Source organism: Streptomyces sp. NPDC103540 (assembly GCF_055584445.1).
In genome coordinates this window covers 1-56,863 of sequence record NZ_JBVJMA010000026.1, presented here as the reverse complement: position 1 = coordinate 56,863, position 56,863 = coordinate 1, and the positions used below count along the sequence as shown (strand labels likewise).

Annotated in this window: 52 protein-coding genes and 1 pseudogene; 22 read left to right on the top strand and 31 right to left on the bottom strand. The window is 69.6% G+C overall.

The window, feature by feature from the left end:
• Positions 1-16: 16 nt before the first annotated feature.
• The 12 genes from ACZ6ZI_RS38070 to queC all read right to left on the bottom strand — a co-directional run bounded on the left by ACZ6ZI_RS38070 (position 17) and on the right by queC (position 9,004).
• Positions 17-598: a PIG-L deacetylase family protein gene (locus ACZ6ZI_RS38070; protein ID WP_469529195.1), complete on the bottom strand. Its 582-nt coding sequence runs from the start codon at positions 596-598 to the stop codon at positions 17-19.
• A gap of 26 nt (positions 599-624) precedes the next feature.
• Positions 625-1,497 carry a 5'-3' exonuclease gene (locus ACZ6ZI_RS38065; protein WP_469529193.1) on the bottom strand — a complete coding sequence of 291 codons (873 nt, stop codon included), beginning with the start codon at positions 1,495-1,497 and terminating at the stop codon, positions 625-627.
• Complete coding sequence (locus ACZ6ZI_RS38060) at positions 1,497-2,633, bottom strand: glycosyltransferase family 4 protein (RefSeq protein WP_469529191.1); 1,137 nt, start codon at positions 2,631-2,633, stop codon at positions 1,497-1,499. Before ACZ6ZI_RS38060 ends, ACZ6ZI_RS38065 begins: the two co-directional genes overlap by 1 nt.
• Entirely contained in the window at positions 2,630-3,181 is a 552-nt protein-coding gene (locus tag ACZ6ZI_RS38055) for a phosphoribosyltransferase (RefSeq protein WP_469529187.1), read from the bottom strand. The genes ACZ6ZI_RS38060 and ACZ6ZI_RS38055 overlap by 4 nt, the downstream gene beginning before the upstream one ends.
• On the bottom strand, positions 3,178-4,134 hold the full coding sequence (locus tag ACZ6ZI_RS38050; protein ID WP_469529184.1) for a radical SAM protein: 957 nt from the start codon (positions 4,132-4,134) through the stop codon (positions 3,178-3,180). Before ACZ6ZI_RS38050 ends, ACZ6ZI_RS38055 begins: the two co-directional genes overlap by 4 nt.
• Positions 4,131-5,165, bottom strand: a complete 1,035-nt coding sequence (locus ACZ6ZI_RS38045; RefSeq protein WP_469529181.1) for a glycosyltransferase family 2 protein — start codon at positions 5,163-5,165, stop codon at positions 4,131-4,133. The genes ACZ6ZI_RS38050 and ACZ6ZI_RS38045 overlap by 4 nt, the downstream gene beginning before the upstream one ends.
• A complete protein-coding gene (locus ACZ6ZI_RS38040) occupies positions 5,162-5,626 on the bottom strand; it encodes a DUF6884 domain-containing protein (RefSeq protein WP_469529178.1) in 465 nt (154 codons plus the stop codon). The genes ACZ6ZI_RS38045 and ACZ6ZI_RS38040 overlap by 4 nt, the downstream gene beginning before the upstream one ends.
• Positions 5,623-6,201, bottom strand: a complete 579-nt coding sequence (locus ACZ6ZI_RS38035) for a formylglycine-generating enzyme family protein (RefSeq protein ID WP_469529175.1) — start codon at positions 6,199-6,201, stop codon at positions 5,623-5,625. Before ACZ6ZI_RS38035 ends, ACZ6ZI_RS38040 begins: the two co-directional genes overlap by 4 nt.
• A gap of 5 nt (positions 6,202-6,206) precedes the next feature.
• Positions 6,207-6,989 (bottom strand): reverse transcriptase domain-containing protein, encoded by a 783-nt coding sequence (locus ACZ6ZI_RS38030; RefSeq protein WP_469529172.1) that lies wholly within the window; start codon positions 6,987-6,989, stop codon positions 6,207-6,209.
• A gap of 157 nt (positions 6,990-7,146) precedes the next feature.
• Complete coding sequence (locus ACZ6ZI_RS38025) at positions 7,147-7,908, bottom strand: 7-carboxy-7-deazaguanine synthase QueE (RefSeq protein WP_469529170.1); 762 nt, start codon at positions 7,906-7,908, stop codon at positions 7,147-7,149.
• Entirely contained in the window at positions 7,905-8,300 is a 396-nt protein-coding gene (locus ACZ6ZI_RS38020) for a 6-pyruvoyl trahydropterin synthase family protein (protein ID WP_469529167.1), read from the bottom strand. Before ACZ6ZI_RS38020 ends, ACZ6ZI_RS38025 begins: the two co-directional genes overlap by 4 nt.
• A complete protein-coding gene (gene queC, locus ACZ6ZI_RS38015) occupies positions 8,297-9,004 on the bottom strand; it encodes a 7-cyano-7-deazaguanine synthase QueC (protein ID WP_469529164.1) in 708 nt (235 codons plus the stop codon). Before queC ends, ACZ6ZI_RS38020 begins: the two co-directional genes overlap by 4 nt.
• Positions 9,005-9,237: 233 nt before the next feature.
• On the opposite strand from queC, the gene ACZ6ZI_RS38010 reads away from it, so the two are divergent.
• On the top strand, positions 9,238-10,716 hold the full coding sequence (locus ACZ6ZI_RS38010) for a peptide deformylase (RefSeq protein ID WP_469529162.1): 1,479 nt from the start codon (positions 9,238-9,240) through the stop codon (positions 10,714-10,716).
• A 338-nt stretch (positions 10,717-11,054) separates the two neighbouring features.
• Here the strand turns inward: ACZ6ZI_RS38010 and ACZ6ZI_RS38005 are convergent, their stop codons facing one another.
• The 10 genes from ACZ6ZI_RS38005 to ACZ6ZI_RS37960 form a co-directional block, all read right to left on the bottom strand.
• The gene (locus ACZ6ZI_RS38005; RefSeq protein WP_469529159.1) at positions 11,055-12,056 is read right to left on the bottom strand and encodes a helix-turn-helix transcriptional regulator; all 1,002 of its coding nucleotides are present in this window, start codon (positions 12,054-12,056) and stop codon (positions 11,055-11,057) included.
• Between the two features lie 88 nt (positions 12,057-12,144).
• Entirely contained in the window at positions 12,145-13,329 is a 1,185-nt protein-coding gene (locus tag ACZ6ZI_RS38000) for an ATP-binding protein (RefSeq protein ID WP_469529156.1), read from the bottom strand.
• Between the two features lie 8 nt (positions 13,330-13,337).
• Positions 13,338-13,805: a hypothetical protein gene (locus ACZ6ZI_RS37995; protein ID WP_469529154.1), complete on the bottom strand. Its 468-nt coding sequence runs from the start codon at positions 13,803-13,805 to the stop codon at positions 13,338-13,340.
• Positions 13,802-15,670: a glycoside hydrolase family 15 protein gene (locus tag ACZ6ZI_RS37990; RefSeq protein ID WP_469529152.1), complete on the bottom strand. Its 1,869-nt coding sequence runs from the start codon at positions 15,668-15,670 to the stop codon at positions 13,802-13,804. The genes ACZ6ZI_RS37995 and ACZ6ZI_RS37990 overlap by 4 nt, the downstream gene beginning before the upstream one ends.
• 224 nt (positions 15,671-15,894) lie before the next feature.
• Entirely contained in the window at positions 15,895-16,392 is a 498-nt protein-coding gene (locus ACZ6ZI_RS37985) for a hypothetical protein (protein ID WP_469529150.1), read from the bottom strand.
• Positions 16,389-17,480, bottom strand: a complete 1,092-nt coding sequence (locus ACZ6ZI_RS37980; protein WP_469529148.1) for an SAM-dependent methyltransferase — start codon at positions 17,478-17,480, stop codon at positions 16,389-16,391. The genes ACZ6ZI_RS37985 and ACZ6ZI_RS37980 overlap by 4 nt, the downstream gene beginning before the upstream one ends.
• A gap of 184 nt (positions 17,481-17,664) precedes the next feature.
• Positions 17,665-18,666: a hypothetical protein gene (locus tag ACZ6ZI_RS37975; protein WP_469529146.1), complete on the bottom strand. Its 1,002-nt coding sequence runs from the start codon at positions 18,664-18,666 to the stop codon at positions 17,665-17,667.
• Positions 18,667-18,821: 155 nt separating this feature from the next.
• A complete protein-coding gene (locus ACZ6ZI_RS37970) occupies positions 18,822-19,523 on the bottom strand; it encodes a hypothetical protein (protein WP_469529143.1) in 702 nt (233 codons plus the stop codon).
• Positions 19,520-19,978 (bottom strand): hypothetical protein, encoded by a 459-nt coding sequence (locus ACZ6ZI_RS37965; RefSeq protein ID WP_469529142.1) that lies wholly within the window; start codon positions 19,976-19,978, stop codon positions 19,520-19,522. Before ACZ6ZI_RS37965 ends, ACZ6ZI_RS37970 begins: the two co-directional genes overlap by 4 nt.
• Positions 19,979-20,051: 73 nt before the next feature.
• A complete protein-coding gene (locus ACZ6ZI_RS37960) occupies positions 20,052-20,492 on the bottom strand; it encodes an ATP-binding protein (protein WP_469529139.1) in 441 nt (146 codons plus the stop codon).
• Between the two features lie 212 nt (positions 20,493-20,704).
• On the opposite strand from ACZ6ZI_RS37960, the gene ACZ6ZI_RS37955 reads away from it, so the two are divergent.
• The 3 genes from ACZ6ZI_RS37955 (at position 20,705) to ACZ6ZI_RS37945 (ending at position 23,401) form a co-directional block, all read left to right on the top strand.
• The gene (locus ACZ6ZI_RS37955) at positions 20,705-22,108 is read left to right on the top strand and encodes an XRE family transcriptional regulator (RefSeq protein WP_469529137.1); all 1,404 of its coding nucleotides are present in this window, start codon (positions 20,705-20,707) and stop codon (positions 22,106-22,108) included.
• Positions 22,105-22,992: an aminoglycoside phosphotransferase family protein gene (locus tag ACZ6ZI_RS37950; RefSeq protein WP_469529135.1), complete on the top strand. Its 888-nt coding sequence runs from the start codon at positions 22,105-22,107 to the stop codon at positions 22,990-22,992. The genes ACZ6ZI_RS37955 and ACZ6ZI_RS37950 overlap by 4 nt, the downstream gene beginning before the upstream one ends.
• A 178-nt stretch (positions 22,993-23,170) precedes the next feature.
• Positions 23,171-23,401 carry a DUF397 domain-containing protein gene (locus ACZ6ZI_RS37945; protein WP_469529132.1) on the top strand — a complete coding sequence of 77 codons (231 nt, stop codon included), beginning with the start codon at positions 23,171-23,173 and terminating at the stop codon, positions 23,399-23,401.
• A gap of 313 nt (positions 23,402-23,714) precedes the next feature.
• On the opposite strand, the gene ACZ6ZI_RS37940 is transcribed toward ACZ6ZI_RS37945, so the two are convergent.
• Both ACZ6ZI_RS37940 and ACZ6ZI_RS37935 read right to left on the bottom strand, forming a co-directional pair.
• Complete coding sequence (locus ACZ6ZI_RS37940; RefSeq protein ID WP_469529129.1) at positions 23,715-23,924, bottom strand: hypothetical protein; 210 nt, start codon at positions 23,922-23,924, stop codon at positions 23,715-23,717.
• A 61-nt stretch (positions 23,925-23,985) separates the two neighbouring features.
• Positions 23,986-24,255 (bottom strand): hypothetical protein, encoded by a 270-nt coding sequence (locus ACZ6ZI_RS37935; protein ID WP_469529127.1) that lies wholly within the window; start codon positions 24,253-24,255, stop codon positions 23,986-23,988.
• An 813-nt stretch (positions 24,256-25,068) separates the two neighbouring features.
• On the opposite strand from ACZ6ZI_RS37935, the gene ACZ6ZI_RS37930 reads away from it, so the two are divergent.
• Together ACZ6ZI_RS37930 and ACZ6ZI_RS37925 are read left to right on the top strand one after the other, a co-directional pair.
• On the top strand, positions 25,069-25,509 hold the full coding sequence (locus tag ACZ6ZI_RS37930) for a hypothetical protein (RefSeq protein WP_469529124.1): 441 nt from the start codon (positions 25,069-25,071) through the stop codon (positions 25,507-25,509).
• 397 nt (positions 25,510-25,906) lie between these two features.
• Entirely contained in the window at positions 25,907-28,081 is a 2,175-nt protein-coding gene (locus ACZ6ZI_RS37925; RefSeq protein WP_469529122.1) for a type IV secretory system conjugative DNA transfer family protein, read from the top strand.
• Here the strand turns inward: ACZ6ZI_RS37925 and ACZ6ZI_RS37920 are convergent.
• A complete protein-coding gene (locus tag ACZ6ZI_RS37920; RefSeq protein WP_469529119.1) occupies positions 28,005-28,580 on the bottom strand; it encodes a helix-turn-helix domain-containing protein in 576 nt (191 codons plus the stop codon). The two genes, ACZ6ZI_RS37925 and ACZ6ZI_RS37920, sit on opposite strands and share 77 nt — an antisense overlap.
• A gap of 135 nt (positions 28,581-28,715) precedes the next feature.
• Here ACZ6ZI_RS37920 and ACZ6ZI_RS37915 point away from each other — a divergent pair, with 135 nt between their 5' ends.
• The 10 genes from ACZ6ZI_RS37915 (at position 28,716) to ACZ6ZI_RS37870 (ending at position 39,984) form a co-directional block, all read left to right on the top strand.
• Positions 28,716-29,861: a conjugal transfer protein gene (locus tag ACZ6ZI_RS37915; RefSeq protein WP_469529117.1), complete on the top strand. Its 1,146-nt coding sequence runs from the start codon at positions 28,716-28,718 to the stop codon at positions 29,859-29,861.
• A 55-nt stretch (positions 29,862-29,916) separates the two neighbouring features.
• Entirely contained in the window at positions 29,917-30,165 is a 249-nt protein-coding gene (locus ACZ6ZI_RS37910) for a hypothetical protein (protein ID WP_469529114.1), read from the top strand.
• A 29-nt stretch (positions 30,166-30,194) separates the two neighbouring features.
• A complete protein-coding gene (locus ACZ6ZI_RS37905; RefSeq protein WP_469529111.1) occupies positions 30,195-30,725 on the top strand; it encodes a hypothetical protein in 531 nt (176 codons plus the stop codon).
• A complete protein-coding gene (locus tag ACZ6ZI_RS37900; protein WP_469529107.1) occupies positions 30,722-33,277 on the top strand; it encodes an ATP-binding protein in 2,556 nt (851 codons plus the stop codon). The genes ACZ6ZI_RS37905 and ACZ6ZI_RS37900 overlap by 4 nt, the downstream gene beginning before the upstream one ends.
• A 2-nt stretch (positions 33,278-33,279) precedes the next feature.
• Positions 33,280-33,912 (top strand): hypothetical protein, encoded by a 633-nt coding sequence (locus tag ACZ6ZI_RS37895; RefSeq protein ID WP_469529106.1) that lies wholly within the window; start codon positions 33,280-33,282, stop codon positions 33,910-33,912.
• 6 nt (positions 33,913-33,918) lie between these two features.
• The gene (locus tag ACZ6ZI_RS37890) at positions 33,919-35,970 is read left to right on the top strand and encodes a type IV secretion system protein (RefSeq protein WP_469529103.1); all 2,052 of its coding nucleotides are present in this window, start codon (positions 33,919-33,921) and stop codon (positions 35,968-35,970) included.
• A gap of 6 nt (positions 35,971-35,976) precedes the next feature.
• Entirely contained in the window at positions 35,977-36,750 is a 774-nt protein-coding gene (locus ACZ6ZI_RS37885; protein WP_469529100.1) for a hypothetical protein, read from the top strand.
• A 264-nt stretch (positions 36,751-37,014) separates the two neighbouring features.
• Positions 37,015-37,917 (top strand): peptidase M23, encoded by a 903-nt coding sequence (locus ACZ6ZI_RS37880; RefSeq protein ID WP_469529098.1) that lies wholly within the window; start codon positions 37,015-37,017, stop codon positions 37,915-37,917.
• 9 nt (positions 37,918-37,926) lie between these two features.
• Positions 37,927-38,721 carry a hypothetical protein gene (locus ACZ6ZI_RS37875; RefSeq protein ID WP_469529095.1) on the top strand — a complete coding sequence of 265 codons (795 nt, stop codon included), beginning with the start codon at positions 37,927-37,929 and terminating at the stop codon, positions 38,719-38,721.
• A 570-nt stretch (positions 38,722-39,291) separates the two neighbouring features.
• Positions 39,292-39,984 carry a hypothetical protein gene (locus tag ACZ6ZI_RS37870; protein ID WP_469529093.1) on the top strand — a complete coding sequence of 231 codons (693 nt, stop codon included), beginning with the start codon at positions 39,292-39,294 and terminating at the stop codon, positions 39,982-39,984.
• A gap of 69 nt (positions 39,985-40,053) precedes the next feature.
• Here ACZ6ZI_RS37870 and ACZ6ZI_RS37865 read toward each other — a convergent pair.
• A pseudogene (locus ACZ6ZI_RS37865) lies at positions 40,054-40,608 on the bottom strand (IS5 family transposase); the annotation flags it as partial.
• A 28-nt stretch (positions 40,609-40,636) separates the two neighbouring features.
• On the opposite strand from ACZ6ZI_RS37865, the gene ACZ6ZI_RS37860 reads away from it, so the two are divergent.
• The 5 genes from ACZ6ZI_RS37860 (at position 40,637) to ACZ6ZI_RS37840 (ending at position 44,960) form a co-directional block, all read left to right on the top strand.
• Positions 40,637-40,915 (top strand): hypothetical protein, encoded by a 279-nt coding sequence (locus ACZ6ZI_RS37860; RefSeq protein WP_469529090.1) that lies wholly within the window; start codon positions 40,637-40,639, stop codon positions 40,913-40,915.
• A 769-nt stretch (positions 40,916-41,684) separates the two neighbouring features.
• Positions 41,685-42,740 (top strand): hypothetical protein, encoded by a 1,056-nt coding sequence (locus ACZ6ZI_RS37855; RefSeq protein WP_469529086.1) that lies wholly within the window; start codon positions 41,685-41,687, stop codon positions 42,738-42,740.
• Positions 42,741-43,414: 674 nt separating this feature from the next.
• Positions 43,415-43,717, top strand: a complete 303-nt coding sequence (locus ACZ6ZI_RS37850; protein WP_469529084.1) for a hypothetical protein — start codon at positions 43,415-43,417, stop codon at positions 43,715-43,717.
• Positions 43,717-44,601 carry a helix-turn-helix domain-containing protein gene (locus tag ACZ6ZI_RS37845; RefSeq protein ID WP_469529081.1) on the top strand — a complete coding sequence of 295 codons (885 nt, stop codon included), beginning with the start codon at positions 43,717-43,719 and terminating at the stop codon, positions 44,599-44,601. The genes ACZ6ZI_RS37850 and ACZ6ZI_RS37845 overlap by 1 nt, the downstream gene beginning before the upstream one ends.
• An 80-nt stretch (positions 44,602-44,681) precedes the next feature.
• On the top strand, positions 44,682-44,960 hold the full coding sequence (locus ACZ6ZI_RS37840) for a hypothetical protein (protein WP_469529077.1): 279 nt from the start codon (positions 44,682-44,684) through the stop codon (positions 44,958-44,960).
• A 598-nt stretch (positions 44,961-45,558) separates the two neighbouring features.
• Here ACZ6ZI_RS37840 and ACZ6ZI_RS37835 read toward each other — a convergent pair.
• From ACZ6ZI_RS37835 to ACZ6ZI_RS37815, 5 genes are all read right to left on the bottom strand, one after another.
• The gene (locus ACZ6ZI_RS37835) at positions 45,559-47,748 is read right to left on the bottom strand and encodes an NACHT domain-containing protein (protein ID WP_469529075.1); all 2,190 of its coding nucleotides are present in this window, start codon (positions 47,746-47,748) and stop codon (positions 45,559-45,561) included.
• Between the two features lie 922 nt (positions 47,749-48,670).
• Complete coding sequence (locus tag ACZ6ZI_RS37830; RefSeq protein ID WP_469529206.1) at positions 48,671-49,648, bottom strand: TniB family NTP-binding protein; 978 nt, start codon at positions 49,646-49,648, stop codon at positions 48,671-48,673.
• A 110-nt stretch (positions 49,649-49,758) separates the two neighbouring features.
• Positions 49,759-51,912 (bottom strand): Mu transposase C-terminal domain-containing protein, encoded by a 2,154-nt coding sequence (locus ACZ6ZI_RS37825; protein ID WP_469529073.1) that lies wholly within the window; start codon positions 51,910-51,912, stop codon positions 49,759-49,761.
• On the bottom strand, positions 51,909-52,748 hold the full coding sequence (locus ACZ6ZI_RS37820; protein ID WP_469529070.1) for a TnsA-like heteromeric transposase endonuclease subunit: 840 nt from the start codon (positions 52,746-52,748) through the stop codon (positions 51,909-51,911). The genes ACZ6ZI_RS37825 and ACZ6ZI_RS37820 overlap by 4 nt, the downstream gene beginning before the upstream one ends.
• An 18-nt stretch (positions 52,749-52,766) precedes the next feature.
• The gene (locus tag ACZ6ZI_RS37815) at positions 52,767-53,876 is read right to left on the bottom strand and encodes a DNA-binding protein (RefSeq protein WP_469529068.1); all 1,110 of its coding nucleotides are present in this window, start codon (positions 53,874-53,876) and stop codon (positions 52,767-52,769) included.
• Positions 53,877-54,527: 651 nt separating this feature from the next.
• Between ACZ6ZI_RS37815 and ACZ6ZI_RS37810 the strand changes: the two genes are divergently transcribed.
• Positions 54,528-55,916, top strand: coding sequence for a hypothetical protein (locus ACZ6ZI_RS37810; protein ID WP_469529065.1), 1,389 nt, complete (start codon positions 54,528-54,530; stop codon positions 55,914-55,916).
• Positions 55,917-56,863: the final 947 nt, after the last annotated feature.

Sequence of the window (56,863 nt, the reverse complement as noted above, 5' to 3'; positions counted from 1 at the left end):
GGTTTTCGTGCCTGGGCTACAGGTGCGCGGCGCCGGGGAGCCGGCCGAGGATCGGTAGCGCGGTGAACGCTTCGGCGCGCGAGGTCCCGATCCGCGCGCCCCACAGCGCGCCGAGGTTCTCGGCCATGGGGCCGAAGTGCTCGGTGATGGGCTGGGAGCGGTGTTCGCGCAGGGCCGTCATCTTCTGCTCGAAGGTGGCGGTGACGTCCACGATCACCGATGCGGCGACGGGGCCGTTGAGGGTCAGGGAGTTGTAGGTGTCGCAGGTGTAGAGCTTCTTGGGGTGGCCGGTGGCTATGACGGCGTCCACGAGCCCTTCCATGACGGCGCCCGCGATGCGCCGGTGGTCGGGGTGGACATCGTCGATGGGGTGGGTGATGAGGATCTCGGGCCGGTGGCGGAGGATCAGTTCCGTGACGGTGGCCGCGTCGAGCGCCTTGGCGAGGACGACCTCGGCGCCCAGGGCCTTCCCGCCGGTGACGGCTTCGGCGTTGCGTACGGCGTCGTGCGCCTGGACGGCGGCGATGACCGGGGCGGTGCGGGCGTGCAGGGCGAGGGTGCCGCCGGCCCACAGTTCCGGGTCGTCGGGGTGCGCCATGACGGCTAAGAGGGATCCGGCGGCCGTCACCACAGTCCCAGCTTCTCGACGACGTCGGCGGGCTTGGGCAGGAGCGGGCTGACGCTGCCGGTGGCCTGCCAGGCGACGGGCACGTCCCGCCGCATCCGGCTGAGCTCGCGCCAGCGCAGCACATCGCTCCAGCCCGCGGTGATGGCCGCTCCCTTGGCACCGGTCAGGCGCCCGGAGTCGGGCAGGTCCTCCAGGGTGAGCCCGCCGGCAAGGAGGGCTGCGGCCGTCTTGGCGCCGATGCCCTTGACCCCGGGGATGTTGTCGGACGTGTCGCCGGTCAGTGCCCGGTAGTCGGGCCACTGGGCCGGGGTGACGCCGTACCGCTCGGCGAGCTCGGAGTCGGTGATGATCCGCGCGGACGCCTTCCGGGACCGGTTGATGATCTTGACGCGTTCGCCGTCCAGGAGCTGGTAGTAGTCCTGGTCGGCGGACATGATCCGTACGGGCCGGTCCGGGTGGCGGGCGGTGAGGGTGGCGATGACGTCGTCGGCCTCGGCGTTGTCGATCTCGACCCAGCCGATGCCGTACCCGTCGAGGGCTTCTTTGATCGGGGCGAGGAACTGGATGGGCTCCAGAGCCGCAGCGGTGGACTCCCGGTTGGCCTTGTAGTCGGCGTCGGCGTCCTTGCGGTCCGCGCTGCCGTTCTCGCCGTCCAGGACGACGCAGATCTCCACCGGTCCGGTGTCCAGGTCGTCGCGGACGCTGGCCCGCAGGAGCGCGAAGAACGCGAAGAGGCCGGTCAGGTTGCGGGTCTTGTCCCGGGAGAACACCGGAGCGGGGAAGCCGAAATGACCGCGCCAGAGCACGTTGAAGCCGTCGACGAGGAGCAGGGGGGCGACCTGGGAGTGCAGACGGGCAGGATTACCCATCACGACACCGCCTTCACGAATAGCTGGGCGATACGGAGGGGCCTGTAGTCCTGCGAGAGGTGGTACATGGCCTCTGAAGTGCGTCCGTAGGCTATCGGATCGGCGAGGAGGCGTTGGGCCAGTCGCAGCAGCGCGTTCGGGCCGTGCATCAGTTCGCCCAGCAACCCCCGCGTGGCGGTTCCGTCCTGGAGCAGGGCCGGCAGGTTGCCGGTCCGGTAGGCGATGACCGGAGTCCCGACGCTCATGGCTTCCAGGGCGACGAGTCCGAAGCTCTCCCGCAGGGAGGGAACGATCACCAGGGCGGCCTCGGAGAGCCAGGGGGGAACCTCGTCCCAGGGCAGCGTGCCGGTGGTGAGCGTGATGTGGTCGGCCTTGTCGGCCAGGTCGCGGCACCGGCCGAGCAGCGTCTCCTGTGAGCCGTCGGCGCTCTCGAAGGCGGCCGAGGCGAGGTGCACGTGCAGCGGTCGGCCGGAAGGCAGGCAGGCTGCGGCGGTGAGGAGCGGCAGGACTCCCTTCTCGGTCCCCAGACGGGCGAGGACGCGGATGGGACCGTCCTCGCGCAGGGCGAGGCGTTCGGTCACCGGCGGTGGGTCGATCTCGCGGAGCAGGGCGTTGGGCACCACGTGCCAGCTGCTGGTCGGCCAGCCCGCTCGCTCGGCCTCGGACCGTACGAACTCGGAGGGGATGATGACGGTGTCGGCGAGGGCCAGGGCCGGGCGCATGTCCTGGTCGTGCGGCAGGACGTGTACGGCGAGGATGCGCCGGACGCCTGGCGGCAGGCTCACGGCGAGGCGGCCAAGGCCCCACAGGGCGTCGGTGAAGACGACGGTGTCGGTGCGGTGCTGCTTCGTGATGTCCCGGAGGCGGGCCTGGAGTTTGTCGGCGCCGGCGGTGATCGCCTCGCGCAGGGTGGTGTCGCTGCAGGGGAAGGTGACGCCGAGATCGAGGGCTTCCACCGTCACGCCGGGCAGGGCGCGGTCTGCCGGCTGGGGCGCGCCGGTGGCGATGACGACGTGGTGGCCGGCTTCCGCCAGGCCCGCGGCGAGTGCCGCGGTCGCCCGCTCGATTCCGGCGGGGGCGTCCACCTGCCAGGAGGCGAGCACCAGCAGCACGCTGAGGCGGGGGTTCGGGTTCACAGGGGTCGTCCGTTCGAGGGAGAGGGCAGGGCGACGAGCTTGATGCCGGCGGGCGGGGTCTCCCAGGGGAAGACCACCCAGTCGTCGACGGTGTACGCGGCCCAGTCGGGTTCCCGGTCCGCGCCCTCGTTGCGGCACAGGGCCACGGTCTCGATGCGGGCCCCGGCCGTGAGTAGCGGCTCGAGGGCGGTGGTGACGGCGGCGAAGGTGGCGCCGCTGCCGCAGATGTCGTCGACGAGCAGGACCCGCCCGGACAGGACGTCCGGGAAGCCGTCGGGGACGGCGACGGCCACGTTCCCGGTGGCCTGGGTGTGGATGGCGTCGGTGTGGTTGTGCTTGGCGTGGATGTGGGTGAGGGGGACCGCGAGGCATTCGGCGAGCCCGGCGCCCGGGATGGTGCCGCCGTTGGCCACCGCGATGACGATGCTGACCTCGCCGCTCTGCGCGATGGCTGTGGCCAGCTCGTCGAGAGCGCGCTCCAGCACGGGTTCGGTCAACTCGAAGGGGCCGGTGCCGCGGAAGAGCCGGCGGGCCGTGGTGCCGCTCACGAAGTGCTCCCTTGCAGGACAGGAACGGGCAGGTGGAGGTCCTCGGCACGGGTCAGCCGGCGCAGCGCGCTGATCTCGTTGGCCTGATCCGTATTGCGCCAGACCTTGCCGTCGGCGCGGACGACGGTGAACGCGTCGGCGATCTCCCTGGTCCGCAGCCGGACCCGCACCCCGGGCGGCGGGATCACCGCGTCGTGATGGGTTCGCGCCTGGGCGTCGGAGAGCATCTGCGTCTCGCGCAGGGCCTGGCCGTCGCCGATGGGCAGCATCTGCAGGAAGGTGACCCCGCCGGCGCCGAGCCGGGCGGCGAGGTCGGCCATCTGCTGCATGCCGTCGGCCGTGGACTGCATCACGACGAAGTGGAGCTGCACCGGAAGGCCGGCCCGAACAGCGGCCCGGACTCCCTCGCAGGCCCGGTCGAAACTTCCCGCGCCGCGCCAGCGGTCGTGCGTCGCCGCGGTGGGCCCGTCCAAGCTGACGCGGATCGCGTCGAAGACCCCGACGAGTTCGGGGGCGCGCCGCGCGAGGTGCCAGCCGTTGGTGGTGCAGCTGACGACGGCGCCCGCAGAGCGCAGGGTCAGGCCGAGCGCCGTCAGGTCCCGCAGGAGCAGCGGCTCACCCCCGGAAATGTCCAGGCCGAGGGTGCCGCTGGTGGCAAGGATCCTGGCGATCCTGGCCCGTTCTGCGCTCCGCAGCTCATGGACGGTCTTGTCGTCCAGGCACTGCGGGCACTCCAGGTTGCAACGGACGATCGGCGACCAGCAGACGTTGAACGGCACGGGGGTGGCGACCTGCCGCTGGAAGACGGCCATCCACGCCGCAACCTGCGTGTCGTCGAGCCAGCAGCGCCCAGGGGCCAGCACTTGCGGTGCCAGGTGGGTCAGTTCGGTGGCCGGGTCGTACACCAGGCTCTGTCCGCCCAGGACGCGGGTCGCGAAGGCGCGAACGGTCATCGGCCGTTCACCTCCGCCCGTGCCAGCAGCCGGTGGGCGGCGGCCGCGAAGGCCCGACCGCGGCCGGTGGGCGCGTGGGCGGCCAGCCTGCTGCGGTAGTGGGCGAGGGTGGCCGGCCAGCCCTGGAGCTTGGTCTGCCACTGGGCGTCGGCGTCCGGGGGGTCGAGGTGGTAGCCGACCGCCTGGCGCAGCGGGACGACGAGACACCCGGCCGCGATGAGGGCGGCGCCGAGGTGGGTGTCCTCCATGCCCCATCCGATCCGGCCGAACGTCTCGTCGAAGCCGCCGACGTCGACGACCGCCGCCCGGGGTACGGCGACCATCGCCGTCACGACGGTGCGGGCGAGGTCCCAGTCGAGGTAGAACGCGCCGTGGCCCAGCTTCTGGAAGTCGTCCGTGTCATTGAGGGGACTGCCCGTGGCGGGGCCGGGCAGCACGTGCCCGGAGCAGAGAAGGGTTCCGCCGGCGCTGCGCCAGGTGACCCGGTGGTCGGCCGCCAGATCAGCCGGCCCGTCGGGGACGAGAGGCAGACCGTCCGGGCCGGGCTGGAAGGGCACGTTGTGGCGGAAGCCCGTGAGGATGGTGTCCGGCAGGGCGCGGGCGGCGAAGTCGGCCAGCGCATGGCGCGGCAGGACCATGTCGGAGTCGAGGTACAGGACGGTGTCGGCACTCGCCAGGTAGGTGCCGACGTTGCGGGCGGCCGCGGCCCCCTCCGGCTGGGCGAGGCGCACCCAGGTGTCCACGGCGGGATGCTGGGCGGCGATGGGGTGGGTGTCGTCGGTGGATCCGTCGTCGACCACGATCACCTCGACGGAGCCCTGGGTGTCCTGGGCGGCGAGGGCATCGAGGACAGCCGGGAGCGCGTAGGCGGTGTTCCGGGCGGGGATCACCACCGACACGGCGCGCCCGGCGGCGAGGCCGGGCGGTGTCGGCGTGTGCCAGCCGGTCCCGGTGGCGCCTTCGAAGTCGGCTCGCAGCCTGCTGTGGTCGTTGGGCTGGCGGCCCAGGGCGTGGGCCAGGGTGTCGTTCACGGCCAGTTCCAATCGTCGAGTACGGCAGAGGCTTCGTCCCAGCCGCGGGGGTCGGTGATCCACCGGATGCGCGGCCGGTTCTCGTCGCCGAGGACATCGGCCAGCAGCGACAGGTAGGCTGGCTCGGCGACGAGGAGGATCTGCGCGGGATGGTGGTCCAGCGCCTCAAGGCGTTCACGGACGGCGGCGCAGACCGCTGGCCGCAGCAGGCGGGCGCGGTCTTCGGTCAGAGGCCGCTCGTAGGGCAGGACCGGGGAGTGGGCTCCGAGAAGACCGTGCTCCGCGGACAGGAAGCACACCCGCTCCAGCACCTGCGGGTGTCCGGCCAGCCGGTCGCGCAACTGCGGGACGATGCCGCCCTGGTACAGGTCGAGCGCGGGCACCGGGCTCGCCGCGGTGACCTTGCGTCGGGAGCACCCGGCCACGACCAGGGTGCCCGGCAGGGGCACGGTGGCGCTCACGTCTCCCTCACCACCCGGAAGCCGATCCCGGCCGAAGCCAGTTCGGCGGGCGCGGCGTTGAGGAAGGTGCACTTCGCGTAGAGGCCGGGAGAGTCGTACGAGCCGCCCCGCAGGACGAACCCGTCGCCCAGGACGGAGCTGGAGGTCCACTCCCAGCAGTTCCCCGCCATGTCCAGGAGTCCCTCCGGGGTCGCGCCACGCGGGTGGGAGCCGACCTCGGTGGTGGTGCCGGGGCCGCCGCGCAGGTTCGCGAGGTGGGATCCCGGGGCTGCCTCACCCCACGGATACGTACGCCGGCCGGGGCCGGAGGCGGCGTACTCCCACTCCACGGAGCGCGGCAGGCGCCCGCCGAGTCCACGGGCGATCTCGGCGGCCTCGGGCTGGGACAGCCCGGTCATCGGCGCCGTGCCGGCTCCCACGCCGAGCTGGGCAGGGGTGAGGGGGGTCCGGGTCCATTCCAGCGCCCGGACCTTGATCGGCCGGCTGCGGTCTCCGAAGAGGCAGGTCCCGGAGGGGACCGGAACCCAGCAGATTCCGTGGCCCGACCGTTGGGCGGGGGTGATGGTGGGCGTCATGGGCGTCATCCGTTGATCAGGAAGAGGTCTTCGGCGTTGGCCGCCGACCGGATACGGCTCTTGCCGGGGTGGGGCTGCAGCCGGACCGTTCCGAGAGCCGCGGTCAGAGCCTCGTTCGCCGCTTCGGCCTGCTCCTGGCTGTCCGCGAACAGGCAGTAGTTGTCGGCGAACCGCACGACGTGGAAGCCGCCCAGCGCGAAGTCGACACGGGAAAGGCGCAGGTTCAAGAGCATCGGGCTCAGCCCACACCCGGGAGCGATCGGGTCGGGCAGCGCCTCCAGAGCGATACGAACCCGGTCGAGGAAGGACCCGTCCTGGACGTGATCGGCGAGCCAGTCGATGACCTCCTCGGTATGGGCGCCGGCCGACGCCTGCTTCACGTCGACATCGGCGACCCACACCCGGCCGGCACGAAGGTGCTGCGCCGCCTGGCGCAGCGAGGTGAGCCGGTTGCGTCCCGGCCGGAACCCGGAGACCCACGGCGCGAACGCGTGCGCTTCCAGGACCGGCTCGACGGCGCGGCGCATCGCCCGATGGACGACGCGGTCACCCACCGTCGGCATCACCATGTCGATCCGCTTACCGGTATAGGCGATGACGTGCGACGCCTTGACCGGCCCGGGACGCCAATGCCCCAGGCGGAGGTCTTCGGCGAGCCGGTCGAGCCGCTCGGGCAGTCCCCGGCGGAACGCCGCCCAGGACTGTCCGTCGGCGCCGGGCGCCGAGGCCCGACGCATGCACAGCCGGGCGGCACGCTTGAGATGACGCGGCTCGACGAGGAACGGCATCAGCGAATGGGTAGACACAGCACGGGAGTTGCGCGCTACAGTGGCTCCTGCCTGAGTGGCAGGAACGATCCCCTTCTCCGCTGATTGGCCGCTATCCCACACACGCGGCTGGAGAGAGCGGGAACGACGGCCCCACTCAGGCTTTGTGCTGTCCGGGCTACCGGCCACGCTCGTCCTCCCACAGCAGGGTGTGAAGCCGGGGGCTCAGGTTGAAGCCGCGGCGGAGCGCTTCCTCGGCCATCTCCCGCATCCCGTCCAGGACGGCCTTCGAGGACACGCCCTCGGGCATCACCCACACCTCGCTCAGCGCGAACCGCTCGACGAACTCGGCCGCCTCGACGAGGTCCCCGGGATGACTGATGACGAACTTGAAGCGGGCCTTGCCGCTCTCCGCCAGCGCGCGCAGCGCGGCCGGGACGATGCGGGCCGACGCCCGGCCGCCGGCGGTGGACAGCTTCGGCGACACGTTGAATGCGCCCACGCATCCCACCAGCTCGCTGCTGGGGATGAACGTCCCGTTCGTCTCGATCTCGATCTCCCGGCCGGCCCCGTGCAGGGCCGCGGCCAGCCGCGTCAGACCGGGCATCTGGATCATCGGCTCCCCGCCGGTGATCACAATCAGGCTGGTGGGGAGGGCGAGCGCCCACTCGGTGAGCGACTCCACGCTCTGCCGGCGGGAGACTGCCGGGTCCCGCGGGTCGAACCGCTTGAAGTCCCACGTCTCAGGGGTGTCGCAGGCCCACCGGGCCAGCCGGCCCTGCCCGCACGACAGGTTGCACCGCGAGAGCCGTATGAACAGGGCCTGCCTGCCCGTGGAGGGGCCCTCCCCCTGGAAGGTGGGCCCGAACGTCTCCGCGACCGATAACTGCCGGTCGTCCGCCGCAGAGCTCGACAGGAGATGGAGCGCGCCGGCGTTCATCCGCGCGCCACCTCGAACGTCGCCCACGAGGACGGAGACTCCGACACGCTCACGCTCACGAGCCGGCCCTCGATGACCGGCTCCAGGTGCTCGATGAGCCACTCGGCGAGGAGCCGGGCCAGGTTCTCCGACGTCGGCTCGATCTCCAGGACCTTGTTCAGGTTCTGGTGGTCCAGGTGGTCGTCGATGAACAGCTTGAACGGCCCGAAGTTCGCGAAGTCCGTCACGAACCCGGGCCCGGTCAGCACGTCGGCGGTCCAGACGACCTCGACCGTGTAGGTGTGGCCGTGCTCGCGCCGGCACTTGTGGCCCTCCGGCAGGCTCAGCAACTGGTGCGCGGCATGGAAGGTGAACTGCTTTCCGATCCGGGTCCAGCCCCTCACTACGCTCATCGGCCGGCCTCCCCCGTCAGGGCCTCGTACGCGGTCGGGTCCACCACGCCCGCCAGGGCGAACGCCTCGCGGCGCTCGACGCACGTTCCGCACACCCCGCAGTGGAGTTCGCCGCCCTTGTAGCAGGACCACGTCTCCTCGAACGGCACCTTCAGCTCGGCGCCGCGCCGGGCGATGTCCGCCTTCGTCAGGTGGAGGAACGGCGCCAGGACACGGAAGCCCGCGACGAGCAGCCCCTCGTTGCCCGCCTCGATGGACTGGGTGACCTTGTCGAAGAACAGCGGCCGGCAGTCCGGGTAGACGGTGTGGTCACCGGCGTGGGCGCCGAAGCCGATGGCGTCGGCCTTCGCGCTGATCGCGACGGCCGCCGCGATGTTCAGCATGATCGCGTTCCTGTTCGGGACGACCGTCGAGGCCATCATCGTGTCGCTGTAGTGGCCGTCGGGAACCGAGACGGAGGTATCGGTGAGCGCGGAGCCGGTCAACAACGTGCCCACGCTCTTCAAGTCGACGGTGTGGTGGGCCGCGCCGAGCCGTTCGGCAGTCCGCGCGGCGTAGGCGAGCTCCTTGACGTGGCGCTGCCCGTAGTCGAACGACAGCAAGATCAGAGCGGTGCCCTGGTCGGCAAGGTCGTACGCGGTGACGGCACTGTCCATGCCGCCCGAGCTGATGAGCACCGCAGTGCGCGGCGCGGGTCCAGTCATCTCCTGATGCCCTTCAAAGGTCCCCGGTCTGAAGCCGGGAAGTGGAGTGAGCCCAGGGAGGTGGCCCTGGGGGTGTGGACGCGAGGCGGGGCGGCACCGGGCGGGGCGCGCGGCCCACTCGGGAGCCGGCGCGGATGCCGCCTGGCCCCAGTGAGCCCCAACCGGGCAGGATGAGGCATCCATGAGCCGCACTCACTCACGCTCATCATCAACTCACCGTTCCGGGAGGCAACATGGGCGATCGGTCCCAGAGCGAGCCCTTCGCGGCCACGCTGAAGCACTTCCGCACGATCCGCGGGTTTTCCGCAGCCGCCCTGGCCCGACGGCTCGGGGTCGACCCGTCCTATATCAGCCATCTCGAAGCCGGGCGCGAGCGCGGAAGCTCCGATCTGATCCGCCGCATGGACAGGGAACTGGAAGCTGCCGGCGCGCTGTGGAACGCGTGGAAGGACGACGACGGCGAACCCGTGCCCGCCGAGACGCCGGAGGAGACGCCCGTATCCACGGGAGTCCTCGTCCTTGAGGACGAGGCACACCTGACCTACACCAGAGGCGCCTACCAGCTGCGGATGCGCAGGCTCCTGCGGAACGTCGGCAGCGAGCCGGTGACCCGCTACCTCGTCCGCATCGCGGTCGACCGGTACCCCGGGGAACCTGAGCGTTCCAACGCCTTGTACCGCGCGCGGCCGCTGACCTGGGACGAACTGCGGCTCGAAGCGCACTGCGGGAAGGAGGCGATGGGCTGGACGGTCAAGCACGACCGGGACGCCTTCAAGGAGATCTGGCTGACCTTCGCCAACGGGCAGGCCCGATTTCCGCTCTACCCGGACCAGGAAGCCGAGATCACCTACGCGTACACCGTCAGTGGCGACAAATGGGGGCCTTGGTTCCAGAGGGCCGTTCGCGTGCCCACCAGCGAACTCAGCGTCACTCTCGCATTCCCCACCGCCCTTGACCCCACCGTCTGGGGCACCGAGACGTCCCTCACCGCCGACTTCGCCCCGCTCCGCACACAGCCCGTACGGACCGTCGACGGAGATCAGACGATCTTCTCGTGGAGCACGCGCGAACCTCAGCTCCACGCCCGCTACCGCCTGGAATGGCGACTCAAGACCCCGCACACCGCAGAGAGCGAGTCCGAGCCCGTGAACCCGATCTCCCCGAGCGCCGCGATGGCCGGCGCCGGCATCGTCCAGGAGGGCGACCCCCTGCTGCACACCGCCGCACGCCGTTTCGATCTCCCCGCTGAAGCCGAGGTAGCGACGAGGGTGGTGGGCGAGCTCTTCAACGCCATCGAGCGTGTCCGGCAGCTGCACACGTTCGGGAAGGGAATGGGGATCGCTGCGTGCCAGATCGGAATCGACCGGGCGGCCGCCGTGGTCATCCCCCCGGACCCGGAAGCCGAGCCGATCATCCTCCTCAACCCCGTGATCGCCGAGACCGCGGCCGAAACGGACGAGCAGTACGAGGGCTGCCTCAGCTACTTCGATGTCCGCGGCCTGGTACCCCGACCCCTGAGCGTCGTCGTGGCCCATACCGACCTCGACGGAACCCACCGCCTCACCCGATACGACCAGGGCCTCGCCCGACTCGTACTGCACGAGGTCGACCATCTCCACGGCACCCTCTACCGGGACCGCATGCTCCCCGGCACCGAACCGATCCCCGTCGAGGAGTACCGCGGAACCGGCCGCACCTGGAACTACCTCTGAACCGCGCCAACCCGGCCGAGCGGCCAAGCCGGCCGCCGCCTTCGAGCAGGCGGCCGGGGCGTGGATCTGCCGCACCACGACGCCCTGCCGCACCGACGCCGTCACCGCGGGCTCCCGCAGGGCACCGCGGCCCTCGAGCCGTGGAAGCGGGAAAGCGCGGTGTCCGAGTTCGCGCGCCGGGCGCGGGCCCTGTCGGCGGCGTGAACCCCGGACGGCTGGCAACCGTCCCCAGAAGCGAGCGCTTCTCGCGCCCGACGCCGTGCCCTGTGCTACCGGCGGGAGGGAATCGTCGGAGCCCGACCGTCCGCAGCTGTTCTTCAGGCCTCCCGTGGAACCGGTCATGCCGATCTCACCAGGTCGCTCGCCGAGACGGCACCGAACGGCCCCGTACCAGCCGACGCCTGGCCGGGTGGGCCGGGTGGGCCGGCCAACGTGAGCGGCAACAGCTTCCAGCCGTGGCTGAGTCCCACCAGGTGGACGGGATCGCCGGCGCATAAGCGGCGGGTCAGCGCCGTGACGTGGCCGTGGACACCGGCGCGGGGGATACCGGCCGCGAGGGCGATGTCGCAAACGCGTGTGTGCCGCGCGATCGCTCCCAGAAGCAGGAGTTCGGCGAACGTCAGCCGGGGTGCCGGAATGGTCCACAAGCCCGTCGGCGGCTGGACGGTGCCCGCGGTCAGGAGGACGTCGGTGAGCACGGCCCGGGAGGCACCGACAAGATCGAATCGCCTGCGGATGCGTTGCACGTGGGTTGCGACCGTGTGCTCGCTGAGGTGCAGTTCCCGGCCGATCACACGGTTCGACCATCCATACGGGATGTACTGGGCGACCCGAAGCTCGGATTCGGACAGCTGGGAGGCAAGGTTCATGACGGTCGGCGGCCGGTTCGTGGGGACGTAGTGCCCGGGGCCGTACGGTCCGTGTTCGTCGTAGTGGAGCACTCCTCGTGCTGTGAGGTGTCCGAGGGCACGTTGGACGTGGTGGGGCAACAGCTTGAATTCGGCGCCGAGCAGCCCGATCGGCAGGGCCTGGCCCGGCCGGTAGTGGCCGGTCCGGATTCGTGCGCGGACGGCGGAGTCCAGGGCGCGGTCGCGGGGGTGCGTCTCGTTTTGACGCAGCCGGGTCGCGGACTTCTTGCCGCGTAGGTGGATCTCGCCGAGGGTGTCCAGGCGTCGCAGGGCCTGCCTGACGTATGCCGCCGGCAGGTTCAGGGTGCGCGCCAGGTCCGCGGGAGCGGGCAGGTCCTGGCCGGGCTTGACGCTTGTGGTCACGTGCAGTCGCACGATGGCCCAGGCCCGGTCCTGCGCGAGTGCGCGGGAAGAGACCGTGTGAACGCTCACGCGTGGGCCCCCTGCCTCAGGACATGGGTCGAGCACGGACCGGGGACGGGTGGCGGTTGCCGGGTCTTGGAGGTGCGTTTCACGGGGGTCATCGGGGTTCCTGTCGGTCGGTGCGGCCCTGTCGTATACCGCGCCAGAACGCGGCCGCCGTCGTGTCGGCGGGGCCGGCGGGCGTCGGGCGCGGCACGGGGGCCATTTCGCGGGTGTGTCCGATTTCGGGCGTAGGCGTGAGGTCGAGCCGCGCAGGGGTGGTCGGTTCAGGCGAGGGTGGTACGGCGAGAAGCGAGTGGGGGAGGTGGAGTACGGCACGGACTCCGCCGCGCGGTGACGGTTCCCGTAGGGAGACGCGGAAGCCTGTTGCGGCTGCGAGCGTGCCGACGATCCTCAATCCGGTCGGGGGTGTGGGGTCGGCCAAGCGCAGTTGTTGTCTCCCGGAGAGTGCCTGTTCGGCGCCGTTGATGGCCTGGGTGCTCAGGCCTGCGCCGGTGTCGTCGACGACGATGTTCAGGCCGCCGGGTGCTGGGTGGATGGTGACGGTGGCCGCTGTTGCGGGTGTGCGGTGGCGGACGGCGTTGTCGAGCAGCTCGGCGACGGCCACCACGACCGGGCCGACGGCCCTGCCCACCACACGCTCGCCGCCGCCGCTTCCCTGGATGTCGACATGCCGGTACCCGGCGATGGAGCCCATGGCCGCGCGCACGATGTCGATCACGGGTTCGTCGCCTGAATCCTCGGGGGCGGCGTGGGCCAGGACCCCAAGGACGGCCAGCCGACGCGCCATCTGCCCGGCCGCACTGTCGATCCGATACAGCCGTTCGACGAGCACGGGATCCGCACGATCGGCCAGGAGCGCGTCGATCGCCTCGCGCTGCACGCCGATCAGAGGCGTGATCGTGGCCAGGCTCGCCCGGAGCGACGCCCGCGCGCCGTTCTCGGCGCGCTCGGCCGCCTCACTGACCTGGCTGCCGGTCAGTTCCAGCACCAGGGCGTGGGCGTTCGCCGTCATGCTGCCGGCCAGTTGCGGGTGCAGCAGCCCTTCTGCCGCCGGTGCGTCGGCATGGCCGGCCGCCAGCAGTCTGAGCAGCCGAGGCAGGCGTACCCGGGCCAGGTGGTCGGCCTCTTCCTCCCGCGCGGTGACGCGTTGCCGCTCGGATTCCACCCGCGCCTCGAGGGCCGAGATCGTTCGGCGTCCGGCACGGTGGCTGCACCACAAGGCGGTGGTGCTGCCCGCCAGGGCCAGCACGGACGACACCCAGATCGTCGTCTCCGCCATCCAAGGGGTCACCGAACCCACCTCCAGTCGTCCCGCCACTGCCCGACGCCGATCACGTCGTGCGCGAGCGCGGCACCGGTGAGAGTGATTTCCGAGGTCGTCAGGTCGAGTCCGAACCGGCGATGAGCGCGGCGTAGATGACGGGCCGCCTCGACGGCCTTCATCCGCAGACTGTCGCCGGGCAAGCCCGGACCGGCGTGCTCGATCCAGGCCCGCAGCACCCGGCTGACGGTCTCGTCGAGCTCCCCGTCCAAGGGGAACGACTGTTTCGAGGGCGGCAGGAGTTGGCCGGTGGCGACGGCTCCGAGGGCGACGATCCGCACGGGCCGTCCGTGCCGGGCCCGCACCTCACGCAGGACCTGGTCGACCGAGCGGGAATCGAGGACGTGGAGCGCGGCCTCCTCACGCGGCATCCCGTTCAGGAGGGCCTGAACCACGACCACCTCGGGGCCCTCGACCAGCAGCAGGTCCTTCACGCCCCGCACTCCGCCGCCGTCGCGTCCGACCAGGCACCGCAGCGGTTGAGGGTGGTGGCCGCGCGGATCAGGGCGGCATGGCTGAGGGCCTGGGGGAAGTTGCCGAGCTGACGCCCTCCACCGCTACCGGGCGTGGGCTGATACTCCTCGGCGAGCAGGCCCAAGCCCCCGGCGACACCGGCGAGGGTGTCGAAGACCGTGGCGGCTTCCTTCTGCCGGCCGATCCGGGTCAGGACCTCGACCAGCCAGAACGAACACATCAGGAACCGTCCCTCGTGGCCGGGAAGACCGTCCGCGCTCCGATCGCCCGTGGTGCGGTAGCGCAGCATGAACCCGCGCTCGTCGACGAGCTGGTCCATGAGCGCCTCGACCGTGCCCACCATGCGCGGGTCATCCGCGGCGACGAACCCGACCAGGGGAAGCCTCAGTAAGGACGCGTCGAGCTCCGGAGCGCCGTAGGACTGGGTGAAGGCCTGCTGTTCCTGGTCGAAGCCGCACGTCAGGACGTCAGTGCGGATCAGGTCGGCGACGGCCCGCAACCGGGCGGCCTCCCGCAGGTCGTGGACGGCGGCCACAACGCCGCAGGCGGCCAGCTCGCGCGCCCGGTCGATGGCCAGCCACGCCATCACCTTCGAGTACGTGTGGTGCTTCAGCCCACCGCGGCTCTCCCACAGACCCGAATCCGGCTCCCGCCACCGGGCCTCCGCCACCCGCGCGAGCGCCATCACCATCTGCGCGGACTCCACCGTCCACCCGATCCGGGACGCGATCCGCACCAGGGCGTGCACGATCGAGCCGTACACATCGAGTTGGAACTGGTCCACGGCGGCGTTGCCGCGCCGCACCGGCCGCGAGTTCTCGTAGCCGCACAGGTGCGCGATCTCGCGCTCGGGAAGCTCCTGCTCGCCCTCGACTCCGCACATGATCCGCACGCCGGCCGGGTCGTCGCCGATCGTCTCCAGCGCGAAGGCACGCCACTCGGCGAGACCGTCGACGGCGCCGCCCTCGATCATGGCGTCGAGGGTGATGTCCGCGTCCCGCCAACACTGATACCGGTAGTCCCAGTTCCGCACCCCGCCCAGGTCTTCGGGCAGGGAGGTCGTGGCCGCCGCGATCATTGCCCCCGTCGGGGCGTGGCGCAGCCCCTCCAAGGTGAGCATCGACCGCTTCACCAACGCCTCGTACCGGCCCCGGTAGGCGACGTTGCGGGCGACCCAGGCCCGGCCGTGGCGCTGTGTGAAGGCGCGACGCGATACCGGGGAGGTCGGCCGCGTCGGCTGCGGACCGAGCGTCATCACGAACGCGGCACCACTACGAAGCAACCGTCCGCGCACCAGGCCGTTCTCGTGATCCGCTTCGAGGCCCGGTGCCAGGTGCGCCACCAGGGTGACCACCTGCCCGCGGTGGCGGAAGGTCCACTGCGGGTGGCCGCCCTCGGACCGGCCCACGATGATGGCCGGCACGGCCAGGCCGTCGTAGAAGCGGGGCCGGAACTCGAACTCGGCGATGGCGTGGTGGAGCCGAACCTCCCGTATCAGCTGGCCCACGCCGACGCCGGGCCTGCGAGCCGCCATGTGATCGACGAGCGTGACCTTGCCCCCGCCCGTCGGCATGTTCCACTGGGTCTCGGAGATCATCGTGTCGGGTCGGTAGGAACGGCTGCGCAACTTCGCCGGCCCGTGCGGCCGGATCCGCCAGAACCCGTTCTTCTCCCCGCCGAGGAGCCTGGCGAAGACCAGGGGGCTGTCCGGACGCTCGCCGCCGGGCATGTAGACCACGCTGCCCGTGGCGTCCACCAGGGCGCTGGTGTGTGAATCCGGCAGGACGACGAGGTCCTCGATCGGCGGGGACGAGGGGCTGTTCACGGGCAGTTCCTCAAGGGTCTGGCGCGATGGTTATCGCGCGGCAGTGGATGGTTACGGGGAGGCTGGCGGGTCCGCCGGCCGAGGCGTCTTGCGGTGTCGAGCCGGCCGTCCGTTGCGTCAGGGCCGGTCGTCGATGTCTGTCCAGGTGGCGACGCCGCGTGCGCGGGATGATCTTCCGGGAGAGCGGTGATCGCAGTCCTGGCACGGGCCGACACACCAACCCGTCAGTGCATCGGCGCCCTGGCCGTGCGTGTTCGGCCGAACTCGCCGACCTCGTCCGCGCGGATTCGGACGCGGTGGAGGACCCTCGCGAGATCCTCCAGGGCGGTGAGGGTGCCGGTGCCGTCCGGGGCGATACGCCAATTCAGGTCCAGCGTCGCGGGGCGGCCGGGCTGGGGACAGGCGATGGTGCGCCGGTCCCTACCGGTGAGCAGGACGCCTCCGGGGAGATCCCGGCCGTCGACCTCTTCCGCAGAGGGGGTGACCAGCCAGGTCCAGCAGTGCGCGGCCTCCAGGACCGGGCCGACCGGCATACCCTCGGACTCCAGATGCCGCAGGAGCAAGGGCGAGACGACCGGCGGCGTCCGCACGACATTGAACGCGATGCCGATGGGGATGTCCGCCTTGACCGCGTGCGGCCGCCAGGGGTGATGCCCGGTCGTAGGGGTCTGGTAGCCGGCGATCTCGGCCAACCACGCCGCTCCGGGCGTGAGCGTCCTCATCGTTGCCCCCGCGCCTGTAAGAGTTGCGCCTGGGCGGTCTCGATCGCCGTGGCGATGCAGCGTGCGTGCCGCATCGGGAGGCACGGCTTGTGCGGGGCCAGTGCCGTCGCCGATTCCTCCCGCACCGCCGTCGTCGCGTTGTCCCTTGTCTCGGGCATGGCCGGGACGTGCGCGGCAGTCGACCGGCTGTGCCGCCGGACCAGGGTGCTGTTCCCCGTCGGTGGGCGGGTGCCGGTGTGACGGTGGCCGTCGTGAGCCCCTTCGCCCGTACCGGGCCCGGCCGTGGTGTCGGATGGGCGGAACGGTTGGGCGGTGAAGACATACTGGGCGTGGGCGGGAGCGTCGGCAGGACGTGGACCGGGCAGCGCCAGCGTGGTGATGCCCGGCGGTTCCAGGACCCAGCCATCCGCGAGGTCCCGCAACTCGGCTGCAGTGCGCGGCCGGTAGAGGATGTCGGCCTGGTGGTAGAGGCCAACAAGCCCGGACATGGCGGCGGGGTGGCTGTCGGCCGCTGTGTGGATGACGGACAGCATGCTGCCCTCCGGCAGCCACTCTCGCAGGCCGGCCAGCAGGCGGGTGACCTGGTCGTCGTCGATCCAGGGCAGGACCTCGTGGAGCAGTACCGCGATCGGCCGGTTGTGGTCGAGGCCCGCGATCACCGGGTGGGCCACCAGCTCGGCGACGCGGGTGACGTCGGCGTGCATCCCGAGATCGTGGGGCGACTCGGTGAAGACGGTCCGCACGTGCCCCCACACCGTCGGGTCGTGGTCGACGTAGACCACGGTCGCCGTCGGCTCGACGGCCTGCACGAAGTCGTGGGTGTTGTGGCCGTGGCGTTGGGGCAGGCCGCACCCCAGGTCCAGGAACTGGCTGATCCCCAGATCGGCGAGGCGCGTGACGGATTGCCCGCCGTGGGTACGGCAGGCGGCGGCAGCGCGCTCCAGCCATGGTGCCCGCCGCAGGAGCGCCGCACCCAGCTCCCGGTCGGGCGGATAGCACGCCGTGCCGCCGGTGATGTATGCGCATACCCGGGCCACAGCCGGCCTGGACACATCGATCGGCGGCAGCGGGATCTGGCTCTGGATCACGACCGGCTCCCCGAACGCTCGGTGGGTGCCGTGCCGTGGTCGTGCCCGCGGGCTGGTGTGAGCCATGAATCCTCCAGAAGCTGCAGGCGACGCATCGGAACCTCACGCCGCGGCGGTGCGACGGCTCGGGCGCGCAGGATCGGGCCAAGCAGGCGGGCGGCCCGGCCGAGAACGTCGAAGGTGGTCACCGGCCGCCGCCGATGGTGTCGGGGACGGACGGTCGGACGCGGAGTTCCATCAACCAGGCCAGCCCGCCGCGGACGGAGTCGAGGGCACTGACGCGGGCGGTGCGCCAACCCAAGTCCTCCAGGCGGGAGGGGAGCTCGCGCTGGGTGAGCCTCAGCTGCACCATCGCGAATCCGCCCGCCAGGGCCTTACTGCCGGCCCATCGCGTCAGGTGGACGAGCAACTCCAGATCACAGTCGGGGGAGAGCACCCACAACCGATCGAGGAGGACGGCCCGCCGGTTTCGGCGCCGGGCCCCGGCGCCGTCCCGCGGCGCCGCTGCGTTGTCGCTGATCGTGAGGACGGCGGCAAGGTGCCCATGCGCGAAGACCATCCGCCCCTGCACAGGCACGCTACCCCCGAGCGGGTAGTCCTCGGCATCGACCGCCGCTTGCCGCGCCCGCAGCCGCTGGACCAACGCATCGTGATCCTCACGGCGAACCGGCAGCACCGTGTACGGCGGATCGGCGACCGGCTCCGGCCACGCGCCGACCAGGGCGGCCAGCGCGGGCAACTCGAGGGCGGTGCGCACTTCGATCCGACGTGCGTACCCGCCGGCCACCGCGTGCTCGCTCCAAAGCGCCGTGGGTCCCGCACGCCCGCTTCGGGTGAGCCGACACGCGAACTCGATCCACACCTCGCGGACGGACGCCGTACGGTGCGCGGCCCAGTGTGTGCTCCACGAGGCCAACAGTTCCTCCGGCCGATCCGCGCCCGCGCCCGGATCCGCGAGCAGGTGCCGCACATGCAGCAGCCCCGTCCCGTCACCCGACAGCGCGACCTCCAGGTGAGCGGCCGCCACGGGCTTTGCCGTGGCGTTGTCCGTCATCACCCACAACCCGCTGCCGGCGTAAGTGCCTTGCCCGTGTGCGCGCTCCAACACGGCGATCAGGTCACGACTGTCGCGACACGCCTCCCGGTCCGGGCACACCTCTTGGTGGGCCTGGACCAGGAGATGCACACCCAGGCGATGGGGGTAACGCGCTTCCCGTACGAGGTACGGTGCCGGCGCCTGCGGGAGGGTGGGCTTCGTGGGCATCTCTCTCCGTGAATCAGATGAACGGAACGTGGGGGCCTTCCCCGCCCCGCCGACGTCAAGGACAGGGGAAGGCCGGCTCAGGGACGGCGGTAGGGCAACGCCGCATGGCCGGTGGCCGGATCGGTCAGGACCAGGCGCACTCCCCGGGCGGCGAGCCCGGCGCGGATCCCGTCCGCCGACCGGGGCCCCACCGCCTCGTGAGGCGCCACCGGGACGAGGTGGCACATGGACGGCGTGATCAACACCTGGGCATGACCGCTGTCGATCAGCCACTCGACCCACCGCAGGCCGGGACGGTCGGCGGCCCGACGACCGGCGACATCCCCCGACCGACCGAGGAACGATCCACACACCCCGCGTGCCGCCCGCTCCAGGTCCGCGAACAACGGACCGTCGTCAACGCCGGCGGGCGACACCGCATAGGCCACACCGGCAGCCGTCCCGTCGAGGTGCGCCATGGCGCTCTTGCGGACGTCGTCTAGCGCGGCCAGGAACCGATCCGATGGCCGGGACCCGTCGGTCGGGTCGGTCGACAGCCATTGCGCCGTCAGCTCGATCACCGCGGTCGTGTCTGCCGAGTTGGGCAGCGCCAGCAACCATCCGAGGACCTCCGCCAGACGATCCCGCAACTCCTCGACCCGCTCGGCCCTCCTGGCGTCTTCACCCGGAATCCGAAGATTCCGCAGGCCAACAAGGAGCCGGTCGAGCGTCATCGTGGCGCGCACGTCCTCGCCCGCGGTGGTCAGCGCCCCACCGGGACTGCCAATGGCGGTCCTCACAGGTCCGTCTCCGCCCGCACCAGGGCGAGAAATCCGCCCAACCGAGTGACGTGACGCAGGACCTGCTCGTACTCGCTGTCGTGCGCGCTGATCGCCGTCCGACTCACGGCAACGCTTCCCTCGGCGCGCTCGTCGGCCAGCGCCCGCAGCGCGCGGGCCAGACCCGGGCGCAACATGGGATCACTCTCGCCGAGGTCGTCCGACTGCGGGTCGAGCAGGTCCCAGCGGTGTGCGGCGACCAGGCCGCGAACCTCGGCGAGTTGGTCGGCCGGATCCTGACCAGGACGCACGAGGTCGTAGGGGACGACCCGCCGTTGGTGTTCGGTCGAGCGGGCGGGTAAGCGGTCCGTGCGCAGGACGCGCAGTCGCGCTGCCGTGTTGGCCTGAGGCGGTCGGCCCTCTCGCGAGAGGGCCTCCTGCTGGAGGGCGGTGACGGTGGTCTCGGTGCGGTGCACAGCAGCTCCAGGGGGAGAACGGACAGGGCCGGGGCATGGGTTCGCTGGCGAGGCCCGGTGGCGGATTCGGGGATCAGACGGCGGCCTGGTGGTCGGAGGTCGGCGGTCGGACCAGGGTGACGGTGATGTCCTTGCCGCCCGCGGGGCGCGGGCTGGGCGTGATGACCAGGCTGTGTGCCAACTGCCGCACGATCTGCAGGCCGCGGCCGCCGGTGGCCTCGCCCGAGACGATCCGTTCGCGTGGGGTGGTCGCGTCGTCGTCGTGCACCACGACGACGACGGCGTCCGCACCGGCCTGGATGAGGCAGCGAGCCCGACCGACGGGGTCTCCGCCCGGACCGACGGCATGGCGCAGCACGTTGGTGAGGAGCTCGGTGAGCACCAGGCCGACGTCGCCCGCGAGGTCGTCGAGCCCCCACATCCGTACGCCGTTCATCACCAGGCGCCTGAGGTGGTGGATGGAGCGCTCCGTCAGGTCGAGGTCGAGGTCCAACCGGCTGGACCCGACGTGCACGTTGCCGCAGGTTGGTCCCGCCGGAGCGGGGGAAGGGGAAGTCGTGGCCATGTCTCGTCCAGTTCGGTTGACCGAACCCCGTCACGGGGGTGCCGGTTGCGGTGTGTACTGGGTTTGCACCGGTCGGCAACCATTGAGTCAGCGGCGCCGGCGCGTGTGGAGAGGTCGATGCGGATACCTCGCGAAATCCGCATGAGGAGGTCAAAGCGCGAATGCCGCAGCCAGAGAAGGTCCTCGACCCGAGCAGTTCTCCCGAGGCCTGGTTCGGCCACGAGATCAGGGTTCGCCGCAAGGCGGCCGGCTACCCGAACGCGGGCCCCTTCTCGAGGGATCTGCAGGTCAGCGTGGATGTGATCCTCAAGATCGAGAAGGGCGTCTATCGGTGTCCGCAAGACCTCGCCTCGCGACTCGATGACCTTCTGAAGACCGGCGGACTCTTCGGCCGGTCCTGGGGCATGGCCTTCGGCGATGCGGATAAACGAGCCCGTGATGCGGATATCTCCCCGCTAGACCGGGCGGAGCTCACCGGCGGGCGGCCCAGACGGCGCATGCTGGACGCGGATGATCCCACCGCACTCTTGAGGAGTCCTGACCCTGTGGACCGTCGCACGCTCCTGTCCATCGGCGGACTGGCCATCGCCGCGCCGCTGGACCTCGCCCGCCTCCTGACCCCCAACACCTCGCCAGCCTTGCCCGAGCGCGTCACCCGAACCGAGATCCGCCGCCTCCTCGACATCGCGCACGGTCTCCAGGGATGGGACAACCGGCACGGCGGTGGCGGCCTGATCAGCCAGCTTTCCGCGTCCTCCATGCAATGGGCCATACGACTCCTGTCCGTGGACTGCCCGCCCACGCTGCGTGCAGACTTCCTCGCGGCCGTCGCCCGCCTCGGGCTCGTCGCGGGCGCCTCGCAGTTTGACGTCCACCGCCACGACGAGGCCCGCCTCGCCTTCAAGGTTGCCGTCGAATGCGCCGAGGAGGGCCGTCACTGGCACCTGCGGGCCAAGGGCTACAGCTTTCTCGCCCGCCAGGCGGTGTGGATCGGCGAAGCAGACGACGGACTCACCCATGCCGAGAAGGGCCTGGTCCGCTCCGACCGCCTCACCGCCACCGAACGCGCCATGCTCCACACCGCTCGCGCCCGAGCATTCGCCCGACTCCACGACGTGCAAGGCACCCTGGCCGCCGTCGGTGCCGCGGATGAGGCCTTCAGCCAACGACACCCCGCCGACGACCCGCCGTGGATGTCCTACTACGACCAGGCCCAACACAACGGGGACACCGCCCACGCCCTGTTCGACCTCGCCATCGGCATCGACACCCACAATCCCACCGAGGCCGTCACCCGATTCCAACGCGCCGTCGACGGCCACGGCCCCGGCTTCGAACGCTCCAAGGCACTGTCCTGCACCAAACTCGCCTCGCTGCTCATGTACCGCGGCGATCCCCACGAAGCCACCGCGATCGGCAACGCGGCCTTGGACCTCGGCACCGGACTCACCTCGCTGCGCGCCGAGGAGTACCTGCGCGAGCTCGCCCACCACACGACCCGTCACCCCGGCCTCCCCGCGACCACCGCGCTGCGCGAACGCATCACCGCTACCGTGCACGCATGACCGAACAGGCCCGACCGTCGAACTCCCTCGTGGTCGAGGCCTGCACCCTCGCAGGCCTCGACCCGGCCGGCGCCCACCCGATACGTCTCGCCGAGAACGAGACCTGGCGCCTGCCCAACCGCGTCATCGTTCGCATCGCCCGACCCGGCCGCACACCAGCCGCCACTCGGGAGATCCAGGTCGCCCACTGGCTGCGCGCCCACGGCATCGAGACCGTCCGACCCCTGCCGGTCCCCCAGCCCGTCATCACCGGACAGGACCGCCCGGTCACCTTCTGGCGCGAGCTGCCGCCCCACGAGCACGGCACCATCACCGACGTCGCCGACATGCTCAAGGCACTCCACGCCCTGCCCCTGCCCGACTTCGACATCGGGCGCCTCGACCCGTTCGTCCGGATCGCGGAACGCCTTGCCGCGGCAACCACCCTCAACGACGACGACCGACGATGGCTCCACGACCTCCACACCGAACTCGCCGACCGGTGGAAGCAGAGCCCCCCTGACGGCCTCGCCCAACGCGCCGTGCACGGCGACGCATGGCCTGGCAACATCGTCCGCGCCGGCCGACAACTCGTGCTGATGGACCTCGAGCGCTTCTCCCTCGGCCCACCCGAATGGGACCTCGTCTCCACAGCCGTCCGCGCCCACACCACCGGCGCCGTCACCACCAACGAGTACGACACCTTCTGCACCCGGTACGGGCACGACGTCACCCACTGGACGGGCTACCCCCTACTGGCTGGCGCCCGAGAACTGCGCATGGTCACCTACGCCGCCCAACACGCTGCCCACAACCCCGCCTGGACACACCAGGCGCAATACCGAGTGGACTGCCTCAGAGGTCGACACGGACAACGCCCCTGGGCCTGGCAAGGCATCCTCTGACGCCGCCACCGCCACCGAGGCCCTCAGATGGGCTCTCGCTGCGGCTCGGCGGCACCTTCGTGGAGGGGCCCGAAGAGGTCCGGAGATTGGACGAGGCCTTCGAGGCGATCGTCGCAGAAGCCCTTCCCGTGGACATCTCCAGGGAAGAGATCAGGAACCGCAAAACGGAGCTACGGCGATGAACCCAAGCCCGAACCGCACGACGACCTACAGGGGAGTGGTGCTGCCCATCGCCCAGTGGCGGAGGTCCTCCTTCAGTGGCGGAAACGATAACTGCGTAGAAGTTGCCGACCTGCGCTCGACCGAACTCGGCGGCATCGCCGTGCGGGACTCGAAAGACCAGAACGGCCCCGCGATGCTGATGAATCCCGCAGCCTTCCTGACCTTTGTCCGTCACACGGCCGCCTGAACGCCGGCATGAGAAAGCCTGGTTCCCCCCAGCCCGTAGCAGGGGGAACCAGGCCATCTCGTACACCCGTACCCTACCCACCCTCCTCTCACCCCCGCAGCACCGACGAGCCGCACATTCCAGAGCAACGCAGGCGCGGGAACCCGACGTTATCGAACCGTTCCTCGGAGGTGCTCGCCACCCGGAAAGGCGTGTATTCCACGTCGACGGAGGTGATTTCGGATTCGAATCAGGCGGGATGCGTCTGCCCGCTGATCGGGGACCGCGGGTTTCGCGTGGCTCCCGGAACATGGTCAGGTTTGAGGTCACAGATTCAAGTTGTAGCGGCACCTTCGGCTGGTAGAGCGAGGCGCGAGGCGATACGGAAACGCATCTCGGCGGCCGCCCGACGGATATCCTCGCCCTGGCCGTCGCTGTCGAGGACGGCGAGAAGGACCATCGAGGCCCTTGCCTCGTCGGCGCTGATCAGCTTGATGCGCGTCTCGTTCAAGCCGTCGAGCAGCGAGTCCAGCAGGTCCAACACATCCCCCATGCCTGTCCAACGCGGACGAGGCGAAGACGTCACCGCCGACCCGGTACGCGGCTCAGGTGCGTTGGTTGGACGCGTTCCTGAGATCGAGGGTGGCCTTGGCCGCCTCGGACAGCTCGGAGACCCCGCTCTGCAGGAACGTACTGAGCGTGCTCGCGTCGCTCCAGACGCAGATGGACACGGTGGGCTCGTCCGCGTAGTGCCCGCAGGCCAGACGCCCGCCAAGCGGGCCTGCGGGGTACTCCGTGGAGTCGCTGCTCCTGGCTCCGGCGAAGAAGTTCCGGAACTCCTGCGTGATCCAGTCCCTGCGCTTCTCCGCGGCCAACCCAGGTGTGTGTGGATGCCGCCGGTGTCCCAGCGGGCCAGGCGGCCGTGTACGGGCCGAACTGTTGATGCGATCTGAGGCTATCCGGCCCGGGGTTGGGCTATGTTGATGGGTGGATCCGCTGAAGCGGGTCCCCATGAACATGAAGCAGCCCCCGGCGGTGCGGGAACACCGGCCGAGGGCCTACATCACTCAAGGTCTAGAAGGGACCCTGGGATGCTGAGGCATGCTATCGCGCCTGCGCGCTTCTTTTCACAGGTGCCGAACGAGATCATTCGTCATCCACGTCTCGGAGCGGAGGCGGTGCGGTTACTACTGTGGCAGTTGTCGCTGCCGCCCGGGCAGGACGAGTGTCTGTCGCGAACGGCCGCGCGTGCCGGGATCAAGCGCTGTGGCTTCACCCGTGCCAAACGCGAACTCCTCGCGGAGGGGTTCCTGCACGAGTGGCGTGCGCAGGGGCCCGGGGGCCGGTGGGCGACCACACAACTGCTGTCGAACACACCCCTCACCGGGGAGCAGGCCCAAGCGACACGTGATCGTCCGTCGTCACCGACTGCCAGCCATGCGACGGTCGGTGGACCGACGGGTCGGGCGGTCGGCGGTCCTACCGAAGACCCTATGGAGAACACACCCCACCCACCACCCGCCGCCCCCGGAACCGAACGCCTTCACCCGGTGCCCCCTGCCCCCACCCCGCCGCACGCCTGCGAGCCCGACCGCAACTCGCCAGCAGCGACACACCCCGACGAGACACTGCAAGAGCGAGCTCGAACCGCCCTCGCCAGACTGGTCAGGCACGAGCCTCGACTGACCATGGCAGCGCACGACCTGGCCGCCCTCGCGCCCTTGGCAGCCCGCTGGTTCGAACAAGGCGCCGGCGAAGAAACCCTGCTGACCGCCCTACGCACCGGGCTGCCCAATCAAATCCATCACCCGACAGCATTGCTCCGCAATCGCCTCACCCGCCTGCTCTCCAGCGCCCACGTTCCAGCTGTTGGCGTGGGTGGAGAGGACGCAGTCATGCACAGCGGCCTGCCGCGAACGCCCGGCCGGCGCCTGGCGACCATGCGCGAGTGCACGGGCAGGCATATCCAACCGCGCCTGTTCCGTCCCGACCATCCTGACACCGACCTGTGTGACCAATGCAGCAAGGTCCCGAGCGCGCCGCAAGACACACTCACCCTGCCGGGGCGAGTGGCCTTCGACGCCGGCCGTGCGCTTCTGCGGAGGACGTCACGGCCCACCCGGGAGTGAGCCGCATCAACGGGTCCTGGGCGTGGCTGTCCGTCGAGGCCAACTGGTCCGCTGCCGCGAGATTGTGAGGGAGGCATGCCGCTGCGGCTTGCCGGCTGATGTAACACAGCCTGTCACACGAGCCGCTCCGCAGCTGTCACACACGGTGCTGTAACACGACTGACCTGGGGAGACTACTCCGTCTCCCTCCGGGTGGTGCCCTGTGTTACTCAGTTCGCTTGCCGTGAGGGCGCAACGTCCCAGCCGCCTGCCCCAGGGCGGGTCTGGGGCAGGCCTGGCTTTTCCGGCATCAGGCAAGTACCGCCCCAGGCTGATCGGACGGGTTCTGCCTTCAATGGGCGAGGCCGTGGACTCCGGCATAGGGTCGAACTCTGATCTTGGAGGGTGGGGGAGATATATGACGTATGAGGCCGCTCCGTGGGACCAGTTGTCCGAGTTACCGACCTACGTCCTGTCCGGTGGGGGCGGGCTGCTGGCCATGCTCGGGGTGCTCGCCTATGTGGCGAACGACAAGGGTAGGAGCCGGCGGCCGAACGAGGAGTTCAACCGCGCGATCGAGCGAGCGGTGGGCGGGGTTGTCGGGGGCATCGGGCGCTACGTCGCGGGGCGAGATCTGACCGGGGGGCAGCGCAGTACCGCGACGTGGTGGCGTTCCGGTGTCGTGGTTGACGACGGAGGCCGGTTGCCCTCGGAGGCGCCGCCGCGGTCGGGTGGCGATCCTTTGGCGAAGGCGCCGGCGGGGGCCGTCGGCCGGGCTGTGCGGGTTGTGGGGCGGGTGGTCGCCGGTATGGGTGCGGCGCTGCGTGCGTGGGTCTGTTGGCCTGGCGCGGCGCGGTCGGCGGTGCGGCTGTTGCCGTTGCCGTTGGCTTGGCTGGCGTGGCGGCATCCGTCAGCCTTGGTCTGGGCGGTGGGTGTTTTGCTGGCGGTGGTGGTGACCGTCGCGGCGACCGGTCCGGCCGGTGCCCGGTGGTGGGCGGTACGGACGGCTACCGATGACGAGCTGTTGGGGCCGTCGGTGTGGGCGGGGGTTCGGCAGGTGCTGCGCTTGGACGAGGGCGAGCGACGGGTGAAGTGGCTGCGGCTGGACGCGGATCTGTCGGTGGAGGGGGCGGGGATCGTTTTGCGGCTCCCCGTCGAGTGGATGGGCGGCAAGGAGGGCATGGCGGCGCTGTCGCATGTGGTCGATGCGCGGGTGCCGGGGGAGTGGGAGGCCGAGTGGGAGCGGCAGGGAGCGGCGCACCGTGTGCGGTGGACGCGGAAGAAGCAGCCTGTTCAGCCGACCCTTTCGAAGGCGGTTCCGTGGCGGTCTCTGTCGAGTCCGTACGAGGTGTATATCGGCCAAGCCATCGAGGGTGAATCGGTGGTGGACGTGGTTGTTCAGACGCAGTCGGCCACGCCGCATTGGGGCGTGGCGGGGGATACGGGCGCCGGTAAATCCACTGTCCTTTATATTCCGATTGTCCATGGTCGGTTGCATGGTGTACTTGTCGACATTTTGGATACCAAGCAGAACAGTTTGATGGAGGCGGAAGGCTTTTCGGGTGTCCGCATTCACAAGTCGGTACGCGAGTGCATTGCGGCATTTGGAGAGTTCATGGTCTCCATGCAGGCCGCGGAGACTGCGCAGGGGAAGAATGCCGATCCCGCGCTGCGGGGTCTCCTTCAGGAGCGCCTGTTGGTGATCGACGAGCTTCCTACGCTTATCAAGCTCGCGTACATCTGGTGGCGGTATGGCCTGAAGGGGAAGGGGTCCCCTCCTTTCCTTGAGTGGCTCTCTGTGATTCTTCTTCAGGGAAGGTCGGCCAATCATCGCGTTGTCGTAGGGACGCAGCAGTTCGCGAACTCGTTTTTCGGTGGAACCATGGAGCGTGGGCAGATCGGGACAAAGATCATGGTGGGTTCCCAGGAGCGTGTTTCCTACGGTGTCGCATTCGGTCAGTCGACGCCGGTCGTTCCTTTCGACACCGAAGTAAAGGGGCGAGGGGTTCATGCCGACAAGCGGATGGCCCCGGGCATGAATTACCCGTACGTCCGCGAAATTCAACTCTGTAAGATCACCGAGGAAGTGGCCGGCCGGCTGGGCGGTTGCCAGCCCGCGCCCGCCTGGTTCGATGCGGGCGAGCGGGCGCCCTGGATCACGGAGGCGTCGTTGATGGAGACGCATCGCACCACCGGTGTCAAAGACTTCCTCGTCGGCGGTAAGTACGGGCCCGAGGAGCTGGTCACGGCTGCTGTCACGCCAGTCTCACACCCGGGCATAAACAGGCTTGCTCCCAGCTCAGGGCCTGTGACAGGTCCCTCTGTGACAGCTTCTGTGACTGGCGGTGTGACTGTGGGCGTGCCGACGATCGGAGGCGTGGGGGAGCCGGAGGACCTTCCGCCGGTCTACACGCTGGCCGAGGCATGTGAGGCGGGCATCCTGCCGTGGAGCCACGGCACCGCGCGGCAGTACAAGCGGCGTGGCGAGGCCCGCGGCATCGAATTCCCCGAGGGAATCAGCGACGGCCGTGCCACGTCATACAGCGAAGCGGAACTGAGGGATTGGTACGTGCGATACAAAGCCGAAAAATGAATTCTGAACCCGCGATGTGTATTCTCTGTGATCGCATTGCGTGAATCGAATGAAACGATGTTCGGTTACGCGGTGGAAGTGAATATTTCCTCCGCTTCGGGGTTGATATCGAGAAGATCTGGCCGAGCAGGGGGATCCATCGATTCGGGATCCCCTGCCGGCCCACTTCGACGTCGCAATATGTGGTGGGCTTCACCTTCAAGAGGTGCGCCATGTCTGATTGGCGCAATCCGTTCAATATGCGGTACGTTTTCAATGCAGGCCCTTCGGTGGCGTCAATTAAATAATCCGGCTTCACATCGAGTAAAATGCAGATTTTTGTTAGCATTGCCGGTGTCGGCATGCCTGTGGAGGATTCCCACACGGATACGCTACTGCGTGCGCAATTCAATGCGACGGCAAGGTCCTTTTGGCGTCGATAGCGGCGGCGGATGCGGAGGTCCCGCAGGCGCACGCCGCGCAGGGTTACCGTTCGCTCGGGTCGGTCGTTGGTCTGCATGACGCCGGACTCTAGCGTTGCCGGTCGGTCCTCCCGGTCCGGCTGTATGTGGTCGGCTGGCTGATTTATACGTATTCCTTTGACCTGTGATCATGGCAGGTTTAGGGTCGGCCGCCTGGGCGTGCGAGCCGCGCCGTGGGGGAGGAAAGCATGGGGTTAGGGCCGACCGCGCGCCGCGTTCTGGGGTTGCCGGACGCGGGGGATTGGGACCGGAAGAAGGCGCGCGCGAAGGCGAAGAAGCAGACGTCCGTTCCGGCGCGGCAGACCGCTGTGGGCAATCCGTGGGAGGTCGCCGCCGCGCAGCTGAGGGCAGAGCAGACCGCGCCGCCGTCGGCCCCCACCGCGGTGTCGGGGGCCCCGGCCGAACCGTGGCAGACCGTGGACGAGTCGTCGGGGGCGGCGTTCGCCCGTCGGTTCGGCCGGGGACTGCTGTGGGCGCTCGTCGGGCTGCTGGTTCTGCTCGGCGTGAAGAGTCTGGTCGTCTCGCGTGAGCCCGCGGCGCCGGCCGCGGCCCCCGGCCCGTCGCAGTCGACACCGGCCTACCCGGTGGAGGAGGCGCAGGCCGTCGCCGCGCGCTTCGCCCGCCTGTACCTGACGTGGGACGAGAAGGACGCCGGGGCACGCGCCGCCGGCCTGGCCACGCTCCTTGCCCAGGGAGCGGACACGGCCGCCGGATGGAACGGCAAAGGCGTCCAAGAGGTGCTGGCCGTGCAGCCCAGTACCGTCACCCCCGCCGCGCAGCAGCAGGGACGCGTACGGGTCGAGGTGCTGATTCGGTCGGCCGCCGGCGCCGCCACACCCGCGCCGCCCGGACAGACGACCTCGCCGGCGGGCCCGGTCGCGCGATGGGTGGGCTTGGACGTCCCTGTGATTCAGGCGGGTGGCCGCGTCGTCGTCTCCGGACCGCCCGGCCTGGTCGGCGTTCCCGCCACCGGCCCCCCGGCGCCGGCGGTGAAGGGCCCTGAGGCGGACGCGCAGTTCAGTGAACAGACGGCCGAGACCATCACCCGCTTCTTCCGCGCGTACGCGGGAGGCGACACCGATACGGTCACCGCGCCGGGCGCCACGGTGCCGGCCCTTCCGGCCGGGGTGAGCCTGGGCGGCGTCTTGACGTGGACCGCAGACAAGGGCGCGGGCGCCGACCGGGTGGGCACCGCCCGCGTCGCGTGGCAGATCGCAGGCGCCCAGCTCGATCAGACCTATCGCATCCGACTCACGCGGGTGGCCTCGGCGGACGCCGAGCGGTGGCAGGTGGCCGCCGTGACCGGGGGCACGGCGTGACACGAGCCCCTTCCCGCTCCTCCGCTTTGCTTCGACACCTCTCGAAGGGGACTCCATGCACCACGATGTCGTGATGCTCGCCGCCCTCACGGACGGCAGCGCCTTGAAAACGGCCGTACTCCTGCTGGTCGGGAACCTGTTCGCCGCGTGGCTCGCCGTCAGAGCCTTCCGCCACTTCGTCAAGGACGACTGGGGAGGCATGGTCACGATGGTGATCGGAGCCGTGTTCGTCGCCGGGTTCGTCTGGTTCCCCGACGAGATGCGGACACTGCTGGGCGACCTGTGGGACACGGTCCGGGCCTGATGCGAACAGGGACCACGTACACCCGCCACATGGACATCGAGACCCGCCAACACGAATTGATGGGCATAGACCTCGGCGAAGGCGCCCCGCGGCGTGCCCTGGTTCTCGGGTTCGTGCTCTACCTGCTGTGGACCGGCGGACTGCTGCTCGGCTTCGGGCTCCCCAACCGGATCACCTTCACCCTCTACTTCTTGCCCCCTTTGCTGGTGGCGATCTTCGGCACACAGCGGTCTCGGCACAACGACCGGCGGTGGAACGTCACGGTCTGGGCCTTGAGCGTGCGGTATCTGGTGCTTGGCCACCGACCGATCATCTGCGGGGGTAGACGATCGGCCGCCCGCGTCGAGTGGATCCCCCGCACGGCCCGGTGGGGTACCAAGGGCGATTCCCTGCGCCGGGAGTCCGTCCGCGCCCGCCGCGCGGAGGAGGACATCACGGATCCGGTGATCGTCGCGGGCATCCCGATTCCACACGACGTTCGGCCCCGGCTGTACGGGCCGGACGTCGTATTCAAGGCACGGCCGCGTGGCGGCAAGACGCAGGCAGGGGCGGGTAAATGAAGCTTTTTCACCAGTTGGGTGCCTTCCTCGGCGTCGGCGGAGACCGCAGCGCGGACCCGACGCGCTATGTCGCCTTGGCGGACGGGCTCGTGATCACCGAGACGCACGCCGAAGGCTGGTTCGTGCTGGCCAGCAGCAACACGGACCTGATGGCGGAGGCGGCCCGTGACACGGAACTCGACGAGGCCGTCAGCGCGCTGTCGCGGCTGTTGTCGGGATCCGACGTCCACCTGAAGGTGGTGTGGTCCCCGCTGTCCGCGGCCGACTACCTCGAAGAGGCCGCCACCCTGTTCACCTCCGGGCAGTGGCAGGAGTGGGCGCAGACCCGAGTCGACCGGCTCGACGACATCGCGCTGCCCGCGCGGCACCTTCTCATGGGGGTGCGGCTCACCGAACGGACCGGCCAGGCCGCCGCCGCGGGACGGCGCGGCGTCAGCGAGGGCCTCGGCGTGGCCACGACCGGCGTCGGCGCCCGCGAACTCGCCCGTCTGGACGCGAGCATGCGCCGGCTCGGACGACTCCTCGAAGCGACACCCTGGCGGGCACAGCCGGCCGCGGTGGAGATGCTGGCGTGGATGATCGCCCGTGAGCAGCACCGCACCACGCCCCTGCCGTCGCCCACCAAGGGCCTGATCATGGGCGCCAAGCTGACCACGCTCACCCGCGGGCGAATTCTGCCCTACCCCGACCACGTACGGGTCGTGGACGCCCACGGCGTGACCACGGCGTGGGTCGCGGTGCTCACCATGACCGGCTTCCCGGAGACATTGGAGTCACCCGGCCCCGGGGAGTGGCTGCGCACGCTCAGCGAGATCACCTACGTCCCGGAGATCGACGACGACGACCTGGTCGCCGACATCGATCCGGCGAGCCTGGTCCTGCCCGTCAGCCCCGAAGCGTCGCTGCGCTTCAAGGTGCTGCCCAAGCGCACCGCCATGTCGAAGGCCGAAGAGGTGCGCCGCCGCGCCAAGGAACAGCGGCGCAGCGCCGGCCAGCACTCGGCGGAGGATCCGGGCCGTGCGGTCGAGGAGACCGAGGGCGTGATGGCCGGGCTGCTGCGGGACATGACCCGCCATGACGTCACGCTGGTCGAGGACCACCCCCGCCTGATCGTGACCAGCACCGTGGGCGTCGAGGACCTGCGCGCACGTATCGATGCGACGGTGGCCCACTTCGGCGGGATCGGCATCGAGGTGGGGGTCGGCGCGGAGGAGCAGCGCGAGTTGTGGATGGAGGCGCAGGCCGGCGACCGGTTGAGGGTGCCGGACCTGGGCCACGTCCGCGACGTGACGGCGCTCGCCGGCTCCTGGTGGTGGGGCGGTGCGCACGTCGGGGACGACCAAGGGCCGATCACCGGATTCCTGACCGGCTCGACACCCGGCACGTTCCGTCTCGACGTGACCATGGGAAGCGAGCGAGGCGACGCGACCACCACCGCCCTGATCGGCCGGACCGGGCGCGGGAAGACCACCGCGATGATGATGACCATGTTGGACGCGGCCTTCCGCGGCGCCTTCGTCCTCGCCCTGGACTTCAAGGGGGACCTTGACGGCGTCGTGTCGGCCGGTAGGCGTTTCGGCCTCAACGCGCATCTGATCGAGACCGGCCCGAGGTTCGCCGGCGTCGCCGACCTTTTCCGTCTGTTGGACAAAGAGGGAAGCGAGCGAGCGCAGATCGAGGTGCCCGCACAGCTCGGCATCGCGATGCCACCGCACCTTCGCGCGCGCGGTGCCGAGACACCGGTGCAGCACGCCGTGAACCAGGTCATCGCGGAGGGCGAGCCGGCGACCTGGAAGGTCATCGATCGACTCCGGACGTCGCCCGACCCGTTGGCCCGCGAGACCGGCGAAGCCCTCTACGAGCTGGCACGGACCGGCATCGGGGCCCCCTTCATGGGCCGGCCGCAGGAAGGCGCCATCCCGCTGTCTCCCGAGCCGGGCATCTGGGTGGTACAGATCCCCGGGATCAGCCTCCCCGGCGCCACCGACACCCGCGAGGACTGGAACGTCCTACAGAGGATGTCGGTCGCCCTCATGCACAGCATGCTGGCCTACGGAATCACCACCGCAGGCAGAAAAGACCTCCGCAACCTCCGGAAGGTCGTCGCGGTTCCCGAGGTGCACGTTCTGACCGCCACCCGCGAAGGCGCGAGCTTCCTCGAATACATCGCCCGCGTCGGTCGCGCCCTTTCCACGGCGCTGCTTCTGGACACGCAGGATCCGCAATCCCTGAGCAAGCTCGTCGGCGTCATCGAGCAACTGTCCACGGTGATCGGATTCCAGCTCACGCACGCGGACCAACAAGACGCGATGGCCGAACTGCTCGGCCTGCCGGTCGACGAGCACACACGCGCACACATCCATTCCATCGGCATGGGACCCGACGGAGAGGTCCGTCACGGGCACTCCCTCGTACGCGACCGCCGCTTCAACGTGGCCACCGTCCAGTGGGACATCCCGACCGAGGAGCTGGTCAAGCTCCTGGACACCACCCCGCGCGCCGACCGATCCGACGACGTGAGGGCCGACGACCACCAAGCGGCGACCGTATGACCGTGCGCTGGACCACCACACCCGCCCTGATGGTCGCGGCCGGTGCCGCCCTCGCCGGCTGCGCGGGCACACCCGCGAAGGACGACGGGGAACCGGCCGGCGACCCGACCACGGCGGTGGTCGCCGTCGCCCGCGAATATCAGGAGGCCGTCCTGCGGCTCGACTGGCGGCGGGCCTGCGAGCTGAGCACCCCCGCCCAGCGGGACGGCACCGTCGAAGAGTGCGCCGGCCGCAACATCGGCCCCTCCCCCTCACCCTCCGCGCCGGCACCATCGCCGTCGGCGGAGCCGTCCGATGACGGATGGAACTTCAGCCCACCGGTGCGCGCGGACGGATCCACGGTCCAACCGCGGCCCTCACGCCCGAAGTCTCCGGGACCGGAGAGGGCATCGACCGGACCACTCACTCAAGAAGGCCCACCCGTCCGCGTCCCGGCCACCGCAACCCACCCCGCCGGGTGGGCGGTGATGTTCTCCTACGCCGTGGTGTGGCCCACCGAGACATCGACCGCCCGCAGGGCACTGCGCATCGTCGAGGACGCCGGCACGTGGCACGTGGACCAGCGCGAAGACGTCAAAGCCACCGACATCAGCCACGGGGGAAACCCTGCGGCCAACGCGCTGAACAGGGGGTAAAGCCGCGTGACCGTACACCTGCCACGGCTGCGGACGGCAGCGATCCCCATCCTGTTCGCCGCCACGACGGTGATGGCGCTCGCCGGCGTCGCGCACGCCGAGACCATCGACCCCATGGGCGTCGGAGACCTCCTTCCGTCACCGGACACCTCCGTGCCCGACGGGCAAGGCACCCTCTACGAGACCTACTCCGACCCCGCCCTGTGGATGCTGGACGCCGACTACGGCGAGTTCGACGTGTGGGATCCCCCAGTACAGCTGGTGGCGTCGATCCTCGCCGGTCTGGTCGCCCTGCTGGGCACCGCCGTGGTCGTCATCGTGCAGTGGACCTTCGAGGTGACGTCCCTGCCCCCGCTTCAAAGCGCCCTGGCCGGGATGATCGGCGGCGCCGCGAAGGGCCTGACCACCACACTGCTGCCCACCGCCCTGTGCGTGGGCGGATTCGTTGCCTTCGCCAAGCACAAGGAGGGCGGTGGCTCCGGGGGGCTCTCACAGATCGCCTGGGTGATGATCTCCGGCGTGGTCAGCGTCTCCCTGCTGTCCTCTCCGCAGATGTGGGTGGACGGCGTCGACTCGGGCCGGCAGATCGGGGCCAGCGTCGCCCTGAACGCGGCGTCCGGCGGCATCGGAGCCGGAGAGGAACAGTTCCCCTTCAAGCTCGGGCACTCCCCAACCTACAGCGGCAACGCCCGTGACGACCTCCTGCGAAAGTCATCCGACGCGGTATGGCGAACCTACGTCGCAGGCCCGTGGTGCATCGCGGAATTCGGCAGCTTCGAAGCCTGCGCGAAATACGGAAAAGAGGTTCTTGACAAGGGGCATCCCGGAGAGGACTCGAAGCGCAAGAAGTGGCTTCAGGCAAATCTGACAGGCGAGACGGTCGGCCGTGAATCCGAACTGTGGTGGGAAGGGCACCAGCCGGTTCAGCGCGTAGTGGTCATGCTGCTGGCCCTGGTCGCCATCCTCATCTTCGCCGTGCTCGTACTGACCCTCGCGTTCGCCTCGCTCGCCTCACTGCTGGGCGCCCTGATGCTGCTGGTCGCAGGGCCGGTCTTCGCCTGCCTGTGGGTGATCCCCGGCCGCACCCGCCAGTGGGGCGCTCGCTGGTTCGACCAACTCGTCGGATTCACCCTCCAGTCATTCGTCGTCACCACCGTACTGGGCTGTGTCCTCGTCGTTCAGGTGGCCTGCACGAAAATGTTCGGGGTATACGGCTGGGGTCCCTCGACGGGTCTTTCGATCGCCGCCGCCATCGTCGCCCTGCGATTCCGCAGAGTCATCGAATCGATCGTCGGCGTTTCCGGTGTGTCGTCCCCCGTCGGTGCCGTCGCTGGCCTTTTGGCAGCGCGCTCCGCAAACCGACTCATGAACCGCGGCGGCAGCGCCACCCCCTCCCGCCCCCGCCCCGGCGGCCGAGGACAGAACGGCGGCGGAGGCGGAGGCCTCGGCGGCAGCCGTGGTGGAGGCGGTGGAGGAGGCACGTCGGGCGGTGGCCCGCGCCGATTCCGCGCGCTCACGATCGTCCGGACACTCCGCCGACCCACGCCAACCCCCACCACCTCACTGGCCGGCAACGGCGCCTCCGCCGGCACCAGCCCCTCACAACCCCCGGCCACTCCGGCGGCGGTACCCGGCGGCGGAGGCATCACACCCCGTACACCCACCACGCCCACCGCCCCGATCCCCGCTCCGGCCCGCACTCAGGCGACGTCGTCACAGCGCCCCCCGACCACACCCACCACCCCCACGACGGGCACGCCCAACACCCCCGCCACCACGGCGGGAACGAGCGTGCGCACCTCCGCTTCAACCACATCCAGCCGCACCCCGGCGGCGCCCACACCAGCCGTCACCTACCGCCAGGCACCCCGCCCCGGCACCGTCGGCCCCCGACAGATCCAATCCAAGATCCGAGCCGGATCCACCGGCGCGACCACACGCCCCACCACCCCCGCCCACCGGCGACCCGCCACACAACCCCCGCCGCCACGCGCCGTTCCGCCGGCCGGCCGTCGCCCCGCCCCCGTCCCCGCACAACGCCCAGGTACGGACAGGTGACCAGACATGCCCGGTGAACCCGACCGCACCCCCCAGGAATGGCGCGAGCTGCTGCGCACCACGTACGACTACCCGGAGGAAACGACGCGCGGACGCCGCAAGGAGCGACGCCGTGCTCGTCGAATCCACCGCCAGGCGGAGCGGAGGGCCACTGCGGACTCGATTCGTCAGCAGCGTCGCAAAGAGCCGATCACCGCCGTCGGCGCCGTGCTGGTCGTCGTGGTGGTCTTGGCCCTCGGCCTGTCCGCCCGTCTCGGAACCGACTGGATCAGGGGCGAGCAGCCTGCGCCGGCCGCCGCGAAGAACCCATCCGCTCCACCCGCGACCGACGACGCTAAGCCCCCGGAATCCACCGGTGCGGCCCTCGCACCGTCACCGTCCGCGTCCCCGACCGTGGACCTGAACGCCCCGGACACGGTGGCCAGGGAGTTCGTCCGCCAGTACCTCACCCGGGATCCGGTCAAGGACCAAACCCACAAGGCGGCCGTCCGTCGCGCCGCGCCGTGGTCCACCCGAGCACTCGCGGCCAACCTCGAAGCCCACGAAGACCCGGCGTTCGGCCGCCTGGTGAGCCGCGGCGGTGTGAGCCGCGTTGCCGCTCTGAAGGTGGAGCCGGCCGACCGCACCCTTCCGCCGGACACGCCCCTGCGGGTTTGGCGGACCGTCACGGCCACGGTCGACGTCCACGGATACACCGACTACACCGAGTCGACGGTGGTCCAGACGGAGATCACCCGCACCGATGGAGGCTGGCGCGTCTCCGGAATCCTGGGGGTCTAACGGGTGGAGGGGAGAGACGCCCTCCGCACCGCGGCGACCGTCGCGGGCCGGGGGGCGGCCATCAAGTTCGGAGCCGTCGGAGCCGTCGCAGTCCTGATCTTCCTTCTGATCATCGGCATGTTCGGAATGGGAGCGGGCTCCAGGGCGTTGGCGGACTCCTGCGGAGGCAGGGGAAAGCCCGGCGCGGCACTTCCCGGAAGTTCCGGCGGAGAGGCGCCACAGAACCCCGGCGACGGATTGCGTCAGGCGCAGATCAAAAACGCCGTGATCATCGACGGAGTGGCCAAAGAGCGCGGACTTTCAGGCCGAGCCACCCTCATCGCACTCATGACCGCGCTTCAGGAAAGTACGCTGCTGAACATTGACTTCGGCGACCGCGATTCAGTGGGTCTCTTTCAACAGAGGCCATCGACGGGATGGGGCACAAAAGATCAGATAATGCAGCCTACCTACTCCGCCAACATGTTCTTCTTCGGCGGAGACAGCGGCGACCCCCCAGGCCTCACAGACATCCAAGGATGGGAGACGATGGCCCTCGGCGCCGCCGCCCAGGCCGTGCAGAGATCGGCCCACCCCGACCTGTACGACCGACACGAAGGCGCCGCCCGCGAGATCGCCGAACTCGGCACCATCGACCTGACCCGGGTAGGCGCCAACCCCAACCCGGGAGGCGCAGGCAGTACACCAAACCGCCCCGGACGCTGCGCCGAGCCCACGCCCGGCGCCCCCGGCGAGCCGTTCCACGACGGCATGGCCGGCTGGCCGGCCTCGGTACGCAACCCGCGTTCCACCGAGGGCGCCATCGCGTGGGCGCGCCGCGAGGCCGAAACCGGCGGCGCGGACTGGTTCCGGTGGTGCCTCGCATTCGTAGCCCGCACATATGGATGGGGACACTCGGGAGTCGAATTCGCCATAGACCACTACCGAGGCATGCCGCCCGAAATGAAACACGATCGGGACAGAAACCCGCCCGCAGGCGCCCTGATGTACTGGGACACCGGGCAACGAGCCGGACATGTGGCGATCTATTTGGGCGGAGGGATGATCGCAAGCAATGACATTCGCCGACCCGGATACATCGACGTAGTACCGGCGACCGACATCGAAACAAAATGGGGTGCGACCTATCTCGGATGGGCGCCACCATATTTTCCCGCAGGTGGGTGAACCAGAAAAATGACAGTGCCACCCCAGGACGTGCCGGCCACGCCCGTCTACACCATCGTGATCACCGCCTCCGGCGTCTACATCGACGGCGACCGCATCACCGGCCCCACCGGCGACCTTCCCGCCGCACGGCGGGCCGCCCTCGCCGACATTCGAGTGCGGGCCGCCCTGAGAGGCCGTCCTGTGCGCGTCACCGCCCGCGAACCGGACGGGACATCATGGCCATTGATCGTGGACGCGGACGGCAACCTGACCACACTGCCCGAGCCCCACCCCACGGCGCCACGACCGGCGCAGTCTCCGCCGCCCGCACCCGTCCCACAGCCTGGACCCCCGGCCGTGGCCTGGGGCGCCCCCCTTCCGGCACCTCACCTGGACACCTGGACACAGCTCCGGGCGGCACACGCCGCCGGCGACACCTCCACCGCCGCCGTCCTCGCGAAGCAGTTGGAAAACACCCTGGAATCGGAGTACGGACCGCTACACCCCTACACCGTGGGCGCCCTCAGCGCCCTCGCATGGCAAGCAGGGCACCAGCAGGACCCCGACGACCCCATCGGCACGGTGACCCTGCTGATCCGCGTTGCTCTCCGCCGCGGCGAAGCAGGCGCGGAACCGAAAGCCGAGACCGACCACATCATCCGCAGCGCCCACGAAGCCTGGCACGCCCTGGCTGCGGAGGATCCCGAAGCAGCGATCGAGCTGAGTACGCCGCTGGTGGACATGCTGACCCGCTTCGGACAGGAGAACCGCACACACGACGTCGTGCTGTGGGTCGAGGAAGCGGTGAGCGGAGCCAGCTGAGTTGGTTCCGCGTTGTCGCCTGTCACCCGGTCGGCCGTGGTGGGGTGCTGCCCGCCAGGCCACGGTGAGGGAGGAGCAGGCACCTGCCCGCTTCCTTCAGATCCAGCGGTTGGCGGCCTGGGAGTCCCGGATTTCGGGCCGGGTCCCGTCGAGTGTCTGCTTGAGCAGCCGGAAGCTCCTTACCGTCCGGGAAGCCCTCGTGCCTCTCACAGGGACTCCGGAGGAGAGAGACGCACGAGCCCGCGACGTCCTCGGCAGGCCTGAGGTGTCCCGGGCGTACTTTGCGGGGTCGTCACACCGGTTGCGGCCCCACTCCGATGTGTAGGCCGGCTGGGTCAGCGCCGCATGCGCCAGGTGCCGTAGAGGGCGGCGACGGCGCTGATGACGCTCGCGAACCCGGCCTCGCCGACTGTGACTGCCTGTTTCTGATCTGGGTTGCCACGGCTTCAATGGGCCGCCCCGCATACTGACTGTCGGGGTAGGACTCGGCAACCCAGCACTCAGGGGTATGCGCAAAGCGTCAGGCACCCCAGCGGTCAGTCGTGAGGTAGCTGAGGACATGATGACCTCGTGACCAACAGTTCGCAGACACCTCCGGCCCGAATCCCGGGCTATGACGGTGGCCCCTTCCGCCACCAGCCCGAACTTCTGGACGAGTACCTGTTCTGGCAGGTCCACCTGCCCCTAGGGACCACACAGGATCAGGAAATGGGAGCCCTGCTGTCCCAGCTGCTGGGAGGCGACACCTGGCCCGTGTTCACCGTGCCGCTCGCCGGTGACCACCACCTGTATGTGGTGTATCGCGCCGTGGAGGGGGAGGCCGGCATCGACTACGTCGTGCACCATCCTGACTGGGACGTGGCCGAGACCTTGGCGCAAGACGATGGTCACTTCATGGGACCGGGTCTGTCCTGGGCCGAGCTGATCGCCGCGGCCGACAACGGCCTGCCCGGCGGCAGCACCACTGACCCCGATGCCCGACTGTTGCTCCTGCTCCCGGCATTCGGCGACGATGCCGTACCGGATGACGCCGTCGAGCGTCTGACCGCCGCATTGCGTGCCCGCACCCGTGTTGAGGAGCCCGAGCGGCTTGCTGCGACACTCCTTGAGCATCAGGGGCAGTGTGGCCCCACTCGGTGGACGACGGCCGAGGGCGGCTACCTGATCAACGACGGTGGCTACTCCTTCCGTAACCCTGCCAACCACTTTGCCTGGCCGACCGCCCGCCTGGCCCAGGTCGCCTCCGCACTGACAACTTCCTGACGGCAGCGCGAAGAAACGAAGGGCTCCTGGTCAAAGCGAGGGTGAGAACCGCTCTGGGGGCTTGCGTGCCTTGGTGATGCGGCGGGTCATGAGGGTGATGGCGGCCCAGGTGATGAGGGTTTCGGAGTGCTGGACGAGCCGTTCGTAGTCGCGCACGTGTCTGCGGGCTCGCATCATCCAGGACCAGGTTCGTTCCACTACCCAGCGGCGGGGCAGGATGACGAAGCCAGAGGCGTCCTTGGGTCTGCTGACGGTCTTGATCGTCAAGCCCAGGTACTTCTTTGCCCAGGTCACGAGCTTGCCTGCGTAGGCGGAGTCCGCCCAGACGATCGTGATTTCGGGGTGCATGAGGCGAAGGCGGAAGAGGACCTCTTTGGCCGCGTGGCTGTCGTGGAGGTCTGCGGGGGTGACCATGACGAGCAGGGGCAGGCCGCGGGTGTCGACGACCATGTGGCGCTTGCGGCCGTTGATCCTTTTGCCTGCGTCGTAGCCGCGCGAGTCCCGGCCGACGGTCTCGGCGGCTTTGACGGACTGGGAGTCGATGACGGTGGCGACCGCGCGGGGGCCTTTGCCCATCTCGCGGCGGATCCGTTGCGCGAGGACGTCGCGGATCTGGTTGATGATCCGTACTTCGCGTAAGGAATCACTTGTCATGAGCATGGCTGAAATGGGTGGGGAGTCGATGGGTGAGGAGGTCGGTCGGGAGCGGGCCGCCGGGCGCCCGGAGGAGCCGGTGGAGCGCCCGCGTCCGCGCCGGCGCCGGCCGGTGGGCCGGTGGGCGGGCCGCGTGGTCGAGGCGGTGGCCGGTGAGGTGGTCCAGGCCGTGGTGGCGGTGTGGGCGCCGGAGTGGGCGGACGTCGCGCAGGCTCTGGAGGTCGCCGTGCGGGTCGCCGTGCGCCTTCGCGGCCGGGGCGGTCGCCCGCGCGGATAGCCGCGCGGGCCCTCGCGGCCCCGGGCCGGCCTTGCGCGGCCGGCCCGGGCGCCGAGGATGCCGCGTCGGGTGCGATGTTCCTTCGTGGAAGGGGCGTTGTTGAGGTCGGAGCACGGCACTTCGGGCTGGGGGTCGCTTCGAGTGCGTGCCGGCGAACCGGGGTCCAGCACTGGCGGTACGAAGCCGACGCCCTCGCCTCCCCGGGGGAGTGGCGGGGGTCGCGGCGGTGGCCCCCGCTTCCGTCTGTCCGGGACCGGTCCGCGGTCCCCGCAGGGGTGATTTTTGCTCTCGCGTACGCGTAGGCGACTTGTGCGGTGCGCGTCCAACTCGCCTAGAAAATGGGGCTCTTGACATCCTTTGCGGCGTTTCGCCATGGTTTCGTCGCGGTCCGAGGGTCGGGCTCGAAGATGTGTGTTTGGGGTGCGTTTCGTGGCGGATCGGCGGCGTGTGGTGTTCGACGAGTACGCGGTGGCGGGCCGGCTGAGGGTGTCGGTCGCGGCGTGGCGGTGGGCGGTCGGCAGCGGCCTGGTCGTGCCGGCGGACGCCGGCGCCGGGTTGTGGTCGCGGGCGGTGGTCGAGGCCGTCGACGTCGAGGCGGTACGGGCCGCGTTGCCGGGCGTGGTGGGTGCCGGGTGGGCGGCGGAGCGGCTGACGGAGGAGCTCGGTGTCCCGTTGCCGTTTCGGCGGCCGCGGGTGACGGCGGCGGCCGTCGGGCATCTGGTCCGCGCGGGCCTGCTGGTCTACCTCGGTGGCGAGACGGGGTTCCCCGATGTCCACCCCGAGCAGGTCGCGGCCCTGGCCCGCCGTCGTGACCTGCCCGCGCTCCTGGACCGGCACGTCCCCCTCGGCCCGGACCAGGCCGCCCGCCGTCCGTCGCACGGATTTCGACGTTCTCGTCGAGCGGGGGTACATCGCGCCGTCGGGTTTGGTGGACATCGACTTCAAGCACCACGGCGGCATCACGACCGTCGCCCTCTACAACGCGGAGGAGGTGGCCCTCCTCCCGGTCGTGTGGCCGCAGGTGGACTGGCGGGCGGTGCGCACGGTCGGGGCCGGCCGCCGCTCACCGCTTGCCGGCCTTGCTCCCGTCGACCCGGGCGGCGGGGGCCGGCTGCTGTTGGCGGGGGTGGCCCGGATCGCTCGGGTGGGGCGTGCCGCGGTGGTGAACTGGCGCCGCCGCCACGAAGACTTCCCAGCCCCGGTCGGCGGTAGTGACGTCCACCCGGAGTTCGATGGCACCGCCGTGACCGCCTGGCTGTTGGCCCACGACAAGATCGCCATTCCCACGAAGCCGCCGGCTGCGAACCTGTTGTTCGCCCGCCCCGGCGGCGGCACCCGCGCTCTGCGTCTCGATGACCCGCTGCTGACGTTGGCCGAGGACGTGTCGGGCGAGGACCGCCTCACGGCCTGGTCCACCGACACCGAGGCCGACGCCCTCGCCACCCTCACCGAAGGCGACTTCGGCGGAACGCTGCGCCGGTTGACCGTGCCGGGAGCGTCGGGGTGGGCGGTGCAGGGCGGGGTACGGCTCGCGGACCGGGTGGAGACGGGTGCGGGCGGCCTCTACGTCACCCTCGTCTGGCCGGCAGGCCTGCGGGGGACGACGTCTTCGCACCCGACGGGCGGCGTCACCCGCCACGCCCTCCCCTTCATCGTGCCTGGCGAGGCCTGCGTCTGTCGCCGCCGGGAGTGCGGCGGCCTGGTCCCGGTCGGCTGGTGTGCCGAGCACGGGGACGCGGTGGCCACGGCGCTGGAGTGGCATCCGGGGGGTGGTTTGCGCTGTACGGCGTCGGCCGCGCGGGCCGGTCGGCGGGTGTCCGGCTGAGGCCGAGGCGGGGGTGGCGGCCGGTAGGACGGGGTGGGGCGGGCGACGGTGACTGCTTGCTGGCGTCGGCACCCGGACTTCCCGCCGCCGGCTCGGGGAGGTTGCCGGTCGTTGGGGTGTTCGTGACGTGCGTGTGGCCCGTACCGGAAGTACGGGCCACACGTGCAGATGTGTGATCTGCGTCACGGCAGTGGGGTGTTCCGCTGCGAACGGGACCCCGTGAAGCCGTCCGGGCTGTGGAGCGACTCTCGGACAACCATGAGGTAGTGGGGCCCGCTTGGACAGGGGCCTCGGACGGCTTCGGACGCTCCCGGACGGTTGCGGACGCTCCCGGACGCCGGTGGCGTGGGGCGGGTCGCCGTGACCTGGGTGGTTGTCGTGGGCGGGCGCGGGTGGGGCGGCTTCTCGTTCAGGTGGATGGAGGGGCTCTCGGACACGGGCGGACATGCGCGGACGGTCGCGCGCGCCGGGGGATCGGCGTGCCGGACAGGAGGATCGTGGAGGTGTGCGTTCCGGTTGATGGTGGGCAACTGGGGTGCGTCATAGGTCGGTTGATGCCGCCGGTGTGGATGTTCCATCCTGTGAAGGCACCCGCCGCCGTCGGTGGTGTGTAGGGGACTGCGAATCCCCTGTGTCATCCGTCCGGGCTCACACACTTCATCAGGAGTGGCTTCATGCTGTGGATTTACGTGCCGGGGCGCGGCTGGGTTCTCCAGTCGCCCGCGCCGGTCTTCCAGGGGTGCGTGATCACCCCCGTCGTCCCCCGCCCCTTCGGCCTGGCCCGTACCTTCCGCGTGCTGGGAGTTCTGGCCGTGGTCCTGCTTCTGGGTGGGATGTGGGTGGACGGTCACCGCGTCGAGGTGATCGGTGCGGTCGCCGCGGCGGTCCTCGTCGACATCCTGCGCGAGCGCGCCCTGGCCTTTCTCGAAAACCCGAGTCGGACCCTGCGGTTCCGCTCGCGCGACGGTGACGCCTGATGCCCGCCTCGCAGGAGGGCGGCTTTTTCGGCGTGATGCTCCGCGCGGAGCGCGAGCGCCGGGCGATTACCGGAAGGCAGTTCGCGAAGGAGGCCGGGATCAGCATGACGAGGCTTGTGAGGATCGAGATGGGGCAGGTGACGGCCGAGCCTGACGTTCGTCGGCACCTCCTCGACGTGCTGGAGCGGCACAGGGAAACCCGTCCTTCGGACTTCGGGTCGGCCCTGCAGCAGGAGCGGCACCAGAAGGACATGACGCTCTCGGAACTCGCGCGCCGTGCGGACATGCACCCGAGCGCGATCCGCGACATCGAGCAGGGGAAGCGTTGGCCGACCGAGAACACCAAGTCCGTGCTGCTCGCGGCCCTTCGTGGCAATCGGCACCCCGACCTGCCGGGGCGGCCGGCGTCCACGTCGCGGATTCCGTCGGCCTCCGGGTCCGGTGTGACCCACAGGTCCCCGGCGCAGGAAGCGGGCCGGGACCGCTACGTCCTCGCGGGTGCCGTGGATCCTGTCGGCCCGGTCCGTGGTCTCCCTGGCGGGCGTCCGGCGGGCGCGTTCGTGTCACAGACGGGCAAGCCGGATCCGCTGTTGATCTCGACGCCGGTGGACTTCGTGGAGATGCTCGGCGCGGTTCACGTGTGGGCGGGGACGCCCTCGATGCGCCGGTTGGAGATCGACAGCGGCGGCGTGCTGAAGCGGTCGACGATCAGCGACGCGCTGAACGTGGAACGGGTCCGCAAGCTCGGCAAGATCCCTTCCCTGGAGTGGTGCAAGGCCTTTCTCCAGGTCTGCGGGATCCGGGGCCTGGACGACTGGGTGTTCGCCTGGCGGCGCCTGAAGGCGCTGGAGCGCCCGCAGGCGGGGAAGTGGCTCCAGGGCTGACCTGACGCTGGCTCGCCGCCGGGGGTGGAAGTTTCTCCACTCCTGGCGGTGGGCTCGGGGCCGCTGGCAGGGTGGCGGGTATGGATGAGCGGTGGGTGGGGCGGCGGGTGTACGGGGCGTATCCGGATGATCCGGACCCGTGGGCGGAGGAGGGGGAGTCGTACGTCGAGCTGTGCGGCGGGCCCCTGGACGGGGAGCTGCTACAGGTGACGGGGTGGAGGCGGGAGCAGTTGGCCGGTGGGGTGCTGCTGATCTGCGAGGCGTCGGCGTGGGGGCCTGGTGGGCGTGCGGAGTACGAGCCGGCCGACCCGGGCGCGGCGGTGATCGATCGGTACGTGTGGTTGGGCGACTCGCCCTAGGGACACGGCAGGTGGGCAGGGGGCATGGAGATGGTGCGGGTTCAGGTGGTGGCCGGGGGCGGTGGGTTCGTAGGGCCTGGTGGGGGCTAGGGTGCGGGTAGCCCGTACCGATATGGCGTGTAGGGGTGAGGCCCGGTGCCCGGAGGATTCTCGGGGGCAGTACCACCGGGCCGCCTCAATCCTTGCGTCTGATGACGCACGTGTTGTGTTCGCCGGCGTGCCGGACGTCCCGTACGCGGATCCGTAACGGCGGTCGGGGTTCGGGCCGGCCGTGTGCGGGTTGTGGTGTCGAGTGTCGCTGAGGGGGAGGGTGGTTGAGGTATCGGTGGTTTGGTGAGCTGGCGTGTTGCAGGCCTGCGTGAGAACGGCTTCGTGCCGTCAGGTCTGTCTTGACCTGGGGTTGTTGCAGTTTGGCTGGGAAATTTTCTTGGTGTCACAGATGGCGTCTGGGTCTAAAGGGCCGAGGCGCCATTTCGTGTTCTCAGGTGTTTGTGCAGGTCAGCGGGTTGTTCGGTAGGTCAGTGTGAGGGTTTTCAGCTGGTGCGTGGTTTCGGGGTGGTGCGCGTCCGGGCAAGGTATCCGCGATGCTGGATGTCCGTTAGCCGAAGTACGGGGAACGATTCTCCAGCCAGCCGATTGCGTGCAGGTCGCGTGCGAGCCAGCTGTAGGCCAGGTTCGTGGCCTGCCGTTCACCGTGCATGGTTATTGCTTCTTGACTGACTTCGGGTACCTGAAATGCCGCTGACGTGCCATCGGCCAGGTTCGTCCAGTGCCTGGGGGATACGTCGGGTTCTTCAATCAGGTTGAGGCTGACCACGGGCTTGTCGGATTCGCGTGCCGTTCTGTCGGTGTGAAGCGTGTACTCCAGGATCGGAGGCACATCGACGGTCTCGTCCGGGCCCGGCATGACCACGAGTCCCTCAGCGCGTGCCGGCATGATGCTGTAGAGGGCCAGTGCGTGCCCGAATCGGGGGAAGTTCGTCTCTACGAGTTGTTGGTAGCCGATGAGCGCATTCTGCAGGTTGGTGGCTGTGATGGACAAGGCCAGCTCAGGGGAGTAGGCCTGCCAGACGAATCGGGCTCCCGCCCTTTGGTCCGCAAGTGGGTATGGAGCAGTGAGGGTCTCATGGCGGATGTGCCGGAGTTCGGTGTGAAGCCAGCGGATGTCGTCGGAGTCGATTGTCTCGCCGGCTGCCTGCCAGGTACACCACTGGCTGTTCTCGACCTGCGTCATCATCGTCTGCACCTCCAGCCGGAGGTCATGGACAGGAATGGGAGCGCTGTGCGGGAGTCGGTGGCCGGAGAGAATGCGACGAGCGAGAAACCAGATCCGCTCGGCGGCGAGTGGGGAGTCGGATGGCACAGGCAGTACCCTCCGCTGGATGCGCAATGACAGAGCCTTGCGTAGCCGGTTGCGTGCCCAGACCCATCTCGACAGGTCATCCTTAGGCAGGGTGAAGCCTTCGATGCTGTGAAACTCTGACAACATGCCGGCTCCGAACTGAAGGTCCGGACGGGCCACGAGGTCTGCGCTAAGCACGCCTGCGCGGCCTACGGCAAGCAACATGAAGTCGCCGTCGAGCCGGACAGCCCACGGTTCCAGCACGCCACTGTTTTGACGCGTCAACCGGGATGGCAGGTTGCCGAGACCGTTGGTCCAGGCCTGCATGGCCTCCCTGAGCCACCGGCCTGCTGCCAGTGCTGGTTCCTCGTCGGCGGCTTGGTGCTTGCTGCCTACCTGGCTGGCCCGCTGACCGGATCTGGAGACCTCATCGAGTACCCACGACGCTGCGGCAGGGTTTGCTCGTACGAGACGCGACATGAACTCCACTGCCTTGTCCGCCGCAGCAGTGTCGATCGCGAACGCGACTGCGTAGCGCCAGCGGGGGAAGCTCTCAGGGCCTGCAGCCTCTTCAAGGCGGGTGATGCCGTCTTGGAGTGCCTGCGCGGCGAAGTGCTGCTCGAAGAGGGGCAGCGCGAATCGAAGCTGGCCGTCGTCCCGGACTACCAGCCCGGTCTCCTCCAACTCCCAGACTTCCTGGTCCCGCCCGAACGAGGAGGCCCGGACCAGTCCGCCTGAATCCATGACCAGGGCTGCGAGTCGTACCAGGCCGCCCCACACATCATCCTTGACTGGCCGCCGCTTCTGTCGAAGAACGGAGCTTGCCAGACCGGAGAGCAATTCCTGTGTAGACACCTTGGCGTTACCGCCGGCACGCAATCGGCTTGCCAACGCATGGACCAGGAGGGGACTCCTAAGGAGCTGTCGTGCTTCGTGTTCCTTGACGGCATGGAAGACCGACTCGCCCACGATGATGCGGAGCAACTCCAGACCGCGCTGAAGGGGCCATGGGGCGACCTCGATACGCTCGCGCTCGTCCACCTCACCCGCCCCCGGCCGAGTTGTTGCGAGGACACTGAGGCGGGGCCATGTCAGAACAAGCCGCCTTGCCTGGGACAGCACCTCATGGGCATCCCACGGACTCAGCCGATCCAGATCATCAATGACGATCCGGCATTCCTGTTCCAGGTCCCCGCTCAGGAACGCTTCCAGCTGACGCTGCTCCAGGTCCCGCGCCTCCAGCCATACCGGCACCGCCACAGTCGCGTCCGCCTGAGCCCGCATCAACCCCGCATTCCACCAATGCTCGGCTCCCTCGCTCTTGCCTGCACCCATGGGCGCCACCAGAACCCGCACGCTGCCGAACGGAACCTCCACGAGTGCCTGCTCCTGAGTAAGAAGCCATTCGAGAACATCGTCCCGCCGATCCGCTGGCGTACTGCTCAAGCGAGTAAGCCTTCGTGCGAGGGAACGCCGACCCGCGATCCCCAGCGCCTCCTCTCGCTCCGTATCCGTCGTCGCCTCGTGACCATCTGGAGTCGGCTGACGGTCCCCTGGCGAGGCGACCAGCTGGGTGCTTGTCGCCGATGAGAGCTGGGCCTTCTCCAGTAGGTTCCGCCAGGACCGCTCGTTCGTCGTTTCCTCAGCCCAGTCACTCCAGACACGAACGAGGGCCAGAAGCTTCTCGCTGCTGCCGGGGCTGGGTATCGTCGCGGGCGCCGGCGGGACAGCAAGCCAGCTGCTGATCGCTTGGAATCTGACGGCGACTGCGTACGGCGTCCGCACCGTCGCGCGCGCGGCCTCCCGCCTGGAGCACGGCAACCCCGCAGCCTCGCGGGCACGCTTGGCCCGTGCTTCGAGAGCACGAAGCTGCTCACGCAGTTCCTGCGCAGGATCCGGCATCCGCACTCCCGGTGGCCGTCCGTCGTGTCCGGAGCGACCTCGGCGGACACCTCGCTGACCTGCAAGCTTATAGGTCGATTGTCCGGAGCGTCCGCCCCTTCGGACACCAGCCTCGTCGGGGCTGGAACCTCGGGTCAGCACCCGGCAAGCGGAGCCGGGCGACTATCTCCAAGGGGGCATCGGAATGAACCGGAACGAACGAATTAAGAGGCGCACGATGCGCCGTCTCGGCCGTACGGCGTTGTTCGCCGCGGTACGCGGAGCCGGCGCTGCCGTCGGATCATCTGTGATTGCCACGTTGATCTGGTGGTTCGGGACCCGCTGAGTGCCCTCTGATGCGCGTGTCCTCAAGGCGGCGAAAGGCCGCGTCGAGGACCGCTGCCGGTCCTGCGTGAGACAAGGGTTGGTTGGAAGAGCCGATAGATGAGTGCAGGACGCACTTCTGTCCTGCCGAAGGGTGTGCCGTTCAGCGTGCTGATCGTCGGGTTCGGGTCTGGTTTGCGGTTTCGGCGTGGTGGTCGAGGCGGATGGCGTCGAGCGTGGTTTTGGTGATGCGTTCGGTGCCGTTGTGGATGGCGGTGATGGCGGCTTGGCGGATGAGTCGGGTGAGGGATCCGATGCGGCCGGCGGTGCGTTGGTGGAGGTAGGTGGTGTGGCGGGGGAGGGTTCCGGGTTTGTGGTGGTGGAGGTCGAGGGCGTTTTCGAGGTCGGTGATGGTGTCGGTGAAGGGATGCTTGTTGCCGAGGCGCGCGGGGAGGGGCCCGCACTCGATGAGTGAGGCGCGTCCGGCGAGTTGCGCACCGCGGACACCGGAGAAGAGGGGTGTCTGGGTGACGTCGATGCCGGTGTACACGAACGTCGCTTGGATACGTTCGGTGAGGTCTTTGATGAGGTCGGCGGTTTCGGAGCCTGTGGTGGTGCGGGGATTGACCCGGTGGATTTCGTCGATCAGGACGAGGCGGACACCGATCTGGTTGTAAGCGTGGCAGACGCTCTCGGTGATCTGGGTCTGCGTCATCCGGGCAGTGATGGGGATGGAGAGGTAGCGGGCGAACTCCGCTGCGAGCATCTTCGCGGTCGCTCCCGGCGGGACGAGGACGTATGCGACGGGCATCTGGACGTCGGACGGTTTGCCGGGTGGGGGTGCGGTGCGGGTGTGGGCGAGGTGGCAGGTGCGTCCGACGTGGAGGAGGGCCGTGGTCTTTCCGGCCGCGGCGGGTCCGGTGAGGATGAGTGAGGGTCGGGCGGTGGTCTGCTGATAGCGGCCGAGGACCATCAGGGTGCGGACGCTGGTGGCGAGGGTGTCGATGGCTGGGGTGCGGACGGTGACGAACGCGGAGTGGTAGGCCAGGCGCTCCTCGATACTGCGCGGCGGGGTATCGGGTGCGGGCGGTGCTGGGGGTGGTGTGTGGGCGAACTGGTGCCAGCCCTGCCAGGTCGTGATCGGCCAGGACTCCTGCGCTTGCTGGTCATCGGCGTCGGTGTCGGGCTGGGCCTTGTCCACGCTCTGGCGGAGGCGGCTGCCCGGGGTGGGGGGACATGCTGGGGTGTTGTTCACCATGTGAGTGCTTCCGCGTGTGCGTCGTAGAGCCCGAGCCCGGTGTACGGGCGGGCAGGGGAGCCGTTGTCGCCCGCAGGCTCGTCTTCGCCTTCAGCGTCATCCGGCTCGTTGGGGCTGTCGTCCAGGGCGTCGAGGCTGTCGGCATCGGCGTCTGTCGGGCCGGCGGGGGACTTGTCGCTGGTGGTCTCGGAGCGGGTCGGCGCGGATGTCAGGGCGTGTAGGGGGATGGTGGCGCGGCCAAGGAGACGCTGCTCGGCGTGTGTGGCGTGGCCGTTGCGTGCTCGTCGCATGAGTTGGTCGAGGGCGTCGGCGAGGTCGGCTTCGTGCTGGTCGGGATCGGGGTGGCGGACGGTCTGGGCGCGGACGTGTTGCCAGGTGCGTTCGTTGAATGGCTGGTGGGTGTGGTCGCGGTGGATCCAGGGGATCTCGGCCAGGGTCCCGTTGGTCAGGCGTAGCCAGATCTGGCGGGCGTCGTGCGGGTTGTAGTGGACCTCCCACTTCCCGCCACGGGCGGTGATGGGGGAGGGCTGGCCGCGGTAGGGGGCGAGGACGTCGTGGTCGTAGGTGCGGTGGTGCAGGCGGATGACGCGTTCGGTGACGGCCGCCCAGCGCACCGGCAGGAGTTCGAGGTAGTCGTTCCCGGTGAGAGGGACGGGCACGTGGCCGGCCACGGAGATGAGGGCGGCCCACATCTGGTTCGGTGTGAGCGCGGCTCTGGGCAGGACCGGATGGCGCAGGCCTTCGTGGGGGCGGTGGTGGTAGTGGATCAGCCACTCATCGAGGAGGTCCTGAATCTGGGGGACGGTGTAGCGGGCCTCAAGGTGGGTGCCAGGTCCGCGCTGTGTGACGTTGGGGCCGGTGTAGCCGGGCAGGTGCTGGCAGAACAGCGTGTTGATGGTGCCGAAGGTCCGTTCCACGATGCCTTTCGCGGTCGGCGTGTACGGCGGGGCGGCCTGGACGCTGATGCCGAGGGTCTCGCACGCGGCGGTGAACGCTTTCGACAGGTAGATGCTGCCGCGGTCGGTGACGATCGTCTCCGGGATGACAGCTGGGCGGGCGGCGGCTCCTTGGAGGCGTTCGTCGAGGGTGAGCAGCCGCTGGTGGGGGAGCAGCGAGGTGTGGGCGAAGTGGAGGGCGTCGGGCCAGGTGGGCCGGGCCGGTTGGGGGACGGCCATCTCCGCCAGGAGCAGGGCTGCGTCGACGGCCTGGGTGCTGGAGGGGCAGAGTACGGCGGCGAGGATGGAGCGGGTGGCGACGTCGACGGCGATGGTGAGTTCGGGCCTGGCGACGATTCCGTCGTCGAAGACGGCCAGGACGTCGAGGCGGGTGGTGTCGATCTGGACCTGTTCCCCGGGCCGCAAAGCGACGGTCGGGGTGAGCCCGTGCCCGTCGCTTGTGATCGGCGGATTGCGTATCGGGCGGCTGGGGAGGTCGGCGGGGCGGGCGAGCTGGTGGACGAGCCGGTACAGAGTGGCCTGGGAGGGGGCGGGCACGGTGCCGGGCCCGTGGCGGTCTTCGAGAATGCGGGTGACGAGGGGGAACAGTCCGTTGATGGTGCCCTTGGAGCGCCGCCTCTGCCGGCGCAGTGCTTCCTTCACCGCGTCCGCTACGCGTTCGTCCTGCCGTCCCGTCGGGGCGGGACCTCGGGTGGTGCGGTGGTCGAGGAGCCCCCACAGACCTTGCTTGCGGTAGGCGAGCCTCATCCGCTGCACCGTCGTACGTGACACCTTGGCGAAGCCCAGCGCGGTGAGCTCGGCGGCTTTGGCCTGCTCCCGCTCGGCCAGCGTCCACCGGCCCGGGTCGTAGGGCACCCGCATCACCTCCCCGCTGTCCGGGCCACCCGGCCGCCCGCACTCGACCTCCCGGACGTGCCTCTGCCAGGCCAGCGCCTTCTCCCGCGCCGCGGCGGGGGCCGTCTCGAACAACCCCCACTGCGGTACAGACCGGACCTGCTCGGCCTGCTCGCCGGCCAGCTTGAAGGCAGGGTCGGCGAACAGATGCCCGGCGAGCACCACGGCACTGCTTCCGTCGTCGCCGGCCAGGTGCACGCACTGCCCTGCCAGCGCCACGACCTGCCACCGCGCACCGCCGAAGTCGATGTACGCGCCGACCGCTACGACAGGTGGCCCGCCGCGCGGCGCGGTCATGACACCTCCCGGAACCGGCCGCCGCCGGCCTCACGGTCAGGGCCGGTGGCCGTAACGACTGCGGATGACGAGAGAGCGCCTGCCTGGACCAGAACGCGTTCGTGCAGCGGCTTGTCCAGGGGAACGTGCAGGTGTCCGTGCCACAGGGCATGGAAGGCGGCGGGGAGGACTTCGATCGGGTCGCCCACCGCTTCGACGCCCTCGATCAGCGGCCGCGGGCACGCGAATGCTTCGAGGACGGCGGCGGTGAGGGCGGGGCGGACCTGGTTGCGGGGGTGCCGGTAGCCGGCGAGCCAGCGCAGATTGGCCGCCAGCACCGGCTCGAGCGGGGCCAGGCGCCGATAGATCCAGCCGACCTGCTCACACGCCCGCTCCATCATTACGGCGACAGACAGGGCCCGCTCTCCTCCTGCCGCAGCGTGGCTCGGGCAGTCGACGATCAGCGCGGTGCCGTCTGCACGGCGCGCGAAGAGTTGCGGAGTCCACGACCGCTTCCGCCCTTGTTCGTCGTGCCACTGCAGCCGCACGGGCCGTCCGGCAAGACCCACGACGTCCGGGTCGCGGTCCAGGACCATCAGCTGAGTCCGCATCGCGTTCGACCCGGCGGCGACATGGCGCTCGGTGGTGGCCGACCACCACAGCCCAGGCCCCCACCGCCTGCCGGGAACCACTGGAAACGCGGAGACCGGTTCAAGCTCCTCGAACGCGACGGTCACCGCCGCATCCACCCACCGCTGCCGCACCACCGGTCCACCGAACCCGGCGAACGCCACCTCGAATCCGGACTCTGGGCCCGTACTTTGCTGCGCACCGCCTGTGTCTGCCACGCTCGTCACGGGACCGAGTCAACTACCTCATCCAGCAGTTTGGGCTGGTTTGTGCGTTCTGCTCGTGTGGGATGCCGGGATGCGGTAACCGTGCCAGCTGCGCCTCCCCGCGGACCCCCGGCTACTCGTCGTCCTCCTCCGTGGGCCCTGTGTCGAGGCCTGCCCATTGCTCGACGTCGTGGAGTGCGACGCGTTCACTGCTGCGAGCGCCGTCTCTCGTAGGGCCTGGTCGAGGAGGTCGATGGAGTGGCTGAGCCGTTGCAGGAGTAGGCGGGCGGCGTCGGCGGTGCGGCCCTGGTGCGCGCCGCGCAGCTGGAGCAGTTCTTCCTGGGCGGTGTCGATGAGGTTGGTGATGAACATGCGTTGCTCGGGCGGCACGGTGGAGCGCCAGTTCGTACCGGAACCACCCGCGGCCTTCTCCCGGGTCTGCTCACGGAGCAGGGCTGCCATAGTGGGCGGCTGCTGATCGGCCCTGACCCTCCAGGGACCGGCGTCGAAGGGATCAACTGCCGCATGCCGTCGTCGGCGAATGAGGGCGGCCTGCCACGAGACCAGCGGCCCACCGTCCGTCGCGACCAGAGGACCGAGCCAGGGCCGTCCCACCAGCTCTCCGAGACAGCGCCCGAACTGCCCGTCCCCGGGCAGGGGCCGCGGACCTCCCCAACCACTGTCAGCCCACACCAGCTCTTCGACACCCGGATCCAGCAGAGCGCTGGCCACCGCGACCACCTCAGGGAAGACCACCGCGTCCCGCCCAAGCGCCCGCCACCGGTCGACGTCACCACCGACCTTGCCACCGGCGACCTGCTGCAGACGGCGGGGCCAGATCTCTTCCTGCTCCCAGCGAAGGGAGTGCTCCCACCACCGGCACACCACCGCCCGCGCGATACCGAACACCGAGGCTGGCTCCACCCCCGCCCGCCGAGCACGACGCGCCACCACAGCCCACCGGCGCTGCGCCACGACGACCTCGGGACTCCCGGACAGATCCAGGTTGTCCAGGGGCTGGTCGGCGTCCGCGTCCAGCAGCCACCGCCCGTGGCGGCCGCACACCCGCTCCCAACGCTCGGCGTAACGGACCACCCGCACGTCCAGCCCGGTACGCCGCGCCGCGCACAGCCGGCAGCCGAATGCCACTGGACGTACAAGGGCGCCGCCAACGCGCCAGAGGGCCAGAGGGGCGCCTGCGGAGTCCGGGACGGAGAGCTCGGCCCCTTCGTTGTCCCAGGACGGCAGTGCGCGTCCGAGTGTCTCCTCGGATGCTCCAGACAGTCTCGCCAGCACGGTCCGGCCAGCTGGACTGAGTAGAACTTCTGCGTCTGCGCGTAGCGCGCCGCCGGGGTGGCGGGGCTGGTGGTTCTTCCACTGCCAGTGCCCCAGCACGGAGCCGGGCTCCTGGCCGTAGCGGGTGGCCACCCGGGAGAGCAGTGACCAGGTTGTCTCGCCGGTAATGGGTGCGACGCGGAAGGGCCTGGTCCGCTGCACGGTAGGTTCGTGGAGCACTGCGAGCATGCGGACTCGATGCCCAACCTGCCCGTGAATAATGCCCTTTGGTTGTGGCCTTGGCTTCTTCGGATTCGTGGGTGCGGCTCGCCATCTGTGGGTAGGGTTAGTGCCAGCTGAGTCCGGGTCTTCGTTCGTAGCGGAGGCACCAGCCGGCCCATCCACGCTTCTTTCACCGTCCGGGGACACGTTCGTACCGTGTCCACCAGCGGGTCTCCCTGCCGTGTCTGCGAGTGCCACTACTTTTGGTGCGCGCGGAGCACTCTCCCCCTTAGGAGTTCCGCGATGGGTTCATCGCTTTCCGCTGCCCGGGCTATCGACTTCCTGTGCGAACACACGCTGAGCAAGAGCCGGGTGATGGCCCTACTGGCTCATGACAACGGCCCAAGCTCCCTGACCGCTGTCCTGACCTGCAAGGACCCCGACCACGCCTACGAGGCTGCCGGTATCCTCCGCCGAGTCCTCGCCTGCCGCGACGTCAGTACTGTCGAGGATGAGCTGAAGGCCCTTACGGCCGAGATGCCGGACGCCCCGGCCAGCTCGCTGCGCCAAGCCGTGGGCCAGGCTGCGAGCGGCAACTGGAGTGCAGACCCCAGCACGCTGTTCGTAGTGCCGGAACCAGAGCCGGACCCCTCCGAGGATGACCCTGTCAACGGCGCGGTCCGCGGTCCCGTCGGCCACCCGAAGCTGCAGGACCTCCCGGGCAAGGTGGTGCGGATCTCGCACCTCTACGAGTTCCACGTCACGGACGAAAACGCTCTCCTGCGCGCTGCGGTAGCACGTGGATGGGAGCCGCTGCCGGCGTCAGAACTCGGCGATGACGATCCCCGGGATCTGATCGGGGCCGTGATGACCCTCACCGAGGAGCCAGATGTGGCTGGCACCGAGACACTCGAAGACCAGAGCTCGGCGGAGCTCCTCAGCCCCGAAGATGGGGACGAGTTGGCCGACTGGAGCAGGCGACCGATCATCACTCGGTTCACTCACGGATGGCGCCTGCGAGAGCAGCGAACCAGGCCGGCGAGCGAGAGCACAACCCCGAACTTTGCCGCCCTCTTCGACACACAGGCCTGCCCCTGCAAGGGCGAAGACGAGGACTGCGAGGAGTGCCGATGGCAGCTGACGCCCCGTACGGCTGACCTGCTTCACACGGCGCTAGCAATCCTCGCGGACCAGACTTACGACGACGCGGAGCGTCTGGGAGACCAGTTCCTCTCGGACGCCGACTCTGCGACGTGGGAGGTCTTTGACCGGCTGCCTCCGCTTACGTGGACGGCCGACCACCGCTGGCGTCGGCGGATGGCACGCGCCTTCGATGACCTGGCCGGGGATCTCGCCAAGGGAAACTGGCCAAATCCCACTTGCACCGCCGAGGAGATGGCCCTGCACCTTGCCATCGAGGACGCTCCGATGTACCTGGAAGACCGGGAGGAGGGAGACGATCACAGCTCCCTCCCGGAACACGAGGACGACTACAGCTGGGACAGCTGCTCCGATCTCTTGTTCCAGGACCACGACGTTCTGATGCTCTTCCACACGAAGTTCAGCGGGATCGAGGACCCGGAGAACCCCATGAACCAGTCCATGGGCATCGGCGACCTCAGGGAAGCAGCCTGGTTCACTGCCTTCGACAACCGCAGCATCAGGGACCCCCGGCGTGGCTTCCGACGGTAGATGACAGGGGTGCCCCTCGCGCTGGCTGGCGGTAGAAGTGTGCGGCAGACATCTGGCTGCGCAGGTTGGTTGAGCACTGCGCACGTTCACTGAGCCGCGACACCTGAACAGCTTCTTGCTGAAACGGTGCGAGCCTCCTGCTCCAGTATCTATACAGATCTAATTTTGAAGCACATGCAGTCGAGGGTGGAGGCTCGGTCGGGCATACCTCGATCGGGAGCCGGGGCCGGGCACGAACAGCCCCCAGCCAGCTCCCCGCTCAGCGGGAGTGTGCTGGTTCTGGGGGCGGGGTGTCAGGTGATTCGCTACGTTGTTCGTTGTCCGTACCCCGGTTTAGGGGGCCAGGGCGCCCCTTCCTGCCAGTCGGGCAGGCTGGGGGCCCGGTCCAGAAGGGTATGGACATGAGGGATGACCGTAGGTCGCCTCGATGGGAACGGCTGGCCGCTGAGCTTGCGAAGCGGATCGCTGCCGCGCTGAGTGCTCGCGCTCTGTGGGTGGTGATCGTGGAGTTGTTGCACGGCGACAGCTAATCCCGGCTCAGGGCGGGGTCTTTGCCCCCTGCGAGTTCCGCCCACCGGCCCCGTCCGGTCTTGCTCTTGGAAGGCCGGGACGGGGCCGGCACGAGCAGACACCCGCCAGTTCCTGCTGCTGGGGCCCGCGTAGCGGGCTGGTCCTGGAGGCGGAGCCGGAAGGACCCTGGGGTAGGGGAGCGGAGAGCAGACCCGCCCAACGGGCCGCAGACCCAGACCCCGCGAAACGGGGTCACTCAGGCCTGCGGAGCGGGCCGTTGGGGGTGGAGCGAAGCGGAACCCCCAAGCAGTCCGGAGCGAAGCGCGGGACTCCGGCCCGAAGGGCCGGCCCTGGGACCGCGAAGCGGTCCGCCGCCGAGCGCAGCGAGGCGGTTCATTGCTCTGGAGCGAAGCGGAGGAGCAGGCGCCGAAGGCGCC

What these genes read in the sequence shown, in the direction of transcription:
- ACZ6ZI_RS38070 (WP_469529195.1), bottom strand. Translation starts at nt 598, where the DNA reads ATGGCGCACCCCGACGACCCGGAACTGTGGGCCGGCGGCACCCTCGCC.
- ACZ6ZI_RS38065 (WP_469529193.1), bottom strand. Translation starts at nt 1,497, where the DNA reads ATGGGTAATCCTGCCCGTCTGCACTCCCAGGTCGCCCCCCTGCTCCTC.
- ACZ6ZI_RS38050 (WP_469529184.1), bottom strand. Translation starts at nt 4,134, where the DNA reads ATGACCGTTCGCGCCTTCGCGACCCGCGTCCTGGGCGGACAGAGCCTG.
- ACZ6ZI_RS38035 (WP_469529175.1), bottom strand. Translation starts at nt 6,201, where the DNA reads ATGACGCCCACCATCACCCCCGCCCAACGGTCGGGCCACGGAATCTGC.
- ACZ6ZI_RS38030 (WP_469529172.1), bottom strand. Translation starts at nt 6,989, where the DNA reads ATGCCGTTCCTCGTCGAGCCGCGTCATCTCAAGCGTGCCGCCCGGCTG.
- ACZ6ZI_RS38025 (WP_469529170.1), bottom strand. Translation starts at nt 7,908, where the DNA reads ATGAACGCCGGCGCGCTCCATCTCCTGTCGAGCTCTGCGGCGGACGAC.
- ACZ6ZI_RS38020 (WP_469529167.1), bottom strand. Translation starts at nt 8,300, where the DNA reads ATGAGCGTAGTGAGGGGCTGGACCCGGATCGGAAAGCAGTTCACCTTC.
- queC (WP_469529164.1), bottom strand. Translation starts at nt 9,004, where the DNA reads ATGACTGGACCCGCGCCGCGCACTGCGGTGCTCATCAGCTCGGGCGGC.
- ACZ6ZI_RS38010 (WP_469529162.1), top strand. Translation starts at nt 9,238, where the DNA reads ATGGGCGATCGGTCCCAGAGCGAGCCCTTCGCGGCCACGCTGAAGCAC.
- ACZ6ZI_RS38000 (WP_469529156.1), bottom strand. Translation starts at nt 13,329, where the DNA reads ATGGCGGAGACGACGATCTGGGTGTCGTCCGTGCTGGCCCTGGCGGGC.
- ACZ6ZI_RS37985 (WP_469529150.1), bottom strand. Translation starts at nt 16,392, where the DNA reads ATGAGGACGCTCACGCCCGGAGCGGCGTGGTTGGCCGAGATCGCCGGC.
- ACZ6ZI_RS37955 (WP_469529137.1), top strand. Translation starts at nt 20,705, where the DNA reads ATGCCGCAGCCAGAGAAGGTCCTCGACCCGAGCAGTTCTCCCGAGGCC.
- ACZ6ZI_RS37950 (WP_469529135.1), top strand. Translation starts at nt 22,105, where the DNA reads ATGACCGAACAGGCCCGACCGTCGAACTCCCTCGTGGTCGAGGCCTGC.
- ACZ6ZI_RS37945 (WP_469529132.1), top strand. Translation starts at nt 23,171, where the DNA reads ATGAACCCAAGCCCGAACCGCACGACGACCTACAGGGGAGTGGTGCTG.
- ACZ6ZI_RS37930 (WP_469529124.1), top strand. Translation starts at nt 25,069, where the DNA reads ATGGCAGCGCACGACCTGGCCGCCCTCGCGCCCTTGGCAGCCCGCTGG.
- ACZ6ZI_RS37925 (WP_469529122.1), top strand. Translation starts at nt 25,907, where the DNA reads ATGACGTATGAGGCCGCTCCGTGGGACCAGTTGTCCGAGTTACCGACC.
- ACZ6ZI_RS37920 (WP_469529119.1), bottom strand. Translation starts at nt 28,580, where the DNA reads ATGCAGACCAACGACCGACCCGAGCGAACGGTAACCCTGCGCGGCGTG.
- ACZ6ZI_RS37910 (WP_469529114.1), top strand. Translation starts at nt 29,917, where the DNA reads ATGCACCACGATGTCGTGATGCTCGCCGCCCTCACGGACGGCAGCGCC.
- ACZ6ZI_RS37905 (WP_469529111.1), top strand. Translation starts at nt 30,195, where the DNA reads ATGGACATCGAGACCCGCCAACACGAATTGATGGGCATAGACCTCGGC.
- ACZ6ZI_RS37900 (WP_469529107.1), top strand. Translation starts at nt 30,722, where the DNA reads ATGAAGCTTTTTCACCAGTTGGGTGCCTTCCTCGGCGTCGGCGGAGAC.
- ACZ6ZI_RS37885 (WP_469529100.1), top strand. Translation starts at nt 35,977, where the DNA reads ATGCCCGGTGAACCCGACCGCACCCCCCAGGAATGGCGCGAGCTGCTG.
- ACZ6ZI_RS37875 (WP_469529095.1), top strand. Translation starts at nt 37,927, where the DNA reads ATGACAGTGCCACCCCAGGACGTGCCGGCCACGCCCGTCTACACCATC.
- ACZ6ZI_RS37860 (WP_469529090.1), top strand. Translation starts at nt 40,637, where the DNA reads ATGAGCATGGCTGAAATGGGTGGGGAGTCGATGGGTGAGGAGGTCGGT.
- ACZ6ZI_RS37855 (WP_469529086.1), top strand. Translation starts at nt 41,685, where the DNA reads ATGTCCACCCCGAGCAGGTCGCGGCCCTGGCCCGCCGTCGTGACCTGC.
- ACZ6ZI_RS37850 (WP_469529084.1), top strand. Translation starts at nt 43,415, where the DNA reads ATGCTGTGGATTTACGTGCCGGGGCGCGGCTGGGTTCTCCAGTCGCCC.
- ACZ6ZI_RS37845 (WP_469529081.1), top strand. Translation starts at nt 43,717, where the DNA reads ATGCCCGCCTCGCAGGAGGGCGGCTTTTTCGGCGTGATGCTCCGCGCG.
- ACZ6ZI_RS37840 (WP_469529077.1), top strand. Translation starts at nt 44,682, where the DNA reads ATGGATGAGCGGTGGGTGGGGCGGCGGGTGTACGGGGCGTATCCGGAT.
- ACZ6ZI_RS37825 (WP_469529073.1), bottom strand. Translation starts at nt 51,912, where the DNA reads ATGACCGCGCCGCGCGGCGGGCCACCTGTCGTAGCGGTCGGCGCGTAC.
- ACZ6ZI_RS37810 (WP_469529065.1), top strand. Translation starts at nt 54,528, where the DNA reads ATGGGTTCATCGCTTTCCGCTGCCCGGGCTATCGACTTCCTGTGCGAA.